This is a genomic window from Spirochaetota bacterium, from assembly GCA_040756435.1.
GTDB lineage: Bacteria > Spirochaetota > UBA4802 > UBA4802 > UB4802 > UBA4802.
Map to the genome: position 1 here is coordinate 1 of JBFLZD010000005.1, position 57671 is coordinate 57671.

51 protein-coding genes and 1 pseudogene (1 of these 52 running past the window's edge) are annotated in these 57671 nt (G+C 38.9%); 27 read left to right on the forward strand and 25 right to left on the reverse strand.

Features of this window, described 5'->3' with window-relative positions; all coding sequences use genetic code 11:
• Positions 1-287 precede the first annotated feature (287 nt).
• Positions 288-1931 (reverse strand): YgiQ family radical SAM protein, encoded by a 1644-nt coding sequence (locus AB1444_02495; protein ID MEW6525518.1) that lies wholly within the window; start codon positions 1929-1931, stop codon positions 288-290.
• 15 nt (positions 1932-1946) lie between these two features.
• A complete protein-coding gene (locus AB1444_02500) occupies positions 1947-3533 on the reverse strand; it encodes a 2-isopropylmalate synthase (protein MEW6525519.1) in 1587 nt (528 codons plus the stop codon).
• A gap of 574 nt (positions 3534-4107) precedes the next feature.
• Here AB1444_02500 and nhaA point away from each other — a divergent pair.
• Together nhaA and AB1444_02510 are read left to right on the forward strand one after the other, a co-directional pair.
• The gene (gene nhaA / locus AB1444_02505) at positions 4108-5286 is read left to right on the forward strand and encodes a Na+/H+ antiporter NhaA (protein ID MEW6525520.1); all 1179 of its coding nucleotides are present in this window, start codon (positions 4108-4110) and stop codon (positions 5284-5286) included.
• A 274-nt stretch (positions 5287-5560) separates the two neighbouring features.
• On the forward strand, positions 5561-6262 hold the full coding sequence (locus AB1444_02510) for a hypothetical protein (protein MEW6525521.1): 702 nt from the start codon (positions 5561-5563) through the stop codon (positions 6260-6262).
• Between the two features lie 2 nt (positions 6263-6264).
• Here AB1444_02510 and AB1444_02515 read toward each other — a convergent pair whose 3' ends face one another.
• From AB1444_02515 to AB1444_02525, 3 genes are read right to left on the reverse strand one after another with little or no spacing between them, the layout of a single operon-like run.
• Positions 6265-6600 (reverse strand): hypothetical protein, encoded by a 336-nt coding sequence (locus AB1444_02515; GenBank protein MEW6525522.1) that lies wholly within the window; start codon positions 6598-6600, stop codon positions 6265-6267.
• Positions 6597-7088 (reverse strand): RNA polymerase sigma factor, encoded by a 492-nt coding sequence (locus AB1444_02520; protein MEW6525523.1) that lies wholly within the window; start codon positions 7086-7088, stop codon positions 6597-6599. The genes AB1444_02515 and AB1444_02520 overlap by 4 nt, the downstream gene beginning before the upstream one ends.
• Before the next feature lie 17 nt (positions 7089-7105).
• Complete coding sequence (locus AB1444_02525) at positions 7106-7597, reverse strand: periplasmic heavy metal sensor (GenBank protein ID MEW6525524.1); 492 nt, start codon at positions 7595-7597, stop codon at positions 7106-7108.
• A gap of 166 nt (positions 7598-7763) precedes the next feature.
• Between AB1444_02525 and AB1444_02530 the strand changes: the two genes are divergently transcribed.
• Both AB1444_02530 and AB1444_02535 read left to right on the forward strand, forming a co-directional pair.
• Complete coding sequence (locus tag AB1444_02530) at positions 7764-8195, forward strand: MarR family transcriptional regulator (protein ID MEW6525525.1); 432 nt, start codon at positions 7764-7766, stop codon at positions 8193-8195.
• A gap of 193 nt (positions 8196-8388) precedes the next feature.
• Positions 8389-9471 (forward strand): 4Fe-4S binding protein, encoded by a 1083-nt coding sequence (locus tag AB1444_02535; protein ID MEW6525526.1) that lies wholly within the window; start codon positions 8389-8391, stop codon positions 9469-9471.
• Positions 9472-9532: 61 nt separating this feature from the next.
• On the opposite strand, the gene AB1444_02540 is transcribed toward AB1444_02535, so the two are convergent.
• The 3 genes from AB1444_02540 to AB1444_02550 all read right to left on the reverse strand — a co-directional run bounded on the left by AB1444_02540 (position 9533) and on the right by AB1444_02550 (position 12444).
• Positions 9533-10093, reverse strand: coding sequence for a chalcone isomerase family protein (locus AB1444_02540; protein ID MEW6525527.1), 561 nt, complete (start codon positions 10091-10093; stop codon positions 9533-9535).
• A gap of 86 nt (positions 10094-10179) precedes the next feature.
• Positions 10180-10833, reverse strand: a complete 654-nt coding sequence (locus AB1444_02545; protein ID MEW6525528.1) for an HAD-IB family phosphatase — start codon at positions 10831-10833, stop codon at positions 10180-10182.
• Between the two features lie 30 nt (positions 10834-10863).
• A complete protein-coding gene (locus AB1444_02550; GenBank protein ID MEW6525529.1) occupies positions 10864-12444 on the reverse strand; it encodes a methyl-accepting chemotaxis protein in 1581 nt (526 codons plus the stop codon).
• A gap of 543 nt (positions 12445-12987) precedes the next feature.
• Between AB1444_02550 and AB1444_02555 the strand changes: the two genes are divergently transcribed.
• Positions 12988-14250, forward strand: a complete 1263-nt coding sequence (locus tag AB1444_02555; protein MEW6525530.1) for an MFS transporter — start codon at positions 12988-12990, stop codon at positions 14248-14250.
• Between the two features lie 2 nt (positions 14251-14252).
• On the forward strand, positions 14253-14771 hold the full coding sequence (locus AB1444_02560) for a cob(I)yrinic acid a,c-diamide adenosyltransferase (GenBank protein MEW6525531.1): 519 nt from the start codon (positions 14253-14255) through the stop codon (positions 14769-14771).
• A 52-nt stretch (positions 14772-14823) separates the two neighbouring features.
• On the opposite strand, the gene acs is transcribed toward AB1444_02560, so the two are convergent.
• The gene (gene acs, locus AB1444_02565) at positions 14824-16806 is read right to left on the reverse strand and encodes an acetate--CoA ligase (GenBank protein ID MEW6525532.1); all 1983 of its coding nucleotides are present in this window, start codon (positions 16804-16806) and stop codon (positions 14824-14826) included.
• A 90-nt stretch (positions 16807-16896) separates the two neighbouring features.
• A pseudogene (gene purH, locus AB1444_02570) lies at positions 16897-17472 on the reverse strand (bifunctional phosphoribosylaminoimidazolecarboxamide formyltransferase/IMP cyclohydrolase).
• 539 nt (positions 17473-18011) lie between these two features.
• On the opposite strand from purH, the gene AB1444_02575 reads away from it, so the two are divergent.
• Genes AB1444_02575 through AB1444_02585 form a run of 3 tightly spaced genes read left to right on the forward strand, consistent with a single transcriptional unit; the run spans position 18012 to position 19856 of the window.
• Positions 18012-18584, forward strand: coding sequence for a TetR/AcrR family transcriptional regulator (locus AB1444_02575; GenBank protein ID MEW6525533.1), 573 nt, complete (start codon positions 18012-18014; stop codon positions 18582-18584).
• On the forward strand, positions 18571-19311 hold the full coding sequence (locus AB1444_02580) for a putative ABC transporter permease (GenBank protein ID MEW6525534.1): 741 nt from the start codon (positions 18571-18573) through the stop codon (positions 19309-19311). The genes AB1444_02575 and AB1444_02580 overlap by 14 nt, the downstream gene beginning before the upstream one ends.
• A gap of 20 nt (positions 19312-19331) precedes the next feature.
• The gene (locus AB1444_02585) at positions 19332-19856 is read left to right on the forward strand and encodes an HD domain-containing protein (GenBank protein MEW6525535.1); all 525 of its coding nucleotides are present in this window, start codon (positions 19332-19334) and stop codon (positions 19854-19856) included.
• Positions 19857-19951: 95 nt separating this feature from the next.
• Here AB1444_02585 and AB1444_02590 read toward each other — a convergent pair whose 3' ends face one another.
• Genes AB1444_02590 through AB1444_02605 form a run of 4 tightly spaced genes read right to left on the reverse strand, consistent with a single transcriptional unit; the run spans position 19952 to position 23982 of the window.
• Positions 19952-21109 carry a THUMP domain-containing protein gene (locus AB1444_02590; GenBank protein MEW6525536.1) on the reverse strand — a complete coding sequence of 386 codons (1158 nt, stop codon included), beginning with the start codon at positions 21107-21109 and terminating at the stop codon, positions 19952-19954.
• A gap of 2 nt (positions 21110-21111) precedes the next feature.
• On the reverse strand, positions 21112-22251 hold the full coding sequence (gene rlmD, locus AB1444_02595) for a 23S rRNA (uracil(1939)-C(5))-methyltransferase RlmD (protein ID MEW6525537.1): 1140 nt from the start codon (positions 22249-22251) through the stop codon (positions 21112-21114).
• A gap of 6 nt (positions 22252-22257) precedes the next feature.
• Complete coding sequence (locus AB1444_02600; protein MEW6525538.1) at positions 22258-23820, reverse strand: mucoidy inhibitor MuiA family protein; 1563 nt, start codon at positions 23818-23820, stop codon at positions 22258-22260.
• A 12-nt stretch (positions 23821-23832) separates the two neighbouring features.
• Positions 23833-23982, reverse strand: coding sequence for a hypothetical protein (locus AB1444_02605; GenBank protein ID MEW6525539.1), 150 nt, complete (start codon positions 23980-23982; stop codon positions 23833-23835).
• Positions 23983-24205: 223 nt separating this feature from the next.
• Between AB1444_02605 and nhaC the strand changes: the two genes are divergently transcribed.
• Positions 24206-25585 (forward strand): Na+/H+ antiporter NhaC, encoded by a 1380-nt coding sequence (nhaC, locus tag AB1444_02610; GenBank protein MEW6525540.1) that lies wholly within the window; start codon positions 24206-24208, stop codon positions 25583-25585.
• A gap of 30 nt (positions 25586-25615) precedes the next feature.
• Complete coding sequence (gene pepF / locus AB1444_02615; GenBank protein ID MEW6525541.1) at positions 25616-27433, forward strand: oligoendopeptidase F; 1818 nt, start codon at positions 25616-25618, stop codon at positions 27431-27433.
• Here the strand turns inward: pepF and AB1444_02620 are convergent.
• The gene (locus tag AB1444_02620) at positions 27430-29667 is read right to left on the reverse strand and encodes a SpoIIE family protein phosphatase (GenBank protein MEW6525542.1); all 2238 of its coding nucleotides are present in this window, start codon (positions 29665-29667) and stop codon (positions 27430-27432) included. The two genes, pepF and AB1444_02620, sit on opposite strands and share 4 nt — an antisense overlap.
• Before the next feature lie 243 nt (positions 29668-29910).
• Here AB1444_02620 and AB1444_02625 point away from each other — a divergent pair, with 243 nt between their 5' ends.
• The 5 genes from AB1444_02625 (at position 29911) to AB1444_02645 (ending at position 34680) form a co-directional block, all read left to right on the forward strand.
• On the forward strand, positions 29911-31509 hold the full coding sequence (locus AB1444_02625; GenBank protein ID MEW6525543.1) for an HD domain-containing phosphohydrolase: 1599 nt from the start codon (positions 29911-29913) through the stop codon (positions 31507-31509).
• Positions 31510-31529: 20 nt separating this feature from the next.
• Positions 31530-32381 carry a rhomboid family intramembrane serine protease gene (locus AB1444_02630; GenBank protein MEW6525544.1) on the forward strand — a complete coding sequence of 284 codons (852 nt, stop codon included), beginning with the start codon at positions 31530-31532 and terminating at the stop codon, positions 32379-32381.
• Positions 32382-32473: 92 nt separating this feature from the next.
• Positions 32474-33769, forward strand: coding sequence for a phenylacetate--CoA ligase (locus tag AB1444_02635; GenBank protein MEW6525545.1), 1296 nt, complete (start codon positions 32474-32476; stop codon positions 33767-33769).
• 21 nt (positions 33770-33790) lie between these two features.
• A complete protein-coding gene (locus tag AB1444_02640) occupies positions 33791-34219 on the forward strand; it encodes an ACT domain-containing protein (protein ID MEW6525546.1) in 429 nt (142 codons plus the stop codon).
• Positions 34220-34317: 98 nt separating this feature from the next.
• Complete coding sequence (locus AB1444_02645; protein ID MEW6525547.1) at positions 34318-34680, forward strand: hypothetical protein; 363 nt, start codon at positions 34318-34320, stop codon at positions 34678-34680.
• A gap of 512 nt (positions 34681-35192) precedes the next feature.
• Here the strand turns inward: AB1444_02645 and AB1444_02650 are convergent.
• The 3 genes from AB1444_02650 to AB1444_02660 form a co-directional block, all read right to left on the reverse strand.
• Complete coding sequence (locus AB1444_02650; protein ID MEW6525548.1) at positions 35193-35339, reverse strand: hypothetical protein; 147 nt, start codon at positions 35337-35339, stop codon at positions 35193-35195.
• A 92-nt stretch (positions 35340-35431) separates the two neighbouring features.
• Positions 35432-35827 (reverse strand): 6-carboxytetrahydropterin synthase QueD, encoded by a 396-nt coding sequence (gene queD, locus AB1444_02655; protein MEW6525549.1) that lies wholly within the window; start codon positions 35825-35827, stop codon positions 35432-35434.
• Positions 35828-35849: 22 nt separating this feature from the next.
• Positions 35850-36884: a DegT/DnrJ/EryC1/StrS aminotransferase family protein gene (locus tag AB1444_02660; protein MEW6525550.1), complete on the reverse strand. Its 1035-nt coding sequence runs from the start codon at positions 36882-36884 to the stop codon at positions 35850-35852.
• Positions 36885-37044: 160 nt separating this feature from the next.
• On the opposite strand from AB1444_02660, the gene AB1444_02665 reads away from it, so the two are divergent.
• Together AB1444_02665 and AB1444_02670 are read left to right on the forward strand one after the other, a co-directional pair.
• Positions 37045-37872: a septal ring lytic transglycosylase RlpA family protein gene (locus AB1444_02665; protein ID MEW6525551.1), complete on the forward strand. Its 828-nt coding sequence runs from the start codon at positions 37045-37047 to the stop codon at positions 37870-37872.
• A 457-nt stretch (positions 37873-38329) separates the two neighbouring features.
• Positions 38330-39511 (forward strand): heparan-alpha-glucosaminide N-acetyltransferase domain-containing protein, encoded by a 1182-nt coding sequence (locus tag AB1444_02670; protein ID MEW6525552.1) that lies wholly within the window; start codon positions 38330-38332, stop codon positions 39509-39511.
• 2 nt (positions 39512-39513) lie between these two features.
• On the opposite strand, the gene AB1444_02675 is transcribed toward AB1444_02670, so the two are convergent.
• Together AB1444_02675 and AB1444_02680 are read right to left on the reverse strand one after the other, a co-directional pair.
• Positions 39514-40329, reverse strand: coding sequence for a tetratricopeptide repeat protein (locus tag AB1444_02675; GenBank protein ID MEW6525553.1), 816 nt, complete (start codon positions 40327-40329; stop codon positions 39514-39516).
• A 53-nt stretch (positions 40330-40382) separates the two neighbouring features.
• On the reverse strand, positions 40383-41447 hold the full coding sequence (locus AB1444_02680) for a diguanylate cyclase (protein MEW6525554.1): 1065 nt from the start codon (positions 41445-41447) through the stop codon (positions 40383-40385).
• 179 nt (positions 41448-41626) lie between these two features.
• Between AB1444_02680 and dut the strand changes: the two genes are divergently transcribed.
• The 6 genes from dut (at position 41627) to amrS (ending at position 50056) form a co-directional block, all read left to right on the forward strand.
• On the forward strand, positions 41627-42061 hold the full coding sequence (dut, locus tag AB1444_02685; protein MEW6525555.1) for a dUTP diphosphatase: 435 nt from the start codon (positions 41627-41629) through the stop codon (positions 42059-42061).
• The gene (locus tag AB1444_02690) at positions 42058-43704 is read left to right on the forward strand and encodes a ribonuclease J (protein ID MEW6525556.1); all 1647 of its coding nucleotides are present in this window, start codon (positions 42058-42060) and stop codon (positions 43702-43704) included. The genes dut and AB1444_02690 overlap by 4 nt, the downstream gene beginning before the upstream one ends.
• 1 nt (position 43705) lies before the next feature.
• Positions 43706-44536 (forward strand): undecaprenyl-diphosphate phosphatase, encoded by an 831-nt coding sequence (locus tag AB1444_02695; GenBank protein MEW6525557.1) that lies wholly within the window; start codon positions 43706-43708, stop codon positions 44534-44536.
• 29 nt (positions 44537-44565) lie between these two features.
• Positions 44566-47007, forward strand: a complete 2442-nt coding sequence (locus tag AB1444_02700) for a DNA translocase FtsK (GenBank protein ID MEW6525558.1) — start codon at positions 44566-44568, stop codon at positions 47005-47007.
• 364 nt (positions 47008-47371) lie between these two features.
• Positions 47372-49033, forward strand: a complete 1662-nt coding sequence (locus tag AB1444_02705) for a tetratricopeptide repeat protein (protein ID MEW6525559.1) — start codon at positions 47372-47374, stop codon at positions 49031-49033.
• A 24-nt stretch (positions 49034-49057) separates the two neighbouring features.
• The gene (gene amrS, locus AB1444_02710) at positions 49058-50056 is read left to right on the forward strand and encodes an AmmeMemoRadiSam system radical SAM enzyme (GenBank protein ID MEW6525560.1); all 999 of its coding nucleotides are present in this window, start codon (positions 49058-49060) and stop codon (positions 50054-50056) included.
• A gap of 3 nt (positions 50057-50059) precedes the next feature.
• Here amrS and AB1444_02715 read toward each other — a convergent pair whose 3' ends face one another.
• Positions 50060-50344, reverse strand: coding sequence for a hypothetical protein (locus AB1444_02715; GenBank protein MEW6525561.1), 285 nt, complete (start codon positions 50342-50344; stop codon positions 50060-50062).
• A gap of 255 nt (positions 50345-50599) precedes the next feature.
• Between AB1444_02715 and pncA the strand changes: the two genes are divergently transcribed.
• A complete protein-coding gene (gene pncA, locus AB1444_02720) occupies positions 50600-51277 on the forward strand; it encodes a bifunctional nicotinamidase/pyrazinamidase (protein MEW6525562.1) in 678 nt (225 codons plus the stop codon).
• Here the strand turns inward: pncA and AB1444_02725 are convergent.
• From AB1444_02725 to AB1444_02740, 4 genes are all read right to left on the reverse strand, one after another.
• Positions 51269-52531, reverse strand: coding sequence for a GAF domain-containing sensor histidine kinase (locus AB1444_02725; protein ID MEW6525563.1), 1263 nt, complete (start codon positions 52529-52531; stop codon positions 51269-51271). The genes pncA and AB1444_02725 overlap by 9 nt on opposite strands.
• A 99-nt stretch (positions 52532-52630) precedes the next feature.
• Complete coding sequence (locus AB1444_02730; GenBank protein ID MEW6525564.1) at positions 52631-53803, reverse strand: acyl-CoA dehydrogenase family protein; 1173 nt, start codon at positions 53801-53803, stop codon at positions 52631-52633.
• 13 nt (positions 53804-53816) lie between these two features.
• Positions 53817-54677, reverse strand: a complete 861-nt coding sequence (locus tag AB1444_02735) for a 3-hydroxybutyryl-CoA dehydrogenase (protein MEW6525565.1) — start codon at positions 54675-54677, stop codon at positions 53817-53819.
• A gap of 12 nt (positions 54678-54689) precedes the next feature.
• Positions 54690-55859, reverse strand: a complete 1170-nt coding sequence (locus AB1444_02740; protein ID MEW6525566.1) for an acetyl-CoA C-acetyltransferase — start codon at positions 55857-55859, stop codon at positions 54690-54692.
• 449 nt (positions 55860-56308) lie between these two features.
• On the opposite strand from AB1444_02740, the gene AB1444_02745 reads away from it, so the two are divergent.
• Together AB1444_02745 and AB1444_02750 are read left to right on the forward strand one after the other, a co-directional pair.
• Positions 56309-56779 carry a hypothetical protein gene (locus AB1444_02745; protein MEW6525567.1) on the forward strand — a complete coding sequence of 157 codons (471 nt, stop codon included), beginning with the start codon at positions 56309-56311 and terminating at the stop codon, positions 56777-56779.
• Positions 56780-57026: 247 nt separating this feature from the next.
• Positions 57027-57671, forward strand: the 5' portion of a protein-coding gene (locus AB1444_02750) for a hypothetical protein (GenBank protein ID MEW6525568.1). 93 nt of this gene lie beyond the right edge of the window; 645 of the gene's 738 nt are visible here — the first part of the coding sequence; its start codon is at positions 57027-57029; its stop codon lies off the right edge, out of view.

Here is a 57671-nt window from a genome sequence, read left to right on the forward strand (position 1 = left end):
GATGGTATTCCTTAAATACTGGTATTGTTGGTTTTCGTTGTTTTTTCATGCGACAATTTTATGTCGCATTAATTGCTTGTAAATTAATTTTTTTAAAAAAAGAGGTGTCTTTTGGGACACCCCCTATTTTATATTTTGTTCAAATTTCAACATTATAGGAATAATTAATGATAAAAAATCAAAAATTAGAACCAATCAATAAAATCAACTTGTTGTATTTTTTACTATTTATTTGCAAATAATTTATAGATGTTGATAGTATAACAATACCTCTCAATATTATTGTGTTATTTTTTTGGGGTGTCAATTAATATCCCATGCTGTCTTCTGCGTTTTACTGCATTTCTTTCCACAAAAAACTGTTCCCCTGTTAAGGGGTCAGAGCCTGTGTAATACTGTATGGACGAGAGTGTCATGGGCAATGGTATAAATGCCTGGCACTGATACGGCACATAGCCAAATAATGCAGCAATGTCACTGCGCATCCTGTGCACAGAGCTATTAGTACTTCCAGGATGGCAACTCATCAAATACGGCACCAGGTAATACTCCCTGCCTAAGCGTTTGCATGCAGCATTAAAAGCCCCAACAAATTCTTCAAGTGGTATAGCACTTATTTTGCGCATGGCTCTGAGCACTGTTATATCCGTATGTTCGGGAGCAATCTTAAGCTGACCGCTGACAAAATGTTTCACAAGAAATTCCAGGTTTTGTTTAGCGTTGTTTCCCTGCATAAACAGATCATACCGTATACCAGAGCCAACAGAAACCTTCTTCACAGTGGGTAGGGTCAGAGCATCCTCCATAAGACCAAGCCATCTATCTGTTGCAAGCTTTAAGTGTTTGCACACAGCAGGAAACACACAGCTTTCACGGTTACATCCACCTATTGCACATGCAAACCCATACATGTTTGCCGATGGTCCGCCAATATCGCTTATATGCACTTTGCGCCTGGACACAGTAACTATCTCCCGTTTTATTGAATCAGGCGTGCGCCAAACCACCAACTTGCCCTGATGCAGGGTAAGCGAACAAAACGAGCATCCTCCCGCACATCCACGATGCGCATTGATAGAATACTTAATCATTTCATACGCCGGTATAGTTTCTTTGTAGATTGGATGAGGTTTGCGCTCATACGGCAGTTCATAATATGCATCAAGCTCTTTTTGACTTAAAGCAGGCGGTGGCGTATGAATGATGTACCTGCCACCACTTTTCTGTGCTATTACTTTTGTACTGAAATTGCGGTAAAAAATTTTGTACATAGCACGCAATGAATCCATGTTTTCCATTGCATCTTCTTCCGGTGGCAGTTCAACAGCATCATCAGGTTTTTGTTTGGCGATAGTTACTGTGCCAGGAATCCCTTCCAGGCTCTGACCCCCTGCTATGCGCCGTGCTATCTGTACAACCTGATATTCGCCCATGCCATAGACAAGGATATCAGCACGGCTATCTACCAAAATGCTACGGCGCAGTTTGTTCTGAACAAAATCATAATGAAGGAGCCTGCGCATGGATGCTTCAATACCACCAATGACGATGGGGACATCCTTAAAACGCTGTTTTATAAGATTACAGTAGGTAATAACCGCATGAGAAGGTTTTATGCCGCCTTTGCCACCGGGTACATAGGGGTCATCATTTCGTATTTTTTTAAACGCCGTAAAGCGTGAAAGCATTGAATCTATGTTGCCGCTACTTACGCCAAAAAAAAGATTGGGTCTTCCAAATTCTTCTATGGAGGATGGATCTAAAAAGTTGGGCATTGGAATAATCCCAACACTAAAGCCTGCTTTTTCTAAAACACGGCCAATGACAGCAATACCAAATGACGGGTGATCAACATAAGCATCACCCGTCACCAGGATTATATCAACGTTCTTCCAGCCTCGTTTTAAAGCTTCATCTTTTGTTACTGGCAAAAACAATGGTGCATCCTACAACTTTACTTCAATCTTTTCTCCAATATGGTTGCGCTGCTTTATATATTCAAGCTTATTTAACGCATCAACAAATGAAAGGATACCTGCCACCGAAATGTCAATATTAACACCATTGCCAAATACTTTGAGCTGTCGCCCATTTATTTCTTCAACCACTGTTACCGTTACCTCACACAATGCATCTGATCCGCCAGTGATAGCAACTAAATTGAAAGATTCTATCTTTGCCGTAGTACCGGTAATCTTTTTAACAGCATTAATACCGGCATCTACACCACCGTTGCCATGAGCCACATCAAATGTTTCAACACCATCATTGTAGCGGTCTTTAATGGTTACCAGCGTCATTGGTGGCGAATACATACCGGTTGAAATCTGTACATTGGTAACTTTATAGCGCCCCTTCATCTTGTACACTGCTTCGCCTACCAGTACTTCTAAGTCTTCATCAAATATCTGTTTCTTTTTATCAGCAAGCACCTTAAAGAGTTTGAAGAAACGTTCTAATTCCTCATCGGTGAGGTTATAGCCCAAACTGTTCAACCGCGCAATAACTGCATGGCGGCCTGAGTGTTTTCCCAGTACCAGCGTTGATCTGGTAATTCCTACATCTTCAGGTTTCATAATTTCATACGTCATTGCATTTTTCAGTACACCATCCTGATGTATACCTGATTCATGGGCAAATGCATTGGCACCCACAATCGCCTTATTTGGCTGCACCCCAACACCGGTAATATGTGTCAGAAGCTTTGATGTTGACATGATTTGTTTTGAATTGATATCAGTATACACCTGAAATTTTTCACCCCGTGTTTTCAATGCCATTACCAGCTCTTCCATGGCGGTATTGCCTGCACGCTCACCAATACCATTAACAGTACACTCCACCTGCCGTGCACCGGCTTCTATTGCAGCCAGCGCATTTGCTGTGGCAAGCCCTAAGTCATTATGGCAATGCACTGATATAATTGCCTTATCAATATTTGGTACGGTATTGAAAAGAAATTTTATAAACTCATGAAACTCCGATGGGATTGCATATCCCACAGTATCAGGGATGTTCACAGTTGTAGCGCCAGCTTTAATAACTGCTTCCACCATCTGTGCTACATAATTCCAGTCGCTTCGTGTTGCATCCATTGGCGAAAATTCAACATTAGAGGTGTATTTTGCAGCATGCTTTACTGCATCAACAGCTATCGCCAAAACTTCTTCACGAGTCTTTTTAAACTGATACTGAATATGAATATCCGAGCTTGAAATAAAGGTATGAATACGTGGATTTTCCGCATACTGCAATGCATCCCATGCCACATCAATGTCTTTGAAGTTGGCACGCGCAAGCCCTGCCACCTGAACCCCTTTTACTCTTTCGGCAATGCGTTTTACCGCTTCAAAATCACCCGGTGATGAAATGGGAAATCCAGCTTCAATAATATCCACTCCCAATTTTACAAGCTGGTCAGCAAAATGAAGTTTTTCATCAATGTTCATGCTGAAACCCGGCGCCTGTTCACCATCACGCAATGTTGTATCAAATATAAATACTTTATTTTGTTTTGATTTTGTTACTGTCATATCCTTATCTCCTTTACCTGTAGTTGATATCATAATTTAGAGGATAATTTCATGATAATAATTTTTTGTAGTAATCGTTGGGGATTCATCCCTCTACACCTCCAGTGCATATAAAATAAAACCGCCACGGGGTTTCCGTGGCGGCATACAATTTCACTATACCAATACCTCTCACGAAACCCCTGTTGCGGTTTTTCCCAATAGTAGTAGTCCTAAAAGGTTAGCTATGTTATAAAGGGTTCGTGAAATCATAGTAGATGTCATAATAGTAAATACACCAGTTTTGAATTCCAATTAATCACACAATGCATAATTGTCAATATATTTTAATTATTACATAATAAAATTTTACTCACTTATTACGTTTCGGTAAAATCCAGGTAAATGAATACACTTTTATTGTACTTCTATACCGTTTCACCTGTATCTTTTCACTGATAAACAATCTATTTATAAACCTGTTTGCGTTTAACTAAATTTTTATAAATAATTTAACACTTGCCATTATTGCCACAATACTATAGACTCCATTTCCAGCAGGTTATACTATTCATACTATGGGAGCACATACTTTATGAAAAAAGCCAACTCCTTCATTCAGCAGTTTTTGGCAATGGAATCTGCAAGTGGAATTTTGATGATCATTGCCACCATACTGGCTATGATTATTGCCAATTCACCTTTCAAGCTGTTATACACCATGATGCTTGAGCTTCGTTTTGCAGTGTCAATTGGTACTTTTGCAATCGATAAACCTCTTTTGCTCTGGATTAATGATGGGCTCATGGCAATATTTTTCTTCATGATTGGCCTTGAACTTAAAAGAGAACTTATTGAAGGGGAACTATCGAACATAAAAAAAGTAGCAATGCCAGCTATTGGCGCAGCTGGAGGCATGATCCTTCCTGCTCTTATCTATGCAGCATTTAATTACAATGACGCGCAAGCGTTAAAAGGTTGGGCAATACCTGCAGCCACCGATATTGCATTCTCGTTAGGTATTCTTTCATTACTGGGCAACCGTGTTCCACTAAGTATCAAGATATTTTTAACTTCGCTTGCTATCTTTGATGATCTGGGTGCTATCATTATCATTGCATTTTTTTATACTGCAAATCTTTCTTTTACCGCCCTTGCTGTATCGCTTCTTTGTATTCCGGTATTATTGTTCATCAACAAAAAAGGCATTACCTCAAAAAGCATATATGGTATCATAGGAATAGTAATGTGGGCAGCCATGCTAAAATCAGGTGTTCATGCAACACTGGCAGGTGTTATACTGGCATTATGTATCCCTTTAACATCAGAAGATGGAACTTCACCACTGAGAGAATTTGAACATGATGTACATCATGCTGTAGCTTTTATTATATTACCACTATTTGCATTTGCCAATACTGGAATTGATTTTAGTGGGATGACAGCTCTCAAGCTTTTTCATGGGGTGCCCATTGGCATTGCAGCAGGTCTTTTTATTGGCAAACAGGCAGGCATATTTATGTTTTGCTACACTGCATGGAAACTTGGTATAGCATCGCTGCCATCTCAAACCAACTGGAAGATGCTGTATGGCACTGCACTACTATGTGGTATAGGTTTCACCATGAGTCTTTTTATTGGCTCACTGGCTTTTGAAGAAACTGGTAGCAATCTTTTATTTGATGAACGCGTCGGGATCCTGGCAGGGTCACTGCTGTCAGGGATTTTTGGGTATTTTGTGTTACATAGAACACTTCCTGAAAGGCAAGTGTAAAAATTCATTGCAAAGATTTCCAACTATATTGTGAAGGCAGAGCACTCTATTTTTTAAAATTAAGATTGCCACACCCCAATTTCATCAGGACTGGTAATGACATCATGAGCTAATTTTTATTAGTTTAGCTGGTAACTTTTACATTCAGGAGCAACCCGCTAAATACTACATTATTACCAGGTAAAGCTATCAATAATTTTTTTCTTAAAAACTCTCTGAAAATCCTTTCTTAAATTATTGACAATGTATGCATTTTCGTAATTATATTAGATCCATGGAAATTTCAGCAAAATCATTTATAGCCAATCCTGAAGAATGCCCCTATCTTCATAATAAAACAAAGACATACCGCTATTCCGTACTGTATAACCTCTCGCCTGAAGAACACAACACACTTTTAGCACAGGGATGGCGACATTTTGGCTATACATTTTTTCAGCCAGCCTGCTATTCATGTATGCTCTGCATCCCGGTCAGGATTAAAACATTTGATTTTAAGCCCACAAAAAGTCAGCGCAGGACTTTACGCAAAAATGTAAACACACGTGCCTGCATCAATGAACTAACCCTTACACGGAAAATTTACAGCATATATGAAGACCATTCCATATCCCGTTTTAAAGAGCTGCCATCACTGCAATTTTTATTGTCAAATGTACTTGATGTATGTTCTAACACCTACCAGATAGAATACTATTGCAGGTCACAATTGTTTGCTGTCGACTACATCGATGAAACACATGAAGCATTAAGTTCCATTTACTGCATCTATCACTCAGATTTTGCTTACTTAAGTCCAGGAATTTACAGTATCCTCTATGCCATTGAATTAGCCCATCAAAAAGGGCTTCCCTACCTATACTTAGGCTACTATGTTCCTGGCTGCAAGGTTATGGAATATAAAATATCTTTTCATCCCTATCAATGGTTTAACTGGGAAAAACAACAGTGGTGCGATGAGCCAGTTACTCTTTAGAACTATCGCTCAAGTAATGCTGTATCAATGATGTTTGTCACATGCTCATCAATATAACTGTACGTCAAATCAGTAGGTTGTGCTTCTGGAAAAACATTTTTAAACACACCATTAGCCTGCGCATGGATAAAGCTATATGCACTATCAGAATAATCGTGTGAACTTTGCCATAATGCAACCCCCACCACAAGTAGTACTACTGCAGCAATAGACCCAAAGGAAATATACAATCTATTTCGTTTTTTTACGCGTGCTACTACCACTGCAGCAATTTTTTCATCCCACGCGTTACTTTCCAATCGCTCGTTGATTGCTCTATCAAAATGTGTAGTATTCATACTTCCTCCTGTAACAACTTATAAAGAATCAGTTTGCCTCGGGATAAGCGCGATTTTACCGTACCTTTGGGAATACCAAGCTTACCTGCAATCTGTGTTTCATCATTGCCCAGGGCTTTCAGTTTTATAACATCTTTATACTTTTCAGGGAGCTTTTCAATAACAGGCATGAGCGATAGTTCATCGTAGTGAATCTCAGGAGGATAATAATCTATACTATGTGAAAGCCTTTGAAGTTTTTGCTCCTGTCGCAGTAGCTTCTTGTTCATACGTTTTGCCTCATTTGCCGCTATGCGATACAGCCACGTCTCAAGTGATGACTTTTCCTTGAATTTTCCTGCAACTAAACTTCGGTAAGCCCGTATATACGTTTCCTGGACTACATCATCAATTGCCTCATAAAACTGTGCTGCAAGATGCCTGTGAACAGCTTGCAGCACAACTGCCTTTGTTTGACCAACAATTATTGCAAATTCTTTTTCGTTCATGGTGCACGCTTCACCGCTTACATCATTGGTTCGTCAAATCCCATTGGGCCATGTGGGCGCATCTTTTCCATTCTTTGCATTTCCATCTGCTTGTATGCTTTGAGCTTTTTTAACTGGTCTTTGTTGAGCTGTTTTTCAATATCCATAACATGCTGTATTCTTAGTATATGAAGCTCAATCCGTAAATCGCCTATCTCTTTCAGTTTAGCTCGCACTGCATTAATGTCAACTTCATCTTCAAGTAAAAGCTTTTTTAATTGTACCATTTTTGGAGCTAATTTTTCCCGTATATCAAGCATACGCTTTTCATACAGATTATTGATTTCAACTATCTTATCAACCTGTGCATCGGAAAGCCCCAATTCCTGCTTAAGCCGCTCTACATCGCCAAAGATTGGACCCTTTTTCATGGGCATATCACAACATTGCCCTTTCCCTTTTGGCCCTTGTGCAAATGCAACCGTTGTAACAAGTGTCAGAGCCAGAGCATACATAAAAACTTTTTTCATACTAATCCCCCTTCAAGTATAGTAGCTTCTCAAATTTTGACCATTAGACCCTTATTTAAAACATTTAGTTCCATTTTTTCTTTGGTAGATAAATAAAATTTCATTGACTTTTTTACATTATATAATTAGTTTACTATCAAACTAATTTAGTTTTGTACAAAACTATATGAAAATCACCAGCCAAAATTTTATATATTCTTTATCACGGATCAGACACCTGGCACATACATTTTTAACTGAAGAGTTAAAAAAAGTTTCAATTACCGATATACCACCTTCATTTGGCGACGTATTTGTTATCGTAACCTTTAAAGGCCCCCTCTCATTAAAGGACATCTCATCATATACCTATAAAGATAAATCAACAATCACGCTTATTGTAAAACATATGGAAAAACATGGCTATTTTAAACGCATTGTCAATCCACAGGATAAACGAAGTTTTCTAATTGCCCCTACAAATAAATCTCTGGCTTTAAAAAAATCTTTTAAAACTATCTCTGAAAAAATGAATAAAAAGCTTTTCTATAATTTATCAGAGCAAGAACAACAACATCTTTTTATACTCTTAGAAAAGGTTATGGCAAATATTAAGTAGCATGTAATCAATCACGGAAGGAGTTATTCATATCTCTGCTGATGGTTCTCATAATGAATGGAAATTATAGGTAACACATGGTATTCTGAATGTATTTTAAGAATCTTTTTCTGACAGTATATGCCTAAAACATTCTGGCTCCTGTGAAAGTGAAGATATAGACTTGCTATTTATATTTTTAAGGAGGTTCCATATGGATAGTTATGAAACATTACAGCAGATACTTGACTCACACCCATCCACCGCTCCAAAAACCAAAACATTTATGGAAATTTTACACATATTGTTTACACCGCAGGAAGCTCAACTTGCAACGTATATGAGTTTTAAAGGTAAAACCGTGAAAGATATTGCAGCAGCTTCGCATATGGACATGGAATTAGCACGCCAGATACTGGAACAGATGGCAAATAAAGCCATTATTTACACTGCAAAAAAGGATAACGAAATACTCTATGGGCTTGTTCCAACCATACCAGGATTATTTGAATTTCCTTTTATGAAAGGCATGACAACCGAAACGCATAAAAAGCTTGCACAGCTGTGGGAAAAGTACCATCATGAAGCATTAGGTAATTCATTCAGTGGCAATCCCACACCGCTCATGCGAGTATTGCCCGTTGATACTGCTATAGAACCTGGCATTGTTATTCATCCCTTTGAAGAAGCACGAAAACTCATTGAAAAAGCTCATTATATTGCTCTTACCAACTGTGCATGTCGTGTAAGTGTCCATAAATGTGATAAACCACTTGATGTGTGCATGATATTTGATGGCGCTGCTGAATTCCTTGTTGACCGAGGATATGCCTGGAAGGCAAGTGTTGACCAAACAATCAATGCATTAATGAAAAGCGAGAAAGCCGGGCTGGTTCATACCAGTAATAACAGCAAAGACCGAGCCACAGTTATTTGCAATTGCTGTCCATGTTGCTGTACTGTGCTTAGAGGAAGAACTCAAGCTGGGAATATCAATGCATTCAGCACAAGCCGCTTTGAAGCAAAAATTGATATAAACAATTGCTCTGGCTGTGAAGCATGTGCAAATGGCCGATGCCCAATGAATGCTATAAGCATGGATAATGGTATGGCTTCCGTAGATGCATCACAATGTATTGGATGTGGCCTTTGTGCAAGTGTCTGCACTTCACATGCAATTACATTAATTGAAAGAACATCAACACCTGATATACCAGCTACCGTAACAGAGATGGGAATTAAAGTAGCACAGGAAAAAGGAAGATTGGATAGATTTATTGAAGTTATGAAGAAATAACATAATGCATGTAAACTCTGCTCCTTGACGTCAACAGAGTTTACATGCACTTTGCTTTCAATTACATTCCTAACATTGCCTTCTTGAGGCTTTCCTGAACTGGCTTTGGTCCAAGCCATATTGCAAACAATGCTTTCTTAAGATCAAGCCCTGCAACAGAACCCAATGTGGTTGTTTTCTTTGTTTCTGTTTTAGTAAACACTGCTGTAATTCCTGCTTTGGGGTCATATCCCAACTGGATTACATCACCTTTCTTGAATTCAACAGCATCAAAAAGCTTTAAGAAAGCGTCCTGTTTGGCAGTTGCATACCCACTTGATGCAGCCTGTGCAAAACCCTCTTTGGTTGCTTCTAAAAATCTTTCTTTGTTTAACAATACCGAATCTATAACCAGTACTACTGCCATTGGCTCATCAGCTTCAACAATGGCTTTTGCATCAGCTGTTTTAAGGCTTTCAGGTACCCAAAGTGTTGCATAATACACAGTACCTAATATCCCTTTTGTTCTTTTGCCAGTACCTTTTTTTACCAGCTCCTTGCCTCCAATACTCAGCGAAAAAACATCTGACATCATGCAAACGGCAACCAGTAATGCTATAACAACTACCACACTTTTACGCATATTAACCTCCTTGTGTTATTATAATTTTTTTAATATAGTTAGTTAATGGTTATATAGTAACTATAGTCTATTTATACAATAGTCAATTAAAAAATTTTCTGTTCTAGTATAATCGATAATGTATCCATAACATCAAAAAAATCATCCCATTCATAGTATTCTTTATCTTTTGGTAAAAACTTTTTTAAAAGGCCCCGGGCAAACACTATATCAGCATACTTTGCCATCTCAATATCAGTAGGACCATCACCAATAGCTATTTTGCACGGGTGGCGATAGTTACTCATAATGGCAGCCTTTGCCACCAGTTCACCTTCATGCTCATACTCAGAATATACTTTGAGATACTCACCGCTTGCATCAATCTTTGCTGCATAGACTGCGGTTACGTATTCTTTCAGATTGCCTAACTTTCGCACCACGCTATCGTATAATCCGCCAGATATAATAATAACAGGGATGGATCTATTATTGCAATATTCCAGAAACTCTCCAAATCCCGGCCGTATTTCTTTATCATCGATGTATGCCAGCATATCTTTATATAATGAAGAGGGTAAAGATTCAAGTAACTGTCGCACACCCTGTCTGATGGTAAGCTCTTTATTCCACATCTTTCTGCCAATTTCATCAAATAAATCCGGAGCAAAGGTTTTACACATTCCCACAAATGTCTCAACGGTAGTTATAGTGCCATCAAAGTCACAGAATATGCTGTATGTAGTATTGTTTTGTTGCATTATATAATAGTTTTGAAAATAAGTTAGATATTAATCCAATGAACTATCGCCCTGCGATTTTTCTAAAAGCGCTGTTGCATTGTTCAAAATGCTTCGGGAAGTATGCGCAAGCTGCTGGATTTCATCAACCATCTGAGAAACAACCTCATTCATATGTTCAATGGCTTTTGCGCTTGCTTCAATTGCTGCTTTTTGCTCTTCAGTACCAGCACCAATATTTTTTGCCAATTCAACGTTTTTTTCCATCTGGTCAATGATATTTTTTATGTACCGCTCTTCAACAGTTACACTATCCTGCAGTATTTTAATCTTTGATGAGCTTTCGGCCATACGAGCAATCAGATCCTTTAACATCTCAGCAGTAGTCCTGATAACTTCCACACCAGTTTCAGTAGTTTTTGTGCTCTGTATCAGCACCTTTTCAATATCTTTGATACTCTCAGATGTTTGAAAGGCCAGTTTGCCAATTTCATCCGCTACCACTGCAAATCCCCTACCATACTCGCCTGCACGCGCAGCCTCAATGCTAGCGTTAAGTGATAGTAAATTTATTTTATCAGCAATATCAACTATTACGTTAATAGTGTCACCAATTTTCTGACTTTGCTCACGTATCTGATTGATGGTTGCCTCCACCTCTTTGATTCTTTCGTTAGCATTGCCTGTACGCGCAACAACATTTTCAACTTCCTGAATTGTTTTATCTAAATTTTGCCGTGTTTCGTTTTTTATAACTTTGAACTCGCTAACAATGGTTTCCATCATCTCATTGCCACCCACCTGCTCTTCGGAAATGCGTGCAATGCTTTCCGCTGAACCCAGCAGTTCTTCCAGTGTTGCGGATATTTCTTCAAAGGTTGAAGCCTGATTCTGCATCTTTTCGTTAAATTTTACAGTGAGTATGTCCTGCTGTTTAACCTGTTCCAGTAAATCTGCTACCTTTTCTTTGATAGTTTCGTTGAGTTGTCGTTGTACATCCGATTGTTCCTGAATAATAGATAGTTGTTTGGTGGAGCGGTCATCATACTGCTGAACTACTTTTATATTCCGTGAAGCTAATATACCAAATACAGCAGTAATCATGATAAAGAAAATCTCGCGAAATATTATAAAACCGTGGACCGGCTTGCCATCAAGTGTTGCATCCCAGTGTATGACTGCTCCATGAGCTATCGCCACTAATACAAACGCAGTCCATGTTACTACCGTATAGCCAGTGTAAAAGGCCATAAGCCGCCGATTGAAGTATAGTTGCAGCATTACCAGTAATATAACCATAAGAACTGAGCTATTATACGACTCAAGCGCAAATGTCCAGTCATACTTTTGTGCATAGGCAAACTTGGCTGCTAAGGGTATATTAACACTGATAAATCCCAGAATCCATTCAAAAACGCCAGTTGATTTTAGTAATTTTTTTCTTTTATAGATGAAATATGCCAGTAATATACAAATGGTACTGATAAACGATAGCCGTAAAATTTCCAGAATATCAACTTTCCCCAATATCTGGAATATATGGGCAATGACCGCTATTATTATAAATAGTATAATATATGTTCCACTTGATTTTATTTCCAGAACCTGTCGTGCTGTATATTTTGTTTCCATAGGAACCTCACAAAATGTTATTCAAAGGCTCTAAGTACTTATAGTATACAATGTAAGCAGCAACATCAACAATAATACTATGTTAGTAACAATAAATTGCTATAAAAAAATAATAATCCTATCAGTACAAATTAGCATAATCATATTTTACATTATATATAGTATAGCTCATACCGTCTATTTATCCTTATGGGCATCTAAAAAAACTACTTATTTCCGAAATAATTCACATAATAGAAAGCAGTTTTAACCTATATATAGTCCCACAAGGGAACATCCTATCGTAATATCCACATGTACGGTGCAAGGAAAAATATGATATACACTCCATTTGCCTTTAGAGGTGGGATGATGTTGCATTGTTGGCCTTAAAAAAGTTAAGGGATAAATACTGAAAATTTTTTATAAAAACATTTGCATTTTTATATTACCTATAACCCACTATTAGCAAATATTCAAAATGATTATTCCTTAAAAGTATTCCATCCTCTCCATGGTTGGAATATGAATGAAATTTTATTTATCAATTAAGGCAGTCCTGGCATGAATACTATTAACATTGCAACATTAAACAAAAAACGCTATCTGCATGTATTACTCCCTCTTTTTGCTGGTTCAATTATTGCATATTTAGATAGAGTTAATATAGCATACGCAGCTCTTACCATGAATACGGATTTAGGTTTCTCTGCCGAAATATTTGGCATAGGTGCCGGCATTTTTTTTGTGGGCTATATACTCTTTGAAATTCCCGGGGCAATCATTGCTGAAAAGTGGAATCCCAAAGGGTGGCTCATGCGTATCATGATTACCTGGGGAATAGTATCTTTTTTCATGGCATTTATCACCAAACCATGGCATTTTTATCTGTTGCGCTTTTTACTGGGCAGTGCTGAGGCAAGCTTTTACCCGGTATTATATGCAAGCATGATACCTCGCTGGTTTACACCAGAAGAGCGCCCTAAAGCCATTGCCCTTATGCTTACATCACTTCAGGTTTCAGCAATAATTGGATCTCCTCTTGCAGGGCTTTTACTGGATATATCAGCGTTTGGCCTTAAAGGCTGGCAACTTTTATTTATATGCGAAGCAATACCAGCACTGTTATTTGGAATACTTCTATACTTTATTCTTTCAAATGACCCACAGCAGGTCAGCTGGCTCACTGATGCTGAAAAGAAGTATTTGAAGGATGAGCTATCGCATGAGCAAACACAAAAAGGGCAGCATTACACAGTATGGCAGGCACTCAAAGATAAAGAAGTATTGAAGCTTGCACTCATCTATTTTCTATGGATAACCGGCTTCTGGGGTTTCAATTACTGGATGCCAACAGTCATTAAGGAGTTATCCGGCTGGTCAAATATTGCCATTGGCCTTCTTTTTGCCATTCCCATGACATTGTCTCTTATTGTCATGGTGTATATTGGTCACTCATCCTCAAAAACTGGTGAAAAGCGCCTCCATGGCGCAGTTCCGCTTGGCATTGCTGCTATAGGACTGGGTGCTGGTGTTTTTATCAAAGACCCAGCAATTAACATGATTTTTGTATCCTTAGCAGCAATTGGTGTTTTTGGTCCTTTTGGAGTATGGTGGTCATACCCAACAACATTTCTGTCCGGGGCAGCAGCTGCCGGAGCTATTGGCCTTATCAATTCATCCGGAAATATTGGTGGGTATGTTGGCCCTTATCTTATAGGCATTATTAAGGATATTACCAACTCATTTGAAATATCATTTGTTATCCTTGCATGTATGGTGCTGACATCTGGCATCATGATGCTCACACTGAAAAAGAAGGTGTAACCATGAAAGGTTTTGTGCAATGCTATACCGGCAATGGAAAAGGAAAGACAACTGCGGCAATAGGGCTTGCTATCCGGGCAGCTGGCTGGGGCAAGCATTCAATTATCATTCAATTTTTAAAGGGGCAAAAGTCCGGTGAACAGATAGCACTTAAGCGATTTAACGATTTAATAACAATTGAAACATACGGTACCAAAAACTTTTATATTCCCGGCAACAATGATGCTGAATATAAAGCATTAGCACACAAAGCATACAACCGCTGTATGGAAGTTTGTGGCGATAGTTTTTACGAGATAATTATCTGTGATGAAATACTGACAGCGCTCCATTTCAAGCTAATTACCATGAAAGATATCATTGCATTGATAAAAACCAGGCGAAATGATGCAGAATTAATACTAACCGGTAGAGGGCTTCCCAAAAAACTGCATCCATACTGTGACCTTATAACTGAGATGAAAGATATCAAACATTATTATGAGAAGGGAGTTAATGCACGAAAAGGAATAGAATGGTGAGTATATAATCTAACGGCGAAGTTTAAGCTTCGCCGTTAGATTTTTGTTTCTTTTACTTGCCCTGAAGTTTCTTTGCATCATTGATGAGTGTATCAACAACAGTTGGATCTGCCAGTGTTGAAGTGTCACCCATACCTGATTTATCAAATTCTCCTGCTGCAATCTTCTTTAAGATTCGGCGCATTATCTTACCTGAACGGGTCTTGGGAAGTGCATCTGCCCACTGTATCATTTCAGGAGTTGCAATTGGTCCAATCTCCTTACGAACGTGAGCAACAAGCTCTTTTTTAAGCTCATCAGATTTTTCCACACCAGTCTTAAGAGTTACGAATGCATAGATTGACTGACCTTTAATTTCATGTGGGTAGCCAACAACAGCAGATTCAGCTACTTTTGGATGAGCTACAAGAGCTGATTCAATTTCAGCAGTTCCCATACGGTGGCCGGATACGTTGATAACGTCGTCAACACGGCCAGTGATCTGGTAGTAACCATCTTTATCACGTTTACAGCCGTCACCGGTGAAGTACTTGCCAGGGAACTGTGTAAAGTAGGTATTGAAGAATCTTTCTGGATCCCCGTATACACCTCGCATCTGGCCTGGCCATGATCGCTTGATGCACAGGTTGCCTGTGCATACACCTTCAAGTTCAGTGCCATTATCATCAACAATACATGGTTCAACGCCAAAGAATGGAACAGTAGCCATAGCTGGCTTAATGTCAATTGCACCTGGTAGTGGAGTAATGAGGATTCCACCAGTTTCTGTCTGCCACCATGTATCAACTATTGGACACTCACCCCTGCCTATCTTATGATAGTACCAGTTCCATGCTTCTGGATTCAACGGTTCACCAACTGAACCAAGCAGCTGTATTGATGAAATGTCATGCTTTTCAACCCAGCTGTCGCCTTCTTTTGCCAGTGCACGGATAGCTGTTGGAGCTGTGTAGAAAATATTAACTTTATATTTTTCAACGATTGCCCAGAATCTTCCAAAGTCCGGGTATGTTGGAACACCTTCAAACATAATAGTGGTTGCACCATTTGCAAGTGGTCCATATACAATGTAAGAGTGACCGGTTACCCACCCAATGTCAGCAGTACACCAGTAGATGTCACCATCATGGTAGTCAAAAATCATCTTGTGTGTAAATGCAACATAGGTTAAATATCCACCGGTTGTATGCATAACACCTTTTGGTTTTCCGGTTGATCCAGAAGTATACAGAATGAATAGTGGGTCTTCAGCATCCATTTCTTCTGGTGGGCAATTGGCATCAACCTTTGCCATTTCTTCTTCATACCACTTATCCATTTTGTCATTCCAGTTAACCTGGATCTTATCGCCAACCCGTTTTACAACGATGTGCAGGCGAACAGTTGGACATTCAGCAATAGCTTTATCAGCATTGTCTTTCTGTGGAACAGCCTTTGCCCCACGGAATGTACCGTCGCAGGACACTACAACTTCTGATTTACAGTCCTGAATTCGGTCACGAAGCGCTTCAGCAGAGAAACCACCAAATACTACCGAGTGGATAGCACCAATTCGTGTACATGCCAAAATACCAATAGCAAGCTCAGGAATCATAGGAAGGAAGAATGTAACGCGGTCGCCTTTTTTTACACCATTCTTCTTCAATACATTGGCAAACTTACATACCTGCTCGTGCAGTTCTTTGTAGGTGAACTTTTTGTCTTCAGTGGGCTCATTGCCTTCCCAGATCAGCGCAACCTGGTTGCCGCGTTTTTCCAGATGTCTGTCAAGACAGTTGTAGGATACGTTTAACTTTCCATTGACAAACCAACGTACCCACAGATCCTTAGCGGTAGTTCCATAGTTGCAATCCATTACCTTGTCCCATTTCTTGAACCAGGTAACATACTCTTCGGCAATTTTTCCCCAGAAGCCTTCTGGATTTGCCAGTGATTCTTTCCACATCTTTTCGTACTCTTCCCGGCTCTTTATATACGCTTTCTTGCGGAATTTCTCAGGAACCGGGTAAATCTCTTTTAATGTAACTTCTGCCATCTATTACCTCCGATGTTTATATTATAGTATGAGTATTATGGGCACCGCTATATTGCGGTGTAACCCCTACGCATTCTTAAATTGTTCTTTCAAATATGAAGCAATCATTGAATCATAGTTTGATGTCAACTCAAAAACCTTAATTGCCAATCTGAAATTTGTCTTTTCTGAAACAGCACCATTATTTGCTTCCATGTCTTTAAGCACAGCTTCATAATCAGATGGGTCCACGATAACGGTAACATATTTATAATTTTTTGCTGATGAGCGCAGCATTGCCGGGCCGCCAATATCTATATTTTCTATGGCTTCTTCCAGCGTACACCCTTTTGCCACTGTCTGCTTAAATGGATATAAATTGATGACAACCATGTCAATGGGAATAATACCATGTTTCTGCATTGCAGCAATATGTTCAGGATTATCACGCAATCCTAAAAGTGCTCCATGTATCTTTGGATGCAATGTTTTAACCCTGCCATCCATCATTTCAGGAAAACCAGTGTAGTCTGAAACTTCTGTAACAGCAATACCAGAATCGCGTAACAGTTTTGCTGTGCCTCCGGTAGATAAAATATCAACTCCAAACTCTTTAAGCTTTGATGCAAACGGTACTATTCCTGATTTATCTGATAAACTTATAAGCGCTCGTTTAATTACTGACATTTTAACCTTATTTAACTATTTTAATTATACTAAAATTCGTTTTTATTATCATACTACGGTTATGACCATTTGAATAAGCACCTAAAAAAATACAAGCATTTTTTAAATCTGAACAAAATGACTGTATTTTAACAATAATCCAGACAACGAATAGCATATTTTTGTGAATGTTATTACCATGATAACCATCAATTCTTCATCATTATTGATATATTTATAATAGTTAATATGATACAATGAAACTAAACATCGGATTATCCGTATTGCACTTTTCACTACACTATACTGCTCTGACCCCAACAACCAGGAATTCTGTCATATCCCCAGCATTCTTCGCGTGAACCCCTATATTTTCTTATGCAGAGACACAGCAAACACAGGATTTGATATAGTGCTCTGACCCCATTTCCCACACGTATGGTTTTTACCGGTAACTATCGCTCATAATTTAAAAAAATTACTTACTCCAAAAAATTTTTATTGTCATTGAGAATAAATTATAGTATTTTTATACTAAAATAGTATAAAAGTATAAAACTATGATTAAACGAAAACAACAACAGATTTTAACCACAGCCGAAGCAATGTTTAACCGTTTTGGCATAAAAAAAACAGCGGTTGATGACATAGCCCGCGATGCCAGGGTTGCCAAAGCCACTATCTATAATTATTTTGGCAACAAAGAAGGTTTGCTTAAGGCCTTAATTACACAAAAAATACAGCAATTTGAATCGCGTTTACTGAAAACTGCTGAAACAGCCATAAATCCTGTAGATGTAATCAAATCATTAATCCAGGAGCACATACGCCTTTTTATCACCAACCCTTTCATTAACGACCCCGCGCTGCAGGATAACGAATTAAAAGAAGAACTCAGTCAAAAGGAAGAACATCTTTTACAAAAAATAGTACAGCAGGCATCCGTAAAAGGATTATTAAAAAGCGGCGATAGTAACCAGATAATTCATACACTGCTACTACTACTCAAAGGCATGGAATCATCCATTAAAAACATCTCGTTTTCAATGGATTCATTGAATAACAGCATCAATTTTATTTCAGAGACATTCTTTAAAAATAAGGCAAAGGAGGAACATAATGGCACAGCTTAATGTGATGCTGTTTGAATTCATTGTTTTTTCGGTTGCAGGATGGATGCTTGAGGTTGTTTACCGCTCACTAACCAATAAACGTTTTGTAAATCCTGGCTTTTTAACAGGGCCATACCTGCCTATCTATGGCACCGGCGCTCTTGTTATTACCTCTATTGCGTATGCCACCACACATCTTCCCGTACTCTATAAATTTGCCATTTATTTCATAGCATTAAGCCTGCTTGAATACGTAACCGGTGCTATCCTGTATATAATAACTGGCAAACGATACTGGGATTACACCGATGAACCCCTGAATATACAGGGACATGTATGCTTACCATTTTCGGTTATATGGGGTATGTTAGCGTTAGCATTTGAATTTGCTATTTTGCCCCTGTTTAGCTATTTTGTTGCTTCACTGAATACGGTTATCATTAATACAGCAATAAGCTTTGGCATAACACTCATGATTATTGATTATATGGTAACTCATACTATTGTACAAAAATTACTCCATGCACGATTGCCTGTTTTTAATCCCATCCAGTATAGGTTGGGACTTATTAAACTTCAGAATGATGCTCTCATCTCATTGCGCGGTTTTGTGGATACGGCTCTTTCATACAGAAAAAAATTTTCTATTATAAAACCTCTACAAGCAAATAAAATTATGAGATTATTCAAAAAGAGATATACTGCACTAATCAGCACCATTCGTAATAAAAACGAAAAACACAACTGATACTTGCATACAGGAGAATTATGGAAAATAAAAGGTTGTTCTTGCTACCATTTATACAGGATATACTTCACAATGAGGATTTTCAATCCCTGCAGCATTACACCCATCATGGGACAATATCATGCTATCATCACACGCTGGAAGTAGCATGGTTAGCGTATAGATTAGCTGTAGCTTTAAAACTTGACTACGTTGCAACAACACGCGGTGCATTGCTGCATGATTTCTTCATGTACAATTGGCGAACGGGTGGCCCCAGGCTCCATGGATTCAGGCACCCGCGCATTGCACTCAACAATGCATCAAACCATTTTGTGCTGGGCCCAAAGGAAAAAGACAGTATACTGCGACACATGTGGCCCCTTACACCACTTCCACCCCGCTATCCTGAATCATGGATAGTAATGGTAGCTGATAAGATAGTATCAACCTTAGATTATATTCGATTTGTAATAAGTAAAGTAGCTTTGATGTACAATTACATACACACCTCTATGTGGTTACCATTACAATCGCGATTCAATCGTCAGAAGCAATATTCTTAAATTACATAATCGTGCTTACTGTTTTGTCCAAACGCAAGTGTACTACAGTGGGCCATATTAGCAGCCAGGATGATATTTACACCAAATGTTTACCGTTAGTATCGCCCCCTGTATACAATCAAAGCAGTAATGGGCAGCCCTCCATGGTTGAAATATATTTCCTTATCAGCAGGAATTGTAAATACTTCTTTAATCCTTGAAGGGATTAACACGCAAAAACTCCATGTTGGATACCAATGGGTAAAAATATATGTAAGGCGTTTATATAGTTTTATAGTATCAATAGTTTTAATACGCTTCCCATAAGGTGGATTGATAGTGCATAAAACTTTTCCACTGATTGCTTTCTTCTCTTTTAAAAAATCACCGGTATAGGTTTGTAGGTGAGCGCCAACTTTCATGCTGTTTTGCTGTGTTATAGCAACCACGTCGGGGTTACTGTCACCAGCTATAATAGTTATATCCCTGTGCTCACATGGTTTGTTACATATAATGTTAGTAAATATTTGCTTGCGAAATGATGGCCAGTTCATAAAAGCAAAGGTGCGGTGAGCTCCGGGTGGAACATTCTGAAGCATGCACCATGCCTCAATGGGAAATGTGCCACTGCCACACATGGGATCAATGATGGTATTGTAGTCGTATATATTGGATTCATATAACAGTGCTGCTGCTACTGTTTCGCGAAGTGGTGCCTGGCTGATATGCTGCTTATATCCCCGCTTGTATAATGGCTCTCCGCTTGAATCCAAACTTACCATGCACTCGTCATGGTCAAAGCGCACAAGTACCTTTTGCACTGAAGTTGCATTGCATGGTATGCCAAACATAGACATGCGCTTTTCTATTGCTTTTATTACCTCCTGGCTAATTCTTTCAGTATGGTGCAGTTTTGATTTATGGACGCTTACCTCAACATCAATTGTCTGCCCCTGTATATATAGCTCCCACGGGAATTCTTTTAATGTTCTATAGATCTCATTAAAATGATATGCCCTGAAATGGGTAAGGCGCATAAGTATACGCGTTGCAACCCGTGAATAGTAATTTGCTGTATAACAGTGTTCTAAGGTCCCCCTGAATGTAATTCCACCTTTTGTAACAGTACACCCCTGTATACCTAATAGCTCTAATTCTTTTTTGGCTATTTCTTCAAAACCTGGCTGTACCACTGCAAAAAACGTATGGGGCCTGTGGATTACATGCTGAGCTATTCGGCGCTGTATGGCTTTCTGTGAGGTGCTGTAATGCATGGTTACTTTTTGTCAAACACAGCTAGTAATTCCAGATGGGGTGTTTGGGGAAACATATCATATGCCTTACACCATGCAAGTGTATACCTGTCAACAAGCATTGCTGCATCCTGTGTAAAGGTTACAGGATTGCATGACATATACACAATTCTGCCAACACCCGATTCCATAAGCTTTGTAACAACCTTAGGACCAAGTCCGGTGCGCGGAGGATCAACCACAACCACATCATAGTGAACACCATAGGTGTTAAGATATTCCAGCGCATCACCCTCCACAAACAATACATTGTTCATCCCGTTAAGTGTGGCATTGTGCCCTGCTACCCTAACAGCTTCATGGTTTGTTTCAACACCAGTAACACATTCCACCTGTTTAGCAATATAAAGGCTTATGCTCCCCACACCACAGTACATATCAAGCACATTTCCATAGACTTGTTTTGCAATTTCTCTGTACATTATCTGTGTTATACATGTATTTGCCTGAAAGAATGAATTAGGTGTTATTTGATAGATGATGCCATCCAGTGATTCTTCAATATATCCTTTCTTTATATCCTCAAATACTCTCCCGTAACTGAGATCTGCCAGCCCATCACTCAAAATAAGTGATATGGAATCAACATCACTGTACACGGCATTAATGACTGCTTCAAGATTGTTCTCTTGCCGCGCCACAACAAAATTTACCATTACCTGGCCTGTATTAAATCCCTGCCGTAATACCACATAGCGCAGGTACCCTTTATGGACCAGATAATCATAATCCTGCACACCGGAAAGTTTTTCACGTATTGTGGCAAATATACGCCTGCTGGTATTCTGCAAAAGAAAGCAATCGTGCAGGTCAACAACGTGTTTGAAGCTTCCTTGCCTGCGTAAACCAATCTTTCCAAAGGCTGTTACATAATCCATACGGTTTCTATACCCCAGCGGTTTGGAAGGTTCAACTGTATCAACACAAGCTACCGTATTCAGCAGAGTATTACAATACTCTTTCTTTATTTCAAGCTGTGTATTGTAATCAAAATGCTGAAGTGCACAGCCACCACAGTGGCCTGCATACATACACGGTGGGGCAATACGTTTATCTGTAAACCTGTCAGCAATAGATAATAAAAGCTTCCTATGTTTTTTCAAGGGCTATTACTCCAGACCAGTAACCTGTAAAGATTCAGGGTATTCCACTGCAAAGTGTATTGTTAATTCTTTTTTCTGATTAGGGGGAAGCTGTACCTGCCACGTTGCTTTTCCCTCATTATCAATATTAGCACCAATGCTGTTTTTGTTAATAAGGGTAACAGTTATCTTTTCATTTTGCGAAACAGGAATTGCATCCTGGACTGTAACAGTAACATCACGCTTTTTCCCATTGGCAAGTTTTATGGAATATATATATTCTATGCGCCTGGTTTTACTCACCAGACCTTTATATTCAGTCTTTTTGCTTAAAAGTTTTCTTTCAACCAAAAGACTTTCATCAACACCCAGTGCTGTGGTTATTGAATCCTTTGGTATGAAGAGTTTATTAAGATTAAATGAATTTACATATTTGCCATCTAGATACACATTCATTTTTCCACCCTGCATAGGAAAATCAAATGGATTGGGGAATTCACCTTCAAGCATAACATACGGAAGCACTTTGGGAACAGTTGCATAACGCACTGTACAATCCGTTGTTGCCGTTGCTACAGGTATTTTATAGGCATTGCCATCGGATGGAATGGTTTTTGCACCCTTTACCTGAAATGAAAATGCAATACGCTCTTCCTGCATTTCGGGCATTTCTTCAGCCTCCTGTGGTGCTTCTGCATCCTCACTCCTGAGTTTCATACTTTTGGCTGATTCTTTATAATAATACGAGGGCTGGTAAATATCTAAATACCATGGATTCAGTGTGGGCTTTTGAGTTGCAACAAAAGGCTTTGAAGTCGATAGCTCTAAAGAAACATCCTTCCAGTCTTCACCAGTTTTTTGATACACCCGAGCATTGCATATAACTTCAATTGTCTGTGTTTCAGTATTTGCACGCGCATCATATTCCATATTCCATCCTGCATTTCCTGTAATATACTGGATTTGTACCATTGCACTATCCTGACCAGTATGCACAATAACCAACTGTAATGATTTTGTAGCTTCATCTCCATTAAGAAGCGACAGCTCTTTTTCCAGCCGCTCTTTTTCTTCTTTATGTTTTTGCAGTTCCTGCTGCAACGTAGCTATCTTTTTATAGCTCTGGCTACTATGCTGTTCAATTAATTGCAGTATTGATTGCATCTGCGCTGCAGTCATGGCAACCGTAAATGGCGATGTGCTACCTTTTTTTATATACTCAAGGACTATGCTCAACGCCTGAATCTCATTTTGCTTTGCATTAATCTGGGCATTGATTGATTCAAGCTTTTCCTTGAGTGTGGTAATGCGTTGGGCATCCCCTTTTTTAAGATAGGTTGTTTGGACAGAAACATTATGCAACATAGCACCTTTAACAACCACCTGTACTGATTCATTAACCAATGATGCAGGTAGCCCCTCTATGGTTATCAAATTTTCACCTTTATGCAAATTTACCTTAGCTTCTTTCTTAACCAGTGCACTGTCATAATAAACAATAACTTTTGTAATTTCTGGTTTAATGGTTTGGGCAAGAACTGACGTAATGCCTGTAATAAACACCACTATTGTCAGTATGGTTTTTTTCATATAGAACCTTCCTTATAAAAATAAAAATCTATAACACCATGTACGATAGCTCATAGTAACAACTTTTGCCATTAAAATATTTATTTCTGAAAACGAACCTGTGCCTTTACATTTTCCAGGACTTACCTTAACAAGGCTGATATCATTATCTAAAACATGCATATACTACCTCTGGCAACAGGTTTTGTGTAAGAATACTGTATACATATAAGGAATTCAATCACTTAATATTTTATTCAAAATAATCACAAGATACCATTATAATTATATTTGACAATTTTATTGCATCAACACTACTCTTAGCACACTTTGCATTAGGAACATGGAAGCTTTCCATAATGCCAATAGAGCAAGGGATTTATTCAAGTACAATAACCAGGATATCATGAAAAAAAAATTACCATCATTTTTTGACTGCATTGCACTTTTAACCATTACCATAATTCTTTTGTTTACGGGGACAGTATTATTCAAAATACCCATCCCGCTACTGCTTATCATTGCTGCAACGCTAGCAGGCATAAAAAGCTATCTTTTGGGACACAACTGGTCTGAGATTGAAGGCAGTATTGTTAATGGTATAAAAGGCACATTGCCAGCCATCATGATCCTTTTAACTGTAGGAATATTATCAGGCAGTTTCATAGCATCAGGAACTATTCCTCTGCTTATAGATTATGGCTTAAAGCTTATTCACCCATCATGGATACTTCCGGCAGCATACATCGTATGCTGTATAAGCAGTCTGGTCATTGGAAGTTCCTGGACAACTGCAGCTACTATTGGTGTAGCGCTTGTTGGCATGGCTGGTGCCATGCATGTATCTCCAGCTATCTGTGCTGGTGCTGTTGTTTCAGGCGCATATTTTGGCGATAAGCTCTCCCCTTTATCTGATACAACAAACCTGGCACCAGGTGTTTCTGAAACCGACCTTTTTTCCCATATACGGGCCATGATGGCAACTACCATTCCGGCATGGGCAATTGCATTAACAGGCTTTATTGTGTTAAACATATACATTGTACCCGATACGAATACCCGCATAGAACATATTGAATCATTATTACAAACATTAGAATCATCATTTAACCTGCACCCGGTAACCATACTGCCTCTGGCAATAGTTTTCATCATGGCACTATTGCGTTTCCCGGCAGTGGTTATATTACTATCAGGAAGCACTGGAGCAATACTGGTAGGATGGCTGGCACAATCACAAAGCCTGCTTTCGGTACTTCAGTATGCATATTCAGGCTATACCATACATACCAACAATGAAATTATTAATAATCTTTTAAACCGTGGTGGTATAGTAAGTTTTTTAGAAACAACACTTATTATCCTCTGTGCTACAGGTTTAGGTGGTATCTGGGAAAGCGGAGGTTATATAACATCATTACATGATAATCTGCTCCATAAAATCAAAACCAGCAGGATGCTCATCATAGCAACTGTTATTACCGCTGTGATTTCAAATATCATTATGGCTGAACAATATTTATCCATTGTTATGACAGGAAGAATTTATAAAGACGCATACAGGCGGAAAAAACTGCAGCCATTTATGCTTTCTCGTTCGCTGGAAGATGGTGGAACTGTCACTTCTCCACTGGTACCATGGAATTCATGTGGAGCATTTATGAGCTCTGCGTTGGGTGTGCCTACACTGCACTATCTGCCCTATGCTTTTTTTAATCTTGTGATGCCGGTTGTTGCAATTGTGTTGACAGCCTTTGGCCTCTTTATTTACAGAAAGGATGATTAAAAAATAATTATTTTTAGGTGAAATTGCACTATGCAAAAAAATGCAAAGAAAATACCAACACGCAATGAAATACCAGCTGAACATAAATGGGATTTAACGCCATTGTTTGTGTCCGATAGTAACTGGGAAGAAATTTACAGTAAAATAGAAAAATCAATCCCTGAATATAAAAAGTATGAAGGGAAGCTGGCAGAATCCTTTGATGCATTTTTACAGGCAATTGAATTTGATCTTTCCATAGGACGCGATATTGACAGGCTCTATACGTACGCTCATCTAAAAAGTGATGAGGACACCACCAACCAGAATGCACAGGCCATGCTGCAGAAAGCTCACTCTTTAGCCCAGCGTGCAGCTGAAGCTTCAAGCTTTTTAGTACCTGAAATTCAATCATTGCCTGAGACTGTTATCAGTAACTATCTGAAAAACAATAAAATTTCTCCGTATGTTTTTTATATAGAAAAGATACTTCGCTACAGGGAGCATACATTATCCAAAGAAATTGAAGAAATTTTAGCAATGGCTCACGAGGTAGTGATTGCACCAATGGAGTTTTTTCGCAAACTTGATAATGCCGATATGCGCTTTGGCACCATTACCGATGAAAAGGGCAATATGGTTGAGTTGAGCCATGGCAATTTTATAACATTTCTGATGAACTATTCGCAGGATGTACGCAAAAATGCTTTCCACACCTATTACCAGGCCTACGACAATCACAAATATAGTATTGCACAGTCCCTGGCAAGCTCTGTAAAGAAAGATGTGTTTTTTTCGCGCGTACGAAAGTTTAAAAGCTGCCTGCACCAGGCACTGTTTCCGGATAATATTCCTTCCACCGTGTACCATACATTAATTGAAACAGTCTCTGGCAACCTGCAACCGCTCTTTAAATATCTTTTATATCGTAAAGAGGTATTGGAGCTACCTGAATTGCACTTTTATGACACCTACGTTCCCCTTGTTGCTGATATTCCATTCAGCATGGAATATGAAAAAGCCTGTGACGTATGCACGCAGGCTCTGCACATTCTTGGTGATGAATATGTTTCTACGTTGCATAATGGACTGCTTGGTGGATGGGTTGACCGCTATGAAAACAGGGGCAAGGTTAGTGGTGCTTACTCATCAGGCTGCTATGATTCACCTCCGTATATCCTTTTAAACTATGATGCTAATACCATAAATAGCCTGTACACACTCATACATGAATCAGGGCACTCCATGCATTCATATTATTCACGGAAAAATCAGCCGTATGTATATCATGAGTACACTATATTTGTTGCCGAGGTTGCATCTACCCTCAATGAAATTCTTTTAAGTCACTATCTTTTGCAGCAATACAGTGATAATCCGCGTATGCAGGCATATATACTCAACCGTGAAATTGATGAAATCCGTGGCACACTATTCAGGCAAACCATGTTTGCTGAGTTTGAGCTACTGGTGCATACCATGGCAGAGAATAACAAGCCCCTGACATTTCAAACAATGACAGAAACATATGCAGATCTATTACACAAGTATTTTGGCAATACCATTGTCATTGATAGTCAGCTACACCTGGAATACCTTCGTATTCCACATTTTTACTCAGCGTTTTATGTTTACAAATATGCAACAGGGATTGCTGCCGCACTTTCATTAGCCAAACAGATTATAAACAATCCCGCTGCATCACAGCGTTATTTGGAATTCTTATCGCTTGGTGGAAGTAAATTCCCGTTAGATGAACTACGTATTGCTGGTGTTGATATGGAATCGCCACAACCTGTCATTGACGCCTTACAGTATTTTGACAGCCTTGTAGACAGGTTTATTGCTGTTCACAAAAAAATTCATTAATGCGACAGCTTCTGTAACAGCTTTTGCGCCTTGATGTTGCCAGAATCAGCTTCAAGAATTTTGTTACAGTACTCAATGGCGTCACTGGTTTTATGTAAGGAAGCACATATAGCAGCCATTACATAGAGCGCCGGTACGTATGAAGGCTGTAAGGCAAGCGAATCTTCTGCAGCTTTATATGCTTCCTCATAATTGCGTAACTTATAATGAGCTATCGCCAGAAAATATTGAGCCATGCTGTCATCAGGAATTTTTGCCACATACTCTGTTAAGTGAACCACAGCATTGCTGTACCGGTGTGTGTATATATATGAACGGGCTAACAGCAATAATGAAGTCATATCCTCAGGATTCATAACGACTGCCCGCTTTAGTTCATCTATTGCCAGAGCGTATTTCTTTTCGGAAAAAAGCTGTTGTCCTTTTTCACGATGCTGCAGAGCACTATGCATGATGGGATCAAGTTCAAGCAACACAAATGTCATGTCATCCCGTGGTGGCGTGCCACCTAAAAATTTTTCCCACTGTTCAATTATGTACTCTTTTGCATCATCAATGGGCATATCAAGGGTCTCCATCAGAATTTTTTCAACCCGTTCATCACCAAACTCTTCATTATTCCAGTTGCGAGATTCAGGCAGCCCATCAGTATACAAGAAAACACGGTCACCAGGTTCCAGTATCCCAAAGTTATCCTCAAAAAGCCCACCAATCTCTTCATTGGGAAGAGCACCTAAAAATATTCCACCAGTATCCCAGTATTCCAGACGACCGGTGTTTCGTTTACACACAAGCGCTTTACGATGCGATCCATTTGCATAGATGACATCATACGTTGGAAATATTACCATGAAAAATACTGTTGCATATTCCTGCGTGCGAATAATATTAACAAGCTGTTTGTTAACATCAGCAAAAATGCGCCTTGGAAGCATGTATTTTCGACATGATTCATGGAAGCTAATTTTAACCATAGTACTGATAAGTGCAGCAGGGATACCATGTCCGGACACATCGGCAATTAAAACTCCCAGGCAATCATTCGGCATGCGGATTATATCATACAAATCCCCGCCAATATCACTTGAAGCCCGGTTGTATGCAATAACCTTTATTGCATTAAACACTACTGGTGTGTGTGGCAATATGCCCTGTTGAATGCTGGCAGCAATCTTTAACTCTTTTGCAATTAAATCATTTTTTTCCTTCAATGCCATCAGGGCCCGATTCAATTCTTTTGTCCGCTCTTCAACCTTTTGTTCCAAATTTCTTCGTATGTCATTAACCTCATATGCAGCAGCCAGGAAGCCTTTGCTGGTATTGATAAGTTCTTTATCCAGATAGGGAAGAAACAGTGAACCGCTACCACCTCGAGCAAGATCTATTGCAGCAGACTCAATTTCACTCAACGATTCTTCTATAGACAGCAGGTAAAAGAACAAAATGATAAATACTATAAATCCAGTGATACTGATAAACAAAATGGGTATAGGTGAAAATATGTCATAATTGTTGTAGTATACCATAAGCCCTAACTCAAGCATTGCCACAAGAACCATGATATTAATGAATATAAATTTTCCCCGTATGCTTAAGATATATCGTTCATTAAATGAAATGCTACGTTTTACTAAAAGCCACTTTACCTTACGGCGCATCCTGCCCGATAAAAGCTCTGCAACAATATAGGTCAAAAATACATAGATGAATATTGCCGAAGAAATGCCAAGTAAAAGAAACAATGCATTAGTAAAAGCTCCTTTTATGGCTTCATACACGCAAACTCCGGTCATCACAATTGAGGGATAAATTAATGCTGCTGTCATGTTATCACGCGGCAGATGTTCAAGTGCCTCCAGCAAGCGTACTGCTTCAGTATCATCAATTGTCTGATGAAGTGTATTATTTGCTATATATCTATTAATGAGAGAAAGCCGTTTTGTAAAGCAGGGAACCCCAACTTTTTCCAATAACCCAAAATGTATATAATATAATGGAGCATATATAAAAATCGTCATGCCTGAAAAAAGAATAACAAAATCCATGCCTGTATTGCTGACATCAAACCTGACAGTTGCATACAAAAAAAGTGCTATGTATGCTGCAATAATAAAACCACCCAAACTTGTGGTAAATGCTATAGCAAAGGTATAGGTAATCCGTTCACTTATCAAATTAAATATGGCAAAAAAAGGCTTTAGTACCCATGTTTCAAATTTTTGTATGGATATCATCACCAATTATCCTGACAGCATAAGTATTTTAGATATTTAGTATATTCTTGTAAATTGTAGTATATCATACTAAAAAAATCAATTAAAAAAATTTTTATATTTCATAATACGTACACTCCCTATGACTGGGGTGTGTTTTTATGGTATAAACCGTAAATTTATTAAATTTTCCGGTTGACTCAGTAGTATTTATAGTGCTATACTTATGACATTGAATACTCTTATATAAATATGGTTATACCCATGCATCAAATTGTAAATCCTAAATCATCAATCGCTGTATTAGTGGTAGATGATGAAGAATCAATCCGAACTATATTATCCCGCTATCTTTCATTGAAAGGGTATACGGTACTTACAGCTCCTGATGGCAACCTGGCAATAGAGATTCTTCATTCACAGCCAGTTGACCTTGTCCTTACCGATTTAATGATGCCCAATGTCAATGGCCGGGAACTTCTTCAGAAGATGGCAGCGCTTTTCCCTGAAATTCCTAAAATAGTGTTAAGTGGCTATGGCACCAATGAAGACATGCTTGTGGCTCTAAAAACAGGAGCATATGACTTTATTCAGAAGCCGCTTACCGATTTTGAAATACTGGATAAAGCTGTTGAACGAGCTATTGAAAGTAAACTTCTCAAGGAAGAACGTGACCGCTACATACAGCAGTTAACTTATCTTAATGACATCATTGGTTTTTTAAATAAAGGCGTTTCACTTGAGCAAATCTTTGATATTATAGCAAGCCGCATGAAAAAAGCTATCCCCTTTAATCGGTTGGCGATAGCTCTTATTAATGATGCAGGGCTGGTAGAAACTACATTGGTTTCTTCTGATAAACCAATATTAATTAAACCTGGTTCAACATTCCCCCTGGAAGAATCATCACTGGTAATAGTGGCACAAACAAAAAAATACGATATTATCAATGATTTAGAGGAATATAGTAGAAAGCACCATTCTGAAAAGGCCAAATTACTATTACAGGAAGGCATGCAATCAACCATGACAATACCACTTATAGCCGGAGGACGGCTCAAAGGCTTCTTACTATTTGCATCCTGCAACAAAAATGCATTTTTACCGGAACATGTTCAATTTGCTGAAACCATAAGTGGCCATATTATTTTTAGCCTGCAACGAGGTGAACTGTTACATCAGCTTGATATGTACAATAAAAAATTAGAAGAGATAGTTAAGATACGTACCCATCAGTTATTAAAAACACAAAAAGCCACAATATTTGCCTTGAGCAGTTTAGCAGAGCTCCGCGACCCTGAAACAGGCTTTCACTTAGAGCGCATCCGTGGGTATTGTATGTTGCTGGCACAAATTGCCAAATATTCTGGTGGTTTTTTAGAAATTAATAATCAGTTTTTACGAGACCTTTATGATTCTTCAATTTTGCATGATATTGGCAAAGTTGGCATTCCTGACAGCATACTCTTGAAGCCAGGTAAGCTGACCCATGAAGAATTTGAAATCATTAAAACACACACTACTATTGGGTATAACTCTTTAAAACGTGCATCTGAAGAAATGGGACGGGATTCATTTCTCAATATGGCCATGGATGTAACATTGTACCACCATGAAGCATGGGATGGTTCAGGATATCCCTGCGGATTGTCAGGTGAGGATATACCCCTTGCTGCCCGCATTGTAACCATTGCTGATGTATACGACGCCCTTACCACCATACGCCCATATAAGGCAGCCTTTGACCACGAAAAAGCAATTGCCATTATGAATGAAGAATCTCACCGTTACGATCCAAAGCTGTTTGAATTGTTTATACAAAATGCAAACGATTTTGATGAAATTCGTACAAAGTATCAGTAATGTCTTTTTAGGAGAACTATATGCAATCATATTATAGCTTTGGCAGTCCTATTACCCCATCAGTAAAAAAAATAATAATTTTTACATCAGTCATTTATATTATACAGCTTTTTGGAAATATCATCAGCCCTGGATTTGTTGAAACAACATTTGGAATACATCATATTGGCTTTATTCAACAATTAAAATTATGGCAACCTTTAACGTACATGTTTCTTCATGGCAATTTCTTCCATATATTTTTTAACATGTTTGCCCTGTGGATGTTTGGCAGTGATTTAGAAGAACTTTTTGGCAGCAGGAATTTTATCAAGTTTTATCTTTACAGTGGTTTTGGAGCTGGATTGTGTATAGCATTAATGAATAATTATCTTTTTACACATTACTCGTTAAACCCTATAACAGTTGGAGCCTCAGGTGCTATATATGCACTCCTTTTAGCCTATGGCATGATATGGCCAAATAGAGAAGTGCTTTTATACTTTCTATTCCCCATCAAAATGAAATATCTCTTATTAATATTTGGTGGAATTGAGTTTTTTGGCACATTAGCTTCAACTTCTGGTGGGGGAGGTAATATCAGTCATATAGGACATTTAGGTGGCCTTATTACTGGATTTATTCTTTTAAAATCAAAATTCTGGTATAGCAAAAAAGCCTTCTTTCATTCATTTGATACCATCATCAGGAACTATCGCCTGGCACGTCACAAAAAAAGAATTGAGGAGCGCATAAAAGCCAAAGAGATCATTGACACACTATTAGATAAAATTACCCACTATGGCTATGGGTCATTAACACCTGAAGAAAAACGTCAGTTAGAATGGGCTCGTAAACACTTCTATCCCAGCAATAATGACACCATCCATTAGGTATGGGCGATAGTTACCGGGGATAAATTACTTCTTGACAACAAGCTCAGATATGGGAACATCGTTGTATTATTTTTGCCATGAGGTGCCCCATGTACTGGAATAAGGAGATTGAAACAATCAGCCGTAAAGACTTAGAAGATTTACAACTCAAAAAATTGCAGAAAGCATTACAGGCTGCCCGTACTACCCCATTTTATAAAAAAGTTTTTGAAGAACATAAGATCAACATTGATAAAATCACAACTCTTGACCATATCAAAGACCTGCCATCTACCTCTAAGAACGACCTTCGTTTAAGTTACCCTGATGGGATGGTAGCCGTCCCAAGGAAAGAAATAGTACGCATGCATGCCTCATCGGGAACAACCGGCAAATCCACAGTTATATTCTATACGGCAAAGGATATAAAAGACTGGGCTGACTTGGTTGCACGGTGCATGGTTGCAACTGGTGCAACATCTGATGATGTATTCCAGAACATGATGGGATACGGGCTTTTTACCGGTGGATTGGGATTGCATTACGGTGCAGAACTTTTAGGTTGCATGGTTATACCTGCAGCTTCAGGGAATACACTGCGTCAGATTCAACTGATGCAAGATTTTGAAACAACAATCATCCATATTACCCCAAGCTATTGCCTGCACCTGGTAGAGGTAATTAGAGCTGAAGGAATTGACCCCTATGCATTGACCGTCAAAAAAGCATATTTAGGAGCCGAGCCCTATTCGGAAGCAACCCGCAAAAAGATTGAAGAGCAATTTGGCATTGATGCCTATAATTCGTATGGACTCAGTGAGATGAATGGTCCGGGGGTTGCGTTTGAGTGTACCTATAAAAATGGTATGCATATATGGGAAGATTACTATATTGTTGAGATAATTAATCCTGAGACTGGCGAAGTACTTCCACCTGGTGAAGAAGGTGAACTGGTCCTTACGCACATCAATCGCCAGGCAATGCCTATCATCCGCTACCGCACACGAGACCTTACCCGTCTTATACCCGAGCCTTGCCCGTGTGGCAGAACTCATTACCGCATTGACCGCATTAAAGGACGTACTGATGATATGCTGATAGTAAGCGGCGTTAACGTATTCCCATCACAAATAGAAACGGTACTCATGAAATTCCCTGAGGTTGGCAACAACTATCAGATAATTTTGGACAGAGAAAATAACCTGGACAGGATGCATATTAAAGTTGAGTTGTATTCAAAGCTTTTCCATGGCGATATTAAGGAAATTGAACGAATTAAAAACAGGCTTAAAGAAGCATTGAAAGCACTGATCACCATTAATCCCCGCATTGAGCTTTTAGAACCAGGTTCGCTGCCACCAAGTGAGGGGAAAGCAAAGCGTGTTATTGATAACCGTATGCTCTAAAACTTTAAGGGGAGGTGTCATATGGCATTTCAGGTATCAGTATTTGCTGAGAATAAACCCGGTAAAATTGAAAGAATAACCAGTATATTGGCAAAGCACACTATTAATATCAGGGCTATCACCATAAATGATTCCGGCGATTATGGTATTATCAAACTGCTGCTTGACAGGCCTGAAGATGGATGCACTGCCCTTAAGGAAGAAGGTGTTGCTGCAACATTGAAGGAGATAGTAGCTGTTAAAATAGGCGATAAGCCGGGCAGTCTTCACAAAGTAGCAGCAATCCTTAAGGACCATGCAATCAATGTTGATGATGCATATGGCTTTACGGTAAAGCCACATGAAGAATCTGTTTTTGTATTTCAGGTTGATAATCCAAAAGCAGCAGAGAAAGTCCTTAAAGATGCAGGGTATCAATTACTGGCTGATAAGGAATTATATTTGCTGTAATATTAGCTCAAAGCACCTTGAACTTGATTTAAGTATCAATAACTATTGGTTAAAATTGGAATTACATTGATTAAATTCTAATTTTAGGAGTATTATCCATGAAAAGAATAACTATTATATTTACCATTGGCGTTGTTCTTTTTTTCATTTCATGTTCACAGCAGATCAGCATACAGGGGAAGCCAGATGTACTGGTAAAAAAATACCTTAAAGATGATTCCACGTATGTCATCATGTGTAAGGGATATCCAAAACCAGATACCACAGGTATTCAGGCAACCGAAACAGCCAAAGAAGCTGCTTTACTCAATGCCCAGTATATTGCACGTGGCATTTTTTCTGAAGAAGTTGACGTTATCAAAGATGGTATTGTAGATGGTTTTTCAATCAATCCGGATTATGTGGTTATCACCTATTCAATACGCCATCCCAACATTAAGCGCTATATCCTGGAAGAATAATGTTTTACCATTCCACTGTTTATTCTTCAATCTAAACATTTGGCTATTGTTCAATGTAATTACTGTGCCATACTATGCGTATGAATACATCCCACATGAAAGCCATAGAAGATGTATTCTATTTGGTATATATTAGTTTTACATATAAGGGAACTTCTACAAACTGTTTTTACGGATGTTCCCCTGTGGGCACAATGTATTTTGATAAAACCGCTTTCTTTTAGATTAATAATTCCAGAAGAAAGCAATTTTTAAAAGTGCCATAATTTTGATTATTTCTTATTATCTAATTATACCTAATAGCTTGATGAAAAATAGTATTGTTAAAACATTTTGCTTCACCCTGCTTTGATTATCGATACTATACATTACACCATAGTTGCCCCATCACAGGCAATGTACTATCCTTATGATATACGATTATTTGCCTGGCAATAATGGAGTAAGATAAATAATGAAAAAAAGAGGGACACAAGCAGGTCCCTCTTTCTTTGGAAGGAAGATAAGTGTAATTACTTCTGTGCTGGAGCCTGTTCTGCTGGCTGTTCCTGAACTGGCTGATCAGTAGCAGGAGCTGGAGCTTCTTCTTTTTTGCAGCCAACAAATGCTACAGCAACTGCGAAAACAGCAATAAGAATAAGAGATGCGAATTTCTTCATGGCGTTACCCCTTTTATAATATAAAAATTTATTGTAGTATTTGAATATGGCTTTACCAATAAGCACAGCCATATAAAAAAATCAAGTATATATTAAAAAAATTTTTTTTGATATGTTGAACGGCATGTTGCTGATTCCCATACAGTAACGCTGTGTACATTAATGTGTGTTGAATTATTGATAGAATATTGTTTTAACATTTTTTCAATTTTTTGATATATAATTTTAGATAGCAATTCTGAACTGGGGTTCTGTTGGGTAAACTCCTTTATATCATTTAAATTTTTATGGTCAAACTCTTGCAGCACTGCTTTCAGTATGTCTTTCAGATCATGAAAATCAATTAATATCCCTATATCATTAAGTTTTTGCCCATACACCGATACTTCTACTTTCCAGTTGTGACCATGAATATTTTCACATTTTCCTTTATACCCTTTTAACTGATGGGCTGCTGAAATATAATCTTCTATTGTTAAAATGTACATCCCCATGCTCCTTAATAATCTTTTATGCAAACATGGTCAACACTCTGCTTACCTTTTCTATCTCACGTTTGGTGAGTGTGGGATAGATTGGCAACGAAAAAAGTTTTTTTGATAGCCTGTCACTGTGCGGATAATCAAGATTCCTGCGTTTACAGTACTGATGCAATGGAACTTCAATCGGATGAAATATCTCTATGCCATTCTTCTTAAAAAATTTTTCTGCTATATCAGGTTGTGCATCAAAGAGTACCGGGAAAGCCTGATACGTGCAGTGGTCGTTATAGGCATATAATGTGCTGTGATGTGTTTTGTTTAACGCATCATAGTATATACGTGCAATATCACGTCTTCGCCTGACAAAATCTTTCAGTTTAAGCAACTGGTTTAATCCAAGAGCTGCATGCAAATCACTCATACAATAATCAAAGCCAGGAATATGGGAATGTGGCACACCGGCCCGCACATCGCGTATGTATGAATAATGGCGCGAATTATTGGTAAATATCATTGCACCCATTTCAGTTGTAATCATCATCGATGGCGAAAATGATGCAATGGCAATCGATGGTGATGGCAGGAAGATGTCAGCAGTATCCATACCTATGGCATGTGATATATCAAGGATTACTGGAAGGGAACTATCGCCTAAATCAAAACCCAGTGGTATGCCAAACATGTGGCCTAACACAATTGCCTTAGTTTTTTGTGTAATAGCCTTCTGGATTAATTCGGGTGAAGGATGATATGCACCTTCGGCAATATCAATTAACACACAAGTTGCGCCAACCAGATGACATGCCTGTAATGGCGCTTCATGAAAAAAAGATGGCATTATTATTTCATCACCCACTGTAACACCCAGTGCCATAAATGCACAGTGATATGCTGCCGTTACTGAATTGGTTGCCAGAGCATATTTCATTCCCAAAAGATTTCCCAGTGCCTGCTCAAACTGCTTCACAACAGCACCAGAAGCCAGAGTATCCTGTATAAGGCAATCAAGAACGCCTTCCAGTTCCTTTCGTGTAATGGTTGGTTTGCTTGAAACTATTTTCATGGTTCCTTATCGCTTACTATTAATGTTCAAATGAAACGTACATGTGAATACTATTAAAAATTGGTCAAGCATCATTTGGCAAGAATAAAAATTAAATCAAGCAATGCTTATGTTGTTCCGATACTACACATAGTATAGGTATTATCAAAGGAGGCATTCAATGCGTAAATTTTTTTTAATACTGGTGGCGATAGTTATAGTAGCAGCTTTTGCTATTTCATGTGCACCTAATAATGTCATGACGAAACGTGACGAAACATATACATTTGACCAGGCCAGCGGTCAGGATGAAACCCCGGTATATTCTGATATGGAAACAGCTCAAATATCTTCAAATAGCAGCGATAGCTCATATTATCAGGTTGGCATAGCCAGCTGGTATGGACGGGAGTTTCAGGGAAGGCTCACCGCATCGGGCGAACCATTTGACATGAATAAATATACTGCAGCACACCGCACACTTCCATTTGGCAGCGTTATACTGGTCACAAATCTTGAAAATGGGAAAAAGGTAAAATGTACTGTTAATGACAGAGGACCATTCAAGAAAAACCGCATTCTTGATGTATCATACAAAGCTGCAAAGGACCTTGACATGCTTGTCACTGGTGAAGCTAAAGTGGGCATTACCGTTCTTTCATACGGCAACGATACGCAGCCAGGAACAAAGTCACATGATGTTGGAGTATTTGGCCAGCCTGTTGATAATTACAGTGATAGTTCCAGTACTACAGACATGGATTCAAAACAATTCAGTGGACTGGCACTGCAAACAGGTGCATTTTATTCAAAATCAAATGCATTGAAACTTAAAGAAAAGATTGAAGGACTTGTTGACAAACCTGTTACTGTAGTACAGGAAGGTTATTATTATAAAGTACGTATAACCAATATGAATGAAAATGAAGTTTCACGTTATATTAAAATTTTGAAAAAAAATGACATCCCTTCATATAAAGTAACAGGTAACGAAAACATGAATGATTAGATATATACAGGAGGATGTCCCAAAAGACACCTCATTGCAATTACTTTACACCCGCGTCATTGCAAGGAACGAAGTGACGAAGCAATCTCGCCTTTCGTGACACCGGGATTGCTTCCCCTATACATAGGGTCGTAATGACATACGTCAACAAGAGACCGCCACAGGGATTACACCCTTCGCGGTGATAGCAAATCCGTCATGGCGAGCTCCATAGTTTGTTTTGATACATCTCCATTTGTTTTATCCAAAAAGCTGATGTAATAAAGTTACAGCTATTTTAATAAATATGTACGTATCTACAGTAAGCCCTCAATATTTACTCCATACATTATCTTACATGTATGATTTTTAGCATTCAAAATATATCCAGAATAATTATTGATTTTTACAGCATATATTCCAACTGGTATACATTTATGATTGGTACATGCCATAGCGTATAAGCATATAACCAATTATGTTTATACTATGTCAATTGCAAGCCATTACATCCCTGTATTATGCAAATACTATGAGCAGTTCACGAGCACATCACATCGATTATCTGAAAGCATGGGCAGTCATTGTTATGATAGAAGTCCACGTTGTTAATTGTTTCCTCAATCCATCATTGCAAACAACATGGTGGTTTGATATACTAAATTTTATAAACGGGCTTGTAGCTCCAGTTTTTATATTTACTGCTGGTTTTTCATTTGTTTTATCGGTAATGAAAAAGAGAGAAGAGCTTATTAATTTTTCAGATCTTTTTTTGAGAAGAGCAGGCAGGATACTATTAATTTTTCTTGTTGGCTATCTCATCCATGTTCCCTATTTTTCTTTAAAAAATATTGTCATCTATGCTTCACAATCTGAACTCAAATCCTTTTATTTAACTGATGTCCTTCAATGTATTGGCTCGGGATTGCTGGTGTTGTTATTGCTACGAATGGCAATTAAATCAAATACGCTGTATCATAGCATCATCACTGCTATTGGCTTGTTGGTTGTTTTTATAACCCCCTTTGTATGGAGGATTGACTTTTACCAATGGTTTCCTTTGCCAATTGCTACATATTGTAATGAAATACATGGTTCATTATTCCCGGTGTTTCCATGGCATGGATTTTTGTATTTAGGCGCATCGTATAGTATTGTTCAAATAAACAATACCAATAATAACCATGCCGCTATGTCTTCAAACCTATTGATGGCAATTTCTTCTATTATTAGCATTTTTGGTATAGTCATTATGCATTTCCTGTCCAAAAATCCAGCATACACTATCAAGACAAGCGCAATTTTCTTCTTTACACGATATGCACTGGTCATTGTGTTGCTGCATGTATCCCAGTGGTATCTTCAAGAAAAAAATAATCAGTGTGGATTATTCATTGATATTGGGAAGGAATCACTGCTTGTTTACTGGTTACATCTTCAGATATTGTACAGGCATATTTTCAATGGGAAATCACTTGAAAGAATTGTTGCTCATAAATTTAACCTGGTAGAGTGTTTGACAGCTTTTCTTTTGCTTGCAGCTTTGATGTTTGCTGTAGCAATTATGTGGAATAAATTAAAACAACATTATCCTGCAGTTTCCCGGAAAATATTTACTGGAACAATACTCATTGGATGGATAAAATTTTTATTTTTTTAATCTTAATCTGCTTTTGTGGCCTTTGCCAGGTACTGCAACGCTGTTTGATTGTTCCCAACAAATAAATGGCATAGACTTAACGATATTAATGCCTGTGGTGTAGGCTCTTTTTGTATTTCCTGTTCCAACTGCAGTATCTTTGTATCGATAGTCCCCTTACTGTCATTGAAGATGGTGGGTGGTATTGTTGCAATATACTCATTAAATTGCTTGAATCCCTTTTTCTGCAATGAATGGGAAATCAGCTTTTCATCATTATACTGTGCACACTGTAGAATTATATCTGAAGTAATTTCCCTAAACCTGAATGAGTCATGATACTTATCATATTGGTGTAAATAGTGTAAAGCATCAGTATAATTTTTTTGTTCATAATATAACAGTATAATTGCTGTTAGAGCAACTTTATTGGCAGGGTCCTTTTTTATAACTTCTTTAAAACATCCAAGAGCTGCTTTATAATTATTGAGTTTGCTGAAAGCAATGCCTTTAACAAGAAGAGCAATAAAGAAATCTTTATTACATGTAGTACACTGATTCAGGGTAATAATGGCTTTTTTATATTCACCCAACCTGAAATAGAGGCTTCCGATGTTAAATAATACAATATAATCTTCTTTCAGTTGCAGTGCACGTAAAAAACAATCAAGAGCATGCTTAAATTGTTGCATGCGATAATACAACGAACCTAAATTGATTAATGCAGCCCTGTAGGAATTATCAATTTTCAGTATCTGTGTATATAATTGTAGCGCTTCATTAATCTTGCCCTGCTCTTCCAGCTGAAGTGCTTCCCTGAATTGTTCCTGTATAGTCATTCAATCAACCTTTTTAAAAACAAATAGGCATTCTATTGCTTACTATCGGCATTTTATTTTGCAAGGGCAACTTTATTTCGTCCCATCTCTTTTGCCTTATATAACGCTTTATCCGATCTGGCAACAAATTCCTTTATAGAAGTATCTCGGGCAGGATCATACTGAGCAACTCCTATGCTTATCGTTACATGCAATGTTTTGTCCTGACCCTTAAACGGATGCTGTTCAACAATCTTACGTAACCGTTGCGCCACAATACCAGCTTGATTAAGTCGCGTCTGGGGCAATATCACCGCAAATTCTTCGCCTCCATATCGGCAGGCTATATCCATTTTACGAAGGTCTTTTAAAAATATTGCAGCCACTTCTTTCAGTACACTATCGCCCTGCAAATGCCCATAGGTATCGTTGAACCGCTTAAAATGGTCTATATCACACATTAAAAGCGAAAGGGGGGTGTTATACCGCTGGCTCCGTTTCATTTCTTCAAGCAGCCGTATTTCAAAATAATGGTGAATATACAACCGTGTCATCCTATCAAGGGTTGACATTAAATAGAGGCGTGAATTTTCAACAGCCACAGCGCCAAACCGTGCAACATAATGTAAAAATTCCTTTTCTGAATTAGAAAAACCGCCACCCGTTATTTTTTCCCCTAAAAGCAGAACTCCCATAAGTGAATTTTTTGATTTAAGTGGGACCACTATGTATGGATTTAAAAATGCTATCAATTTAAGGTCATCAGCCAGGTCGGGTAACTCAAGGAGCGTTTCATATTCAATTGGGTATGGATTATTTTCTAAAAATCCAACAAGCGGACTTGTTTCATGCAATATCACATTTTCCTCAAAATCACTATCATACCCTTTGGCCATGTGTATATAAAAATCATTCACATCAATGTCTTTTTGCAACAACAACGCTACCTGTTCAACGAACATTTGCCCAATACAGCTGTATAAAAGGGATTCAACCAGGCTTTCAAACTGCAAATTTGAGGAAAGGCTTATTCCTAACTCAAGCAGGTTGCGCAGGTCATAAATCTTTTTTTCAAGGCCTTCTATACCTTCCGGGGTAAGTTCAGTTTCATCAAAAAAAGTTAACCCATTGTCATCCATACATACCCTTTTTAAAATAATTCTTGCGTTTTTATTACCATTGCCCGTTTATGACGTTATGCACTGTACCAGTAAAAAATAGATAGTTTAAAGTACATAGCAGAATTTTATACTATTTACAAAAAATGTCAATAATTATATCGTTACTGTAGAAATTCAATAGATAAATAGTTACTAATATGCAGACTATAAAAGTAAAATTACACCCTGGCGCTAAACTGCCGGATTATCAAACCATCCATTCATCAGGTGCTGATCTGTATGCCTTACTGGATACACCGGTAACCCTGCAGCCACTGCAACGTGCTCTTATTCCCACCGGCATTTTTATTGAACTTCCCCCCGGTTATGAAGCACAAATAAGACCTCGTAGCGGTCTTGCCATTAATCATGGGATCACACTTCTTAATACTCCTGGCACCATTGACGCTGATTATCGTGGAGAAATTAAAATAATTGTGATAAACTTAGGTGATAAACCATTCACAATTGAAAACAATATGCGAATTGCCCAGATGGTCATTTCGCATACTTTGCAGGTTACATTTGAAGCGGTTCCAGAATTAACCCCTACAAAACGAAATGACGGAGGCTTTGGACATACAGGCTTATGAAAGAAAAGAAAATACGAATTATACCAATAGGCGGTCTTCATGCTATTGGTGGCAACATGATGGCCATTGAATATGACAATGAAATGATTATAATAGACTGCGGCATTACCTTCCCTAACGGTGAAACACCCGGCATTGATTTTATGATACCGGATTTCAGCTTTATACTTGAGAATAAAACTAAAGTGAAAGGCATCATCATTACCCATGGTCATGAAGATCATATTGGAGCAATACCATTTTTACTACAAAAGATAAATGTACCGGTATATGCCACAAAACTTACCCTTGGGCTGGTAACAAGCAGGCTTGCCGAGCGACCGGTAAACATACCTACATTCATTGAAATAGAACCGCGTGATGTAATCCATATTGGTTCATTTGTCATTGAATTTTTGCGGGTAAACCATTCAATCATTGATGGTGTTGGGCTTGCCATAAAAACTCCCATTGGCACTATTATCCATACTGGCGATTATAAGATTGACTACTCACCTATAGATGGTAATGTTGCTGATCTTCACCGCTTTGCTGAATATGGTCAGCAGGGGGTGTTGCTTTTAATCAGTGACAGTACCAATGCAACCAATCCCGGTTATACCCCATCTGAGATAGTTTTGAAAAAGAAACTACTGGAAATATTTGCAAAATCCAGGGGGCGCATTTTCGTAGCAAGCTTTGCTTCTAACATACACCGAATCCAGCAGGTTCTGGAAGCTTCACAGAAATATAACCGTAAAGTTGTTATTTCCGGTACCACCATGCAAAAAAATATTGAGATAGCAACCGAATTAGGGTACCTGAAATACAAAAAAGACCTTATCATAGATGCAAAAGATATTGGTAAATATACCCATAAAAAATTGGTAGTTTTGTGTACCGGTTCGCAGGGTGAACCCATGTCAGCACTTTCCCGTATGGCTGCCGGCACGCACAAACATTTCAGGATAGGTGCTGGCGATACTGTTATCATTACCGCATCGGTTATACCGGGAAATGAACGCATGGTGTACAGTGTCATTAATTCCCTGATGCAGATGGGCGCAGATGTATTCTACGAACAGGATGAAGAAATTCATGTGTCGGGGCATGCTTCGCAGGAAGAGCTTAAGCTTATGATTACCCTGACTCAGCCAAAATACTTTTTGCCGGTACATGGCGAATATCGTCACCTCAAAGCACATGCCTCACTGGCCGAATCACTCAACATAAAACCACAGAATATCATTGTTGCCCGTAATGGTGATATCATAGAGCTAACACCAAACCGCTTTGAGAAGAAAGGTAATATCCCTCTTTCGACAGTATATGTTGATGGCACCTATATTGGCGATATCACTGATGACATCATTGCTGAACGCAAAACATTAGCTTCTGATGGTGTTATTGTTATCAGCATTGTTATTGGAGATGGATTGCTACTGTACCCACCAGTTATTATTGCCAAGGGTTTTATTGGTGTAAAGAATGATAGATTTATTCAGGTGCTTCAAAAGGAACTATCGAACACTATTGAAAAGCAGCTTTTACAGAATGCCTCACCGGAACACTTAACTGTAGCAGTAAAAAAGCTTGCCAAAATGATTGCCCACCGCTTTACCAACAATACGCCACTCATTGAAACTATCATTCAGGAGATTTAATATGGCCTATATTATTGTTGTTTTCTGCATCCTGGGGATTATCCAGGGTGTAACTGAATTTTTACCTGTATCATCATCAGGTCATCTGGCACTTTTAGAGGCAGTACCCCAGGTTCACGCTATCTTTGGCTCAATGGATAGTAGTGCTAAACTTTTTTTTAACGTTGCACTGCACCTGGCAAGCCTGGTGGCAATAATCATATTTTACTATAATGACATCATTAAGCTTGTCACCGGAACTATCGCCGAAATTACAAAAAAACACTATGGCACCCATTGCCAGTTTACCTGTAATATCCTCATTGCATCTTTACCTGCTGCTTTGATTGGTTTGCTTTTCAATGATTTTGTTGAAGCATCAATTTCCAGCCCCGCAATGGTTGCAGGCCTTCTGATAATTAATGGTATTATGCTCATTGCATCTAATAAATTACCCAAAAAAAGCCGAAAATGTGAAGAGATGGGAGTACTGCAAGCATTACTGGTGGGGATTTTCCAGGCAGTTGCAATTTTGCCGGGCATATCACGTTCGGGGAGCACTATTGTTGGCGGTCTTTTAACAGGGTTGGAGCCTGAAGAAGCAGGGAAATTTTCTTTTTTAATGGCAATACCGGTTATTGCCGGTGCAGGACTGCTTGAATCGAGGAAGTTAGGAGCCATCAATGCTTTTGAATTTGGTATTCCCGTTGTGATTGCTATGGCTGTAACATTTATCGCAGCACTTGCCTCATTGAAGCTGCTTGTGGCAATGCTCAAATCGTTGCACCTGCACTATTTTGGGTACTATACCATTGTAGCGGGGGTGACAGCATTAATAATTTTACTGGTATAAATTTATAATTACAGGATCACCAAGCGTGTATGTCCAATCGTGTTACTGAAATACTGTGTGTTGTACTGTGGGGATTTGCTGTTATTGTTTTTCTTTCACTGGCAACATTCCACATATCTGATTATGATGCTCTGTTTACCATGCCGGTACAAAATATTCTTGGCCCTGCAGGCGTAGTACTTGCTCAGATACTCAGAATCTCGTTTGGCATAGCATCATATTTTGTTGTTGCAATACTGCTTTTAACCGGTTGGGGGCTCATCAAATACAAATCACTGGAACCTGTCCTGGAACACATCTTTGCCATTACCTTTGCAATGGTTTCAGCCTCACTTCTTGTAACCATTATACAGCCTGAAACAATTGCCCCCTTTGCAGGAGGAGTGGTTGGCTTAGCGTTATACCACGTACTTACTTCAGTAATGGGTTTTACCGGAGCATGGATTGCAACAATACTGCTGGTACTTATTTCACTTATACTGCTTGGGATAGTGTCAATTAGCTATCTCTTTGATAGCCAGCGGTTTAACTCTTTAGCAAAAGTTGCAGCGCTGCTGTATACAAAGATTATTCTTTTTAAGCACAGGGATTCCATACCTCTTCTTGACATTCAATCATTCAATACTGAAAAAAAGTTACCCTGGATTACAAGAACCAAAATTACTCTCTATGGAAAAACACCTGTGCACAAACCAAAGCTCATTGAATATGACAACATTCTTACGTATAAGGGCGATAGTTCCTATTATAGAAACAATGACTATCCAGATGACCTTAAGATAATCAATACCCATACCGCTTCTGCTGAAAGCACTACCATGCATAATTCAAATCATTCTGTCATAGATAGCTCTACCACGGAAAGCAAAGAAGCTACCACACAGGTTGCTACTGTAACCAATGCAGTGATTGAACTGCCACAGGAAAACGATAAACAGGATGAACATGTACCGATAGTTATTGAAACGAATAGCAGTGACATCGATGAACATACTGACGAAGATGAAGAGTATGAATATGATGATGAAACAATTACTGAAGAAGACATGGTTGCCCGCAACATTTTTGAAGAAATACCAATCAATCAGAAATACAGTATACCTGTAGACTTTTTAAAGCAATACAACGTGCCTGATGAAACAGGCTATAAACAGGAGATAGCAAAAAATTCTGAACTATTGGTTAATACACTGCGGGACTTTGGTATTGAATCAAAAGTTGTCAATGTGAACCGTGGGCCGGTCATTACATTGTATGAACTGCAGATAGCTCCGGGTATTAAAGTTAATAGAATTGTTGGCCTTGCTGATGATATTGCTATGGCACTTGCCGCTTCTCGTGTTCGAGTGGTGGCACCAATCCCTGGCAAAAAGGCCATTGGCGTAGAGATCCCCAACAAAGTGCGCGAGACAGTGACATTGAAAGATATTATTGCCTCACCTGAATATGCCCATCAACAGGGGCGACTCAAAGTGGGACTGGGCAAGGATATCATGGGAAAACCGGTGGTCATTGATATAAAAAAATTGCCACATCTGCTTATTGCCGGAGCAACGGGAGCTGGCAAATCCGTATGTGTCCATTCCATCATAACAAGTTTGGTGTATAACTATGATCCAAACTATGTGCGCTTTATCATGGTTGACCCAAAACTTGTTGAGCTACAGATATACAATGGCATTCCCCATCTGCTTACCCCGGTTATCATTGAGCCATTCATGGTACCAAAAGCACTTAAGTGGACCATGATGGAGATGGAACGGCGCTACTACCTTCTTTCGGAATATAACACTCGTGACATTGATCGCTACAACCAGATGGTTGAGCGCAATAAGACCGGCGAATACCTGCCCTATATTGTCATCATCATGGATGAGCTAGCCGATTTAATGATGGTTGCTGCCAAAGAAATAGAAGGCTACATTACCCGCATTGCACAAAAAGCCCGCGCAGTGGGTATTCACTTAGTGCTGGCAACCCAGCGTCCATCGGTTGATATCATCACCGGCATCATCAAAGCAAACTTCCCTGCCCGCATTGCATTTCAGGTTGCACAGAAGACTGACTCACGTACCATCATTGATCAGAATGGGGCCGAAAAGCTTTTAGGTAAGGGCGATATGCTCTATCAGTCGCCAATGAGTTCTTTTCCTATTCGTATTCAGGGAGCATTTATTTCAGAGGATGAGCTATCATCAATAGTTGCTTTTCTTAAAAAGATAGCAAAGCCACGGTATGTTGATATTGAACAAAGCCTGGTAGAATTTGAAGATGATGACGAAGAAGGCGAAGATGAGCTTTTCATTGAAGCGGTGAAGATAGTTGAAACCACAAAAAAAGCTTCGGCTTCATATCTTCAGCGCAGGCTTTCCATTGGTTACAATCGTGCTGCACGTATCATTGAGCGCATGGAAGAGTTAGGCTATATTGGCCCTCAGCAGGGAAGCAAGCCTCGTGAAGTATATATATAAAAAATTTTAAGTGACTTTTTTTTCCCCATATATTATTATATCTTTATACTATCACTTTTATAAATGATAGTATATACATGGTATTGTATGTGTTTACCATGCGGGCTTATGGTATAGGCAATTTGATAATCCTTTTATAAATGATGAATATGAAAAAGTTGTTAACCTTACCCATAGCACCTCTTCTACACGGGGAGACGGTTGCTTAGCCTATCGAAGCATGGTTGCTGAGCCCTTCGATAAACTCAGGGACCATCTATCGAAGCACGGTTGCTCATATTGTTCAAAGCAGGTGATGAAGTGAATCTATATTGTTTCAGGTAATAATTTAAAGACGTTCATTACATACTATGTGAGGCGCTGTATGAAATATACCAAACAAATCACTTTTATTGTCATTATTATTATGGCAATAGCCCTTTCTGTCAGTGCAATACCTGGCAAGAAAGTAATAGGCGTTACTGCATTTACCAATCTGTCAAAAGACAAAACGTTTGACTGGCTGTGTATTGGTATTGCTGATACCATATCCTATAAACTGCGTAATGTTCAGGAATATATACTGGTAGACAGAGTAAACGTTGATAAAATTATTGGCGAGCTACAGCTTTCCCAATCCGGGCTCATTGATGAAAATACTGTTGAGGCCGGTAAAGCCTTAGGTGCCAATATTCTTGTTGTTGGCAATTTCCAGAAATTTGGCAACCAGATACGCATCACAGCAAAGATCGTAGATGTACAATCGCACGCTGTCATCAATCAGGTTCAGGTTACAGGCTCATTGAATGATATATTCAACCTGCAGGATTCGCTGGCACTGGGAATCATTGAAAAGAATGATACTACTATCACAACCGAAACAAAAACAAAAATTGTACAGAACGATACCAATAACATCAGTGCATACGAATACTTTGTTCGTGGGCAAAAGTTTTTGCTATATCAGTTAGATTATTCTAAAGCCATAGAAATGTATCAGAAGGCAATATCTATTGACCCCAACTATGCAATAGCCTATGCAGGTTTGGGTAAAGCATATTCGCTGCGTTCATGGGAACTCAGGGAATATCATAACACCACCGATCCCACACTCATTGAAAAATCCTTTCAGAGTAGCAAAAAAGCTTTATCCCTTAATCCAAATTTAGATGAAGCCCATCTGTCACTTGCCCGCTATTATCAGGAAGTGGACCAGGGGAAAGTACCCAATAAATGGACTTTGTGTGAAGATGAAACCCGCAAAGCACTAGAAATTAACCCCAATAATGGCGAGGCATATCTGCTCTTGAGCAAAATTTATGCCTACGATATACCCAAATCAGAAATGTATTTAAAGCAGGCAATTGAAAAGAACAAATTTTTAGTAGATGCCCACAACAATTTAGGGATTATTTATTTAGACCGTGGCGATTTAGACACTGCTTTTTCATATATTAAAAATGCCATCGATATAGATGAAAATTACGTTATTGGCTATATGAATTTAGGCGTTATATATGAAAAACGAGGCCAGTATGATAAGGCACTGGAAATGTATAAGATGGCAGTATCAAAATACCCCAATTATATTCTGGGACTGCGTAACTTAGGTATAGGCTATCGCAATTTAAACAGGCTTGATGAAGCGTTAGATGCCTTTAACAAAGCGTTGAAACTAAAAAAGGATGATGCACAAACATTAAGCGAGATTGGGTATGTGTATCTGTTAAAAGCTGATTACACTAAAGCTATCGATTACTTTAAACAATCGCTAAAGTATGATCCTTCATATCGTTATAGCTTAGCTAATTTAGGATGGTGTCTGGTGCAGCAAGGTAAATACAATGATGCCATCCCGTATTTAGAGAAAGCACACAATGACAACAGAGATTATGCGTGGCCGGCAGGATATTTAGGATGGTTGTATGAAAACAAATTTCAGGATTACAATAAGGCCCTTTATTGGTATGGCGAGGCATTAAAGCGTGATCCCAATAATCAGGACTATCGCAATGCATATAACCGTTTATCAGGTTACTATCGCTAAACTATACTGTATGTATTGTGAGTTATGAAAGAGGCTCTGTATTATACAAAACACGGTGAGGATGCGGTGCAATGTGTGCTGTGTCCTCACAACTGCATTATAAAAGAAGGAAAGAGTGGTATTTGCAATGCCCGACAGAATACAGGGGGGAAATTATATTCATTAATTTATGAAAAACCCTGTGCTACCCATGTTGACCCAATAGAAAAAAAGCCGCTATACCATTTTCTGCCGGGAAGCAGATCCTTTTCCCTTGGCACAGTTGGCTGTAATTTAAAATGCATGCACTGCCAGAACTGGGAACTATCAACTAGCTCCCCCAATGATGTGTACTGTCATACGCTCACAGCAGATGACTGCGTTAAATTGGCAATTCAGTATGAATGCCAGTCAATATCGTACACCTACAATGAACCCAGCATAAACATTGAATACGTTCTTGAAACAGCTGTCAAGGCTCATGATAAGGGAATTAAGAATGTCATGGTTACCAATGGATTTATCAACGAAGAGCCATTACGTGATCTTTACAGACATATTGATGCAGCAAATGTTGATCTGAAAGCTTTTGATGATGACTTTTATAAAAAAATTTGCAAGGCACGCTTAGAACCGGTATTAAAAACATTAACTATTCTTAAAGAGATGAATGTATGGATTGAGGTTACCAACCTGGTTATCCCCACACACAACGATGATGTAACCATGATTCAAAAGCTTGTGGATTGGTTTGTTCACAATTTAGGTACCGATGTCCCGCTGCATTTCACAGCCTTTTACCCTGCACACAAATTGACAAATGTCCCCCCTACACCTTTCAGGGTGTTGAAACAGGCGTATGACATTGCGTATAAAGCCGGTATTAAATTTATATATTTAGGCAATGTCCGCGAACGCTCGGTTACCCGCTGTCCATCGTGTGGCCGTGACCTTGTTGTACGTAGTGGATTCAACGTGATGCGCACCAACCTTCATGACGGGAAATGTATATGCCAAACACCCATACCAGGGGTGTGGCGATAGTTACTATGAATGAGCTTCAACCTGGTACAACTCATCCTTGACGGGCAAGGCTTTCCGTAGATTCTTTATATATGGATAAAGATCCCCTGCTTCAACATAATAATCACATTCATCCATTGTACGCCGTGCAACGGTAAAATATTTGTGAACCTTTTCTTCGCCAGATCGCTTCAGCCACTGTTTCTTATTGCATCGTACACGTAACACAAAGGTTTTATTATCACCTTCATAATGCCTGAAAACAGTACAGTGCATGCAATTGGCACAAAAGACCTTATTTTCTTCCATGTATCAACTCCTGACAGGTATAGTATCTATATGTATGAAAATACTTCAACTGGTATGTTTTAGTTAATATAGCATATTTTGAAAAAAAATCAAGCATTGTATTGGTGGTTTATGACAATTGTCAGCATGGGTTTTTTTTGCAAGCATTTTTTTGGGGAATCTTGAATCTGCAATATTTTTTACCGGTGTATGTTGCATCTATTCTTGACAAATAGTAATTGTAGATAATACTTTCTGGTAGAAAGGGGGTACACTATGACAACGCTTACTACCTTGCATAATTACGGCAGCACAACAATTTTGCTGACAGATGCGCTTCTGGTAATAGATATGCAGTACGACTTTATGCCGGGTGGCTCATTGCCAGTTGCGGAAGGCAACTCTATAGTAAAGTCTATAGCACAGTTAATGGAAAAATTCTTTGCAAAAGGTGCCACCGTTGTATGCACACAGGACTGGCATCCCAAGAATCACCGCTCATTTGCATCATCCCACGGCAAACAACCCTACGACCCTATACAGGAGGCTGGCCTGGGACCGGTGCTGTGGCCTGATCACTGTGTCATAGGCTCAAAAGGGGCAGAGCTTCATCACGATCTTTCTGTACAATACTGCCACCTCATTGTGCGAAAAGGCTACAACATACACATTGATAGCTATTCAGCTTTTCTTGAAAATGATAAACAAACACCAACGGGGCTATCGGGATATCTTTCAAGCCGAGGTGTAAAACGTATATTTTTGTGTGGACTTGCGTTTGACTACTGTGTGCATTTTAGTGCGGTTGACGGCGCCAGTGCAGGTTTTGAAGCAGTGGTAATTACTGATTGCACAAAAGCAGTCAACTCACCAGCTACAAGCGTGGATGACGCCATTGCTAATATGAAAGCTCACAATGTCAAATTTTGCACATCAGCTGACCTGTCATTCTAATGGCAACTCAACGGTAAACTCAGCATACTGCCCCACCGCTGAGTTTGCATAGATTCTGCCATTGTGCAGGTACACAATATTCCACGTCACAAAAAGCCCAATGCCCGATCCTTTGCGGGCAAGGAGTTCGTCCGTTTCAATGCGTGAAAATCGTTTGAATAATTTATGCTTCTCTGTTTCAGGAAATCCAGGGCCAGTATTCCACACGCTGATTCTGCATAGAGTGCCTTCTTTTTTTACGGTTATGCGCACAGTACCGCTATCACTATTGTACTTAATGGCATTGCTTAAAAGATTGTGCATTACAATCTTCATAGCATCGGGATCGCACTGTAGCTGTACATCCTCGTAGTGTTTTTCAACTGTTATATGTTTTGCATCAGCCTGGGGCTGCACAATGGCAAGTGCAGGTTCAATAATATCATGTGCGATAGTTACTGTTGATTTGCGTATTGGCATTGAACCAGTCTCAAGACGGGCTAAGTTCAAATATTCATTTACTATCGTTAACAGATATTCTGCTTGCACAAGAATACGATCAATGGTGTTTTTGCAATGCTCAGGGATTTCCCCAAAATACCCCTGCTTGAGTGTGGTACCTAACGTTACTATAGATGAAAGCGGACTTTTTAGCTCATGGGTTACAAACGATAGCATCTCCATGTATGCGTTTATTGCCTGGGTCAATTGCTCTATACGGTATGCTTTTTCAACAGCCTGGCTCAACCGCTCTATCATTGCCTGATGCAGTGCAATTTCCCTTTTTCCATACATATTCTTTTTACGGGAACTTCTGAACAACACTCCCACAATGCGCCCTTCCACATACAGGGGGCAGGTCATGCTTGACATCACTCCTTCTTTTAAAAGCAGCCATGTTGACTGGCTTTCAGGATTTTTTTTGTAATATTCTTCTAAGTCATTGATGATTCGTGGCATTTTATCCTGAAATATTTTTTCAAGAGAACTTCCCTTAAGGTCGGCAGTATATCCTTTATCTAAATACAGAGGGCTGTATGATGCTACCACGTGATACAGTGTTAACCGTTTACCATCATCTGAAAATGCAATGCCAATCCTGTCGCAGGGCATAATATGTTGTGTTTCTTTAAAGAAATATTCTATGATGTCAATCAGTGACTGCCCTGAAGCTATCTTTTGATTTATTGTATCAAGGGCTTTAACTTCTTCTGGTGTTAAAACAATTTCTTCACCTTTATCCTGTATATAAGAAATTGTGTCACGCTTCTCCATGCATATTCCTCATTGTTTTTTTAGCTACTCTTACAGGAGCTATACAATTATGCAAGGTTTTTATGTATTCGTATGCCCTTCTTATTCTATTCAATTAATTTATACATTTGATGGTATTGGTGCGGTATCCATATAGTGCTTTGCAATGATGAGGCGTTGTATCTCGCTTGTCCCTTCGTAGATAGTAGTGACGCGCACATCACGGTACAGACGCTCAACAGGATATTCTTTGGTGTAGCCATAGCCCCCCAGTATCTGCATGGCATCATAACAGGCTTTATTTGCCGCCTCAGTGGCAAAAAGTTTTGCCATTGAAGCTTCCTTCATAAACGGCATACCATGTTCTTTTTTATATGCAGCCTGAAGTAACAATAGGCGTGCGGCTTCAAGATGAGTGTAGTTGTCGGCAATCATCCACTGTATTGCCTGATTGTGTATAATGGGTTTGTCAAACTGTATGCGCTCCTTTGCATAGCTGGTTGCATAATCCATGGCAGCAAGACCAATCCCCAGTGCCATAGAACCAATGCCAATACGCCCGCCACCTAACTCACGCACCGCTATCCTGAATCCATCATTGAGTGTACCTAATAGATTTTCTTTTGGAACTTTGCAGTTATCAAGAATTATCTCATTGGTAGAAGAGCCCACTTGTCCCATTTTATGTTCATCCCTGCCAACAATAAATCCTTCAAAATGTGGCTCCACTAAAAATGCACTGATGCCCCTACCTTTAGGTGCATTTTTATTGGTAACAGCCCACACCACAAATACCCCTGCATACTCAGCACTGGTTATGAATACCTTTTTTCCATTGAGCATCCAAAAATCTCCACTATCCGTTGCCGTTGTTTTCATTGCTGCAGGGTCAGAGCCTGCCTCTGCCTCAGTCAGGCCAAAGCTCCCTGCATAAAAGCTACCATTGCAAAGTGGAGGAATATACCGTTGCTTCTGCTCTTCTGTCCCCACTGATTGTATTACCTCTGCCACCATATTGGTTACCGAAGTTGTCACAGCAGTAGCTGCACAAGCTTTGCCAAGTTCTGTCATCACCAGTGAAAATGCAACACTACCTGCGCCCGTGCCCCCATACCGTGGGTCAACAGCAATGCCGTTAAAACCTAACGCCGCCAGTTTTTTCAGGTTGGATTTCAAAATCTTTCTGTCTTTTGATGTATCCAGTGTGGAAGCAACTGGTTCAAGTTCCTGTTTTGCAAATTTAGCAGCTGTTTCCTGAATGATTTGTTGTTCCTGCGTTAAACTGAAATTCATTGGCTCACCTCTTTTATGTGTAATCGTAAAACCCTTTGCCGGTTTTTCGCCCCAACCAGCCTGATTCAACATAGCGCCTGAGGAGCGGGCACGGCCTGTATTTTGAATCCTTAAACCCCTCATAAAGTGTTTCCATAATAGCTAAACATGTATCAAGCCCAATTAGGTCAGCCAGTGCCAGTGGCCCCATAGGATGGTTCATTCCTAATTTCATCACCGTGTCTATGGACTCCCGTGTTCCTACCCCTTCGTACAGGCTATATATGGCTTCATTAATCATTGGCATGAAGATGCGGTTAGAAATAAATCCCGGATAATCATGAGCTTCAGCTGGTGTCTTCCCTAATTTGAGCGATAGTTCCCATGTTACATCAAATGTTTCCTGCGATGTGGGTAACGCCCGTATAATCTCAACAAGCTTCATGACCAGTACTGGATTCATAAAATGCATCCCAATAACCTTATCCGGGCGCTTTGTCACTGCAGCAATTCGGCCTATGGGAATTGAAGAAGTATTGGTGGCACATATAACATGAGGCCTGCATATGGTGTCTAAATCTTTAAATATTTTTAATTTGATCTCCTGATTTTCGGTTGCAGCTTCCACAACAAAATCAGCACGTGCAAACTCTTTAAACTCACTTGTTGCTCTAACCTTCTCCATTATGTTTTGCATAGCATCCTGCGTTATTTTTCCTTTTGTAACATCTTTGGAAAGTACCCCGTTAATATACGTTATACCTTTTAACGCCAATTCTTCTGTTACATCATACAGAATAACCGAGAATCCACTTACGGCTGCAACACAGGCAATCCCTGAGCCCATCTGCCCTGCACCTGCAATACCAATGGTTTTTATATCATTTATTTTCATACCTTTCCTCCATTATCGTTTCACAATTAATGAAACCGCTTCGCCACCACCCAAACACAGCGATGCCAATCCCACACGTTTATTCTGCCGAATCATTTCATGAAGCAATGTTACCAGGATACGCGCTCCACTTGCACCAATGGGATGCCCTAATGCTACACTTCCGCCATTAACATTGACCTTTGCACTATCAAGACCCAGCTCTTTGAGCACGCCAACTGTTGATCCACTGAATGCTTCGTTGATCTCGTAAAGGTCTACATCCTGCAAAGATATCCCTTCTTTTTTAAGGCATTTAGGAATAGCCAAAATAGGTGCCATCAGGACATATTTCATGTCAATACCTGCTGAAGCCTGTGCACCAATGGTTGCTAAAACACGGCATCCCAACTCTTTTGCTTTTTTCTGTGACATCACCACCACCGCCGCAGCACCATCGCTTATTATAGAAGCATTGCCTGCAGTGGTAACACCACCCTCTTTAAATGCAGGCTTCATTTTCGTCAGTGCTTCATACGGTGTTGGTTTTGGGCACTCATCAGTATCAAACATTAGTTCCTTTTGTTTGTGGGCGATAGTTACCGGAACTATCTCCTCCTTAAATTTCCCTGCCTGTATTGCATTTAAGGCCCTTTCATATGAAAGCGCAGCATACCTGTCCTGCTCTTCCCTGCTCACATTATATTTTTCACAGCACAATTCATTAGACATACCCATATGAAAATCATTGACCACATCCCACAACCCATCATGAACCATATGGTCTTTGAGCTGACCATCACCCATGCGGTAACCAAACCGTGCCTTTTCAAGATAGTATGGTGCCATACTCATATTCTCCATACCACCAGCCACCACTACATCAGCATCCCCACAAGAAACAGCCTGTTCTGCAAGCATAACCGCTTTTAGACCAGAGCCACATACTTTATTTATAGTTAAGCATTCTACTTCCCAGGGAAGATGTGCTTTGATAGCAGCCTGCCGTGCCGGGTTTTGCCCATAACCACAGGGAAGAACCTGCCCCATTATGACTTCATTGACATCTTCTTTTAAAATTCCTGCACGCTTAATGGCTTCTTCAATGACAATGGCTCCCAGGTGCGTTGCGGGTATGGTAGATAAAGAACCATTAAAATTTCCCAGAGCAGTTCTTACAGCACTTACAATAACAGCATTCATTGGCAACCTCCATTTTTTGTATGTCAACAAAACACAAATTTAATTCTTAAAAATATAATCAAAATGTCAAAAATATTTTTTAATACATGATGATTTTTCAGCAATAATTCCTTAAAAAATTTCATAATGAATATAGTGTACACCCTCGCCGCCGAAGGCGGCGGGGGTGTACACTATTTTATACTTTATTCAAATTTCCACATTCAGGAATAATTAGTGATGATTTTTTATTACTCATATCATTTGATAATCAATTTCTTAAGCTATTGCATAATAATTATATTGTAAAATGTAGTTTTATCCCATAATGATGGAAACCCCTCATGATTAAACAAAACACATGATAATTGAAAATCAGTTTAAATTATTGTATGCGCCCAAATTTTGCTTGAAAAATATATTTATTATAATCACTTTAAAAAAAACCACATAAACTTTGGGAGGATTCCATGAACATCGAAACCACAACGTGCATTTCGTATGATCATCTTGAAATTATGAAAGAATATGCACATCAACACAACATGTCTCTCAGAACATTCCTATCGGCACTTATTAGCTTTGCTGCTAATTATGAAAAGTTGGATGTTCAGTATTTTAAACAGATTAAATACAGAAAACGTAACACCACTCAGTGGAAGCGCTTTCATATAGTACTGTATGATGATGAATATGAGTTTTTTATGGATGTAAAAAAATTATACAAAATGTCTCTGGCAAGGATCATTGAATACTGTTTAGATAATATCCTGTATGAATTTTTAGAATTTTTATCAAAGGAAGAACAAAAAGAAGACTTCTATACCGATAACTATCGGTACAGCGTATATGCTTTTGAAACAGGCACTAAAAAAGATATATTTTATTTAACAGTCTATTGGGGACCTCACCCCGAAATATTGGAAAAAGCAACAACCTGAACATGAAACAAAAAAATATGTTCAAAATTATTCACCATACCCCTTAATACATTGTATGTGGTAATGTTTTTGTATTCCATAGAGATTCATTTTTTTAATTTTTAAATTGACTAAATTGAAAATACTATCACATACTAAAAGTGATTACTTTCATTAAATTATTGACTTCACTATGATGCACCTCATGTGCATCCATTAAAGGAATGGCGCAGTTAAATATTTGAAAATTAATACTAGAGGGACTATCATGAATATAAAAGCGTATAAACTATCAGTTACTTCTATTTTGTTATGTATAGTACTATTATTCATATCATGTACATCTGTTGAGTTTGTTAAAACCGGGGGAGAATATCCTGCACTCAATGAAACCGATGAAGTTCAGGTTTTGCTTACCATAGATAAAAATCAATATGATGAGATAGGCATCGCTGACATTGGTGGAGTATCATTACCTGTACGTATTGATAAAGCCAAACAGATTGCCCGCAGCAAAGGTGGGAATGTGATTGTTCCTGTGACAATGTGTACTGAAGAAGCACAGAAGAGAATGCGCAGCGGATATATTATTCAGAGCTTTTATATACTCAAAACAAAAACAGCAGCTATCGCCCCCCAAGAGGCAGTTGAATCAAAACAGATAGCACCACCTGTTGAAGAAGAATTTATACCCGAAAAGCAAGCTGCAACATTTACACAACTGTTACAGGACTACCCGTCATTGCAGGGTAATGAATTTACAAACACCATGGTACCACTGAGATTTTATAAAATTCCTCCATCACTTCTTGTATATGGATTGTCAGAATATAAGCTTTGTTTAATGCAGTTTGACACTGATAATACGGTACTGGTATTTATTCCCAAAGAAAAAATCACTGTTATAAAAAAG

Coding starts and splice junctions, on each gene's coding strand:
- AB1444_02500 (MEW6525519.1), bottom strand. CDS start 3,533: ATGACAGTAACAAAATCAAAACAAAATAAAGTATTTATATTTGATACA.
- nhaA (MEW6525520.1), top strand. CDS start 4,108: ATGAAAAAAGCCAACTCCTTCATTCAGCAGTTTTTGGCAATGGAATCT.
- AB1444_02510 (MEW6525521.1), top strand. CDS start 5,561: ATGGAAATTTCAGCAAAATCATTTATAGCCAATCCTGAAGAATGCCCC.
- AB1444_02515 (MEW6525522.1), bottom strand. CDS start 6,600: ATGAATACTACACATTTTGATAGAGCAATCAACGAGCGATTGGAAAGT.
- AB1444_02520 (MEW6525523.1), bottom strand. CDS start 7,088: ATGAACGAAAAAGAATTTGCAATAATTGTTGGTCAAACAAAGGCAGTT.
- AB1444_02525 (MEW6525524.1), bottom strand. CDS start 7,597: ATGAAAAAAGTTTTTATGTATGCTCTGGCTCTGACACTTGTTACAACG.
- AB1444_02530 (MEW6525525.1), top strand. CDS start 7,764: ATGAAAATCACCAGCCAAAATTTTATATATTCTTTATCACGGATCAGA.
- AB1444_02535 (MEW6525526.1), top strand. CDS start 8,389: ATGGATAGTTATGAAACATTACAGCAGATACTTGACTCACACCCATCC.
- AB1444_02540 (MEW6525527.1), bottom strand. CDS start 10,093: ATGCGTAAAAGTGTGGTAGTTGTTATAGCATTACTGGTTGCCGTTTGC.
- AB1444_02545 (MEW6525528.1), bottom strand. CDS start 10,833: ATGCAACAAAACAATACTACATACAGCATATTCTGTGACTTTGATGGC.
- AB1444_02550 (MEW6525529.1), bottom strand. CDS start 12,444: ATGGAAACAAAATATACAGCACGACAGGTTCTGGAAATAAAATCAAGT.
- AB1444_02555 (MEW6525530.1), top strand. CDS start 12,988: ATGAATACTATTAACATTGCAACATTAAACAAAAAACGCTATCTGCAT.
- AB1444_02560 (MEW6525531.1), top strand. CDS start 14,253: ATGAAAGGTTTTGTGCAATGCTATACCGGCAATGGAAAAGGAAAGACA.
- acs (MEW6525532.1), bottom strand. CDS start 16,806: ATGGCAGAAGTTACATTAAAAGAGATTTACCCGGTTCCTGAGAAATTC.
- AB1444_02575 (MEW6525533.1), top strand. CDS start 18,012: ATGATTAAACGAAAACAACAACAGATTTTAACCACAGCCGAAGCAATG.
- AB1444_02580 (MEW6525534.1), top strand. CDS start 18,571: ATGGCACAGCTTAATGTGATGCTGTTTGAATTCATTGTTTTTTCGGTT.
- AB1444_02585 (MEW6525535.1), top strand. CDS start 19,332: ATGGAAAATAAAAGGTTGTTCTTGCTACCATTTATACAGGATATACTT.
- AB1444_02590 (MEW6525536.1), bottom strand. CDS start 21,109: ATGCATTACAGCACCTCACAGAAAGCCATACAGCGCCGAATAGCTCAG.
- AB1444_02600 (MEW6525538.1), bottom strand. CDS start 23,820: ATGAAAAAAACCATACTGACAATAGTGGTGTTTATTACAGGCATTACG.
- AB1444_02605 (MEW6525539.1), bottom strand. CDS start 23,982: ATGCATGTTTTAGATAATGATATCAGCCTTGTTAAGGTAAGTCCTGGA.
- nhaC (MEW6525540.1), top strand. CDS start 24,206: ATGAAAAAAAAATTACCATCATTTTTTGACTGCATTGCACTTTTAACC.
- pepF (MEW6525541.1), top strand. CDS start 25,616: ATGCAAAAAAATGCAAAGAAAATACCAACACGCAATGAAATACCAGCT.
- AB1444_02620 (MEW6525542.1), bottom strand. CDS start 29,667: ATGATATCCATACAAAAATTTGAAACATGGGTACTAAAGCCTTTTTTT.
- AB1444_02625 (MEW6525543.1), top strand. CDS start 29,911: ATGCATCAAATTGTAAATCCTAAATCATCAATCGCTGTATTAGTGGTA.
- AB1444_02630 (MEW6525544.1), top strand. CDS start 31,530: ATGCAATCATATTATAGCTTTGGCAGTCCTATTACCCCATCAGTAAAA.
- AB1444_02635 (MEW6525545.1), top strand. CDS start 32,474: ATGTACTGGAATAAGGAGATTGAAACAATCAGCCGTAAAGACTTAGAA.
- AB1444_02640 (MEW6525546.1), top strand. CDS start 33,791: ATGGCATTTCAGGTATCAGTATTTGCTGAGAATAAACCCGGTAAAATT.
- AB1444_02645 (MEW6525547.1), top strand. CDS start 34,318: ATGAAAAGAATAACTATTATATTTACCATTGGCGTTGTTCTTTTTTTC.
- AB1444_02650 (MEW6525548.1), bottom strand. CDS start 35,339: ATGAAGAAATTCGCATCTCTTATTCTTATTGCTGTTTTCGCAGTTGCT.
- queD (MEW6525549.1), bottom strand. CDS start 35,827: ATGTACATTTTAACAATAGAAGATTATATTTCAGCAGCCCATCAGTTA.
- AB1444_02660 (MEW6525550.1), bottom strand. CDS start 36,884: ATGAAAATAGTTTCAAGCAAACCAACCATTACACGAAAGGAACTGGAA.
- AB1444_02665 (MEW6525551.1), top strand. CDS start 37,045: ATGCGTAAATTTTTTTTAATACTGGTGGCGATAGTTATAGTAGCAGCT.
- AB1444_02670 (MEW6525552.1), top strand. CDS start 38,330: ATGTTTATACTATGTCAATTGCAAGCCATTACATCCCTGTATTATGCA.
- AB1444_02675 (MEW6525553.1), bottom strand. CDS start 40,329: ATGACTATACAGGAACAATTCAGGGAAGCACTTCAGCTGGAAGAGCAG.
- AB1444_02680 (MEW6525554.1), bottom strand. CDS start 41,447: ATGGATGACAATGGGTTAACTTTTTTTGATGAAACTGAACTTACCCCG.
- dut (MEW6525555.1), top strand. CDS start 41,627: ATGCAGACTATAAAAGTAAAATTACACCCTGGCGCTAAACTGCCGGAT.
- AB1444_02690 (MEW6525556.1), top strand. CDS start 42,058: ATGAAAGAAAAGAAAATACGAATTATACCAATAGGCGGTCTTCATGCT.
- AB1444_02695 (MEW6525557.1), top strand. CDS start 43,706: ATGGCCTATATTATTGTTGTTTTCTGCATCCTGGGGATTATCCAGGGT.
- AB1444_02700 (MEW6525558.1), top strand. CDS start 44,566: ATGTCCAATCGTGTTACTGAAATACTGTGTGTTGTACTGTGGGGATTT.
- AB1444_02705 (MEW6525559.1), top strand. CDS start 47,372: ATGAAATATACCAAACAAATCACTTTTATTGTCATTATTATTATGGCA.
- amrS (MEW6525560.1), top strand. CDS start 49,058: ATGAAAGAGGCTCTGTATTATACAAAACACGGTGAGGATGCGGTGCAA.
- AB1444_02715 (MEW6525561.1), bottom strand. CDS start 50,344: ATGGAAGAAAATAAGGTCTTTTGTGCCAATTGCATGCACTGTACTGTT.
- pncA (MEW6525562.1), top strand. CDS start 50,600: ATGACAACGCTTACTACCTTGCATAATTACGGCAGCACAACAATTTTG.
- AB1444_02725 (MEW6525563.1), bottom strand. CDS start 52,531: ATGGAGAAGCGTGACACAATTTCTTATATACAGGATAAAGGTGAAGAA.
- AB1444_02730 (MEW6525564.1), bottom strand. CDS start 53,803: ATGAATTTCAGTTTAACGCAGGAACAACAAATCATTCAGGAAACAGCT.
- AB1444_02735 (MEW6525565.1), bottom strand. CDS start 54,677: ATGAAAATAAATGATATAAAAACCATTGGTATTGCAGGTGCAGGGCAG.
- AB1444_02740 (MEW6525566.1), bottom strand. CDS start 55,859: ATGAATGCTGTTATTGTAAGTGCTGTAAGAACTGCTCTGGGAAATTTT.
- AB1444_02745 (MEW6525567.1), top strand. CDS start 56,309: ATGAACATCGAAACCACAACGTGCATTTCGTATGATCATCTTGAAATT.